At 41.3% G+C, this 57671-nt stretch carries 51 protein-coding genes and 1 tRNA gene (1 of these 52 running past the window's edge); 40 read left to right on the forward strand and 12 right to left on the reverse strand.

Features of this window, described 5'->3' with window-relative positions:
• Positions 1-621: 621 nt before the first annotated feature.
• From NRF22_RS08295 to NRF22_RS08320, 6 genes are all read right to left on the reverse strand, one after another.
• Positions 622-747 carry a hypothetical protein gene (locus NRF22_RS08295; protein WP_263780055.1) on the reverse strand — a complete coding sequence of 42 codons (126 nt, stop codon included), beginning with the start codon at positions 745-747 and terminating at the stop codon, positions 622-624.
• Positions 744-1163 (reverse strand): hypothetical protein, encoded by a 420-nt coding sequence (locus tag NRF22_RS08300; protein ID WP_263780056.1) that lies wholly within the window; start codon positions 1161-1163, stop codon positions 744-746. Before NRF22_RS08300 ends, NRF22_RS08295 begins: the two co-directional genes overlap by 4 nt.
• Before the next feature lie 815 nt (positions 1164-1978).
• Positions 1979-2051: transfer RNA gene (locus NRF22_RS08305), tRNA-Ala, on the reverse strand.
• Positions 2052-2098: 47 nt separating this feature from the next.
• On the reverse strand, positions 2099-3352 hold the full coding sequence (gene tyrS / locus NRF22_RS08310; protein ID WP_263780057.1) for a tyrosine--tRNA ligase: 1254 nt from the start codon (positions 3350-3352) through the stop codon (positions 2099-2101).
• Positions 3353-3581: 229 nt separating this feature from the next.
• On the reverse strand, positions 3582-4226 hold the full coding sequence (locus NRF22_RS08315; RefSeq protein ID WP_263780058.1) for a hypothetical protein: 645 nt from the start codon (positions 4224-4226) through the stop codon (positions 3582-3584).
• 50 nt (positions 4227-4276) lie between these two features.
• On the reverse strand, positions 4277-4786 hold the full coding sequence (locus NRF22_RS08320) for an aminoacyl-tRNA deacylase (protein ID WP_007745108.1): 510 nt from the start codon (positions 4784-4786) through the stop codon (positions 4277-4279).
• Positions 4787-4938: 152 nt separating this feature from the next.
• Between NRF22_RS08320 and NRF22_RS08325 the strand changes: the two genes are divergently transcribed.
• The 9 genes from NRF22_RS08325 (at position 4939) to NRF22_RS08365 (ending at position 18743) form a co-directional block, all read left to right on the forward strand.
• Positions 4939-7392, forward strand: coding sequence for a phosphoketolase (locus NRF22_RS08325; RefSeq protein WP_263780059.1), 2454 nt, complete (start codon positions 4939-4941; stop codon positions 7390-7392).
• A 174-nt stretch (positions 7393-7566) separates the two neighbouring features.
• Positions 7567-9732 carry a glycoside hydrolase family 3 N-terminal domain-containing protein gene (locus NRF22_RS08330; RefSeq protein ID WP_263780060.1) on the forward strand — a complete coding sequence of 722 codons (2166 nt, stop codon included), beginning with the start codon at positions 7567-7569 and terminating at the stop codon, positions 9730-9732.
• A gap of 14 nt (positions 9733-9746) precedes the next feature.
• On the forward strand, positions 9747-12968 hold the full coding sequence (locus NRF22_RS08335) for a GH36-type glycosyl hydrolase domain-containing protein (RefSeq protein ID WP_263780061.1): 3222 nt from the start codon (positions 9747-9749) through the stop codon (positions 12966-12968).
• 117 nt (positions 12969-13085) lie between these two features.
• Positions 13086-14327, forward strand: a complete 1242-nt coding sequence (locus tag NRF22_RS08340; RefSeq protein WP_263780062.1) for an extracellular solute-binding protein — start codon at positions 13086-13088, stop codon at positions 14325-14327.
• Between the two features lie 72 nt (positions 14328-14399).
• Positions 14400-15293 carry a carbohydrate ABC transporter permease gene (locus NRF22_RS08345; RefSeq protein ID WP_263780063.1) on the forward strand — a complete coding sequence of 298 codons (894 nt, stop codon included), beginning with the start codon at positions 14400-14402 and terminating at the stop codon, positions 15291-15293.
• Between the two features lie 2 nt (positions 15294-15295).
• Entirely contained in the window at positions 15296-16129 is an 834-nt protein-coding gene (locus NRF22_RS08350; RefSeq protein ID WP_263780064.1) for a carbohydrate ABC transporter permease, read from the forward strand.
• A gap of 15 nt (positions 16130-16144) precedes the next feature.
• On the forward strand, positions 16145-17116 hold the full coding sequence (locus NRF22_RS08355) for a LacI family DNA-binding transcriptional regulator (protein ID WP_263780065.1): 972 nt from the start codon (positions 16145-16147) through the stop codon (positions 17114-17116).
• A 43-nt stretch (positions 17117-17159) separates the two neighbouring features.
• On the forward strand, positions 17160-17909 hold the full coding sequence (locus NRF22_RS08360; RefSeq protein WP_263780066.1) for an alpha/beta hydrolase: 750 nt from the start codon (positions 17160-17162) through the stop codon (positions 17907-17909).
• 603 nt (positions 17910-18512) lie between these two features.
• Positions 18513-18743: a hypothetical protein gene (locus NRF22_RS08365; protein ID WP_263780067.1), complete on the forward strand. Its 231-nt coding sequence runs from the start codon at positions 18513-18515 to the stop codon at positions 18741-18743.
• A 32-nt stretch (positions 18744-18775) separates the two neighbouring features.
• Here the strand turns inward: NRF22_RS08365 and NRF22_RS08370 are convergent, their stop codons facing one another.
• Together NRF22_RS08370 and NRF22_RS08375 are read right to left on the reverse strand one after the other, a co-directional pair.
• Positions 18776-19759, reverse strand: coding sequence for an asparaginase (locus NRF22_RS08370; protein ID WP_263780068.1), 984 nt, complete (start codon positions 19757-19759; stop codon positions 18776-18778).
• Positions 19760-19764: 5 nt separating this feature from the next.
• Positions 19765-21171, reverse strand: coding sequence for an ABC transporter substrate-binding protein/permease (locus tag NRF22_RS08375; RefSeq protein ID WP_263780069.1), 1407 nt, complete (start codon positions 21169-21171; stop codon positions 19765-19767).
• Positions 21172-21377: 206 nt separating this feature from the next.
• Between NRF22_RS08375 and NRF22_RS08380 the strand changes: the two genes are divergently transcribed.
• The 17 genes from NRF22_RS08380 (at position 21378) to NRF22_RS08460 (ending at position 37188) form a co-directional block, all read left to right on the forward strand.
• Positions 21378-22031: an ATP-binding cassette domain-containing protein gene (locus NRF22_RS08380; protein ID WP_263780070.1), complete on the forward strand. Its 654-nt coding sequence runs from the start codon at positions 21378-21380 to the stop codon at positions 22029-22031.
• Positions 22024-22803: an ABC transporter permease gene (locus NRF22_RS08385; protein ID WP_263780071.1), complete on the forward strand. Its 780-nt coding sequence runs from the start codon at positions 22024-22026 to the stop codon at positions 22801-22803. Before NRF22_RS08380 ends, NRF22_RS08385 begins: the two co-directional genes overlap by 8 nt.
• A gap of 140 nt (positions 22804-22943) precedes the next feature.
• Entirely contained in the window at positions 22944-23870 is a 927-nt protein-coding gene (locus NRF22_RS08390; RefSeq protein WP_263780072.1) for an ABC transporter ATP-binding protein, read from the forward strand.
• 53 nt (positions 23871-23923) lie between these two features.
• Positions 23924-24682 (forward strand): ABC transporter permease subunit, encoded by a 759-nt coding sequence (locus tag NRF22_RS08395; protein WP_241778163.1) that lies wholly within the window; start codon positions 23924-23926, stop codon positions 24680-24682.
• A gap of 17 nt (positions 24683-24699) precedes the next feature.
• On the forward strand, positions 24700-25071 hold the full coding sequence (locus NRF22_RS08400; protein ID WP_263780073.1) for a GntR family transcriptional regulator: 372 nt from the start codon (positions 24700-24702) through the stop codon (positions 25069-25071).
• Complete coding sequence (locus NRF22_RS08405; protein ID WP_263780074.1) at positions 25058-25951, forward strand: ATP-binding cassette domain-containing protein; 894 nt, start codon at positions 25058-25060, stop codon at positions 25949-25951. Before NRF22_RS08400 ends, NRF22_RS08405 begins: the two co-directional genes overlap by 14 nt.
• Positions 25952-25954: 3 nt before the next feature.
• Positions 25955-27397: a hypothetical protein gene (locus NRF22_RS08410; RefSeq protein WP_263780075.1), complete on the forward strand. Its 1443-nt coding sequence runs from the start codon at positions 25955-25957 to the stop codon at positions 27395-27397.
• A 31-nt stretch (positions 27398-27428) separates the two neighbouring features.
• Complete coding sequence (locus NRF22_RS08415) at positions 27429-28049, forward strand: phosphatase PAP2 family protein (RefSeq protein ID WP_162141370.1); 621 nt, start codon at positions 27429-27431, stop codon at positions 28047-28049.
• 19 nt (positions 28050-28068) lie between these two features.
• A complete protein-coding gene (gene trpS, locus NRF22_RS08420; RefSeq protein ID WP_263780076.1) occupies positions 28069-29094 on the forward strand; it encodes a tryptophan--tRNA ligase in 1026 nt (341 codons plus the stop codon).
• Positions 29091-30179: a hydroxymethylglutaryl-CoA reductase, degradative gene (locus tag NRF22_RS08425; protein ID WP_007745143.1), complete on the forward strand. Its 1089-nt coding sequence runs from the start codon at positions 29091-29093 to the stop codon at positions 30177-30179. The genes trpS and NRF22_RS08425 overlap by 4 nt, the downstream gene beginning before the upstream one ends.
• Positions 30176-31693 carry a phosphoenolpyruvate carboxylase gene (ppcA, locus tag NRF22_RS08430; RefSeq protein WP_263780077.1) on the forward strand — a complete coding sequence of 506 codons (1518 nt, stop codon included), beginning with the start codon at positions 30176-30178 and terminating at the stop codon, positions 31691-31693. Before NRF22_RS08425 ends, ppcA begins: the two co-directional genes overlap by 4 nt.
• The gene (locus NRF22_RS08435) at positions 31693-32394 is read left to right on the forward strand and encodes an NAD-dependent protein deacylase (protein ID WP_028291857.1); all 702 of its coding nucleotides are present in this window, start codon (positions 31693-31695) and stop codon (positions 32392-32394) included. The genes ppcA and NRF22_RS08435 overlap by 1 nt, the downstream gene beginning before the upstream one ends.
• A 9-nt stretch (positions 32395-32403) precedes the next feature.
• The gene (locus NRF22_RS08440; protein WP_007745147.1) at positions 32404-33294 is read left to right on the forward strand and encodes a cation diffusion facilitator family transporter; all 891 of its coding nucleotides are present in this window, start codon (positions 32404-32406) and stop codon (positions 33292-33294) included.
• A 289-nt stretch (positions 33295-33583) separates the two neighbouring features.
• The gene (locus tag NRF22_RS08445) at positions 33584-35182 is read left to right on the forward strand and encodes an Nramp family divalent metal transporter (RefSeq protein WP_028291858.1); all 1599 of its coding nucleotides are present in this window, start codon (positions 33584-33586) and stop codon (positions 35180-35182) included.
• A gap of 105 nt (positions 35183-35287) precedes the next feature.
• Positions 35288-35734: a universal stress protein gene (locus NRF22_RS08450; protein ID WP_007745149.1), complete on the forward strand. Its 447-nt coding sequence runs from the start codon at positions 35288-35290 to the stop codon at positions 35732-35734.
• 72 nt (positions 35735-35806) lie between these two features.
• The gene (locus tag NRF22_RS08455) at positions 35807-36487 is read left to right on the forward strand and encodes a VIT family protein (protein ID WP_007745151.1); all 681 of its coding nucleotides are present in this window, start codon (positions 35807-35809) and stop codon (positions 36485-36487) included.
• Entirely contained in the window at positions 36487-37188 is a 702-nt protein-coding gene (locus NRF22_RS08460; RefSeq protein ID WP_412178730.1) for a VIT family protein, read from the forward strand. The genes NRF22_RS08455 and NRF22_RS08460 overlap by 1 nt, the downstream gene beginning before the upstream one ends.
• Before the next feature lie 61 nt (positions 37189-37249).
• Here NRF22_RS08460 and NRF22_RS08465 read toward each other — a convergent pair whose 3' ends face one another.
• From NRF22_RS08465 to NRF22_RS08475, 3 genes are all read right to left on the reverse strand, one after another.
• Positions 37250-38923, reverse strand: a complete 1674-nt coding sequence (locus tag NRF22_RS08465) for an FAD-dependent oxidoreductase (RefSeq protein ID WP_263780078.1) — start codon at positions 38921-38923, stop codon at positions 37250-37252.
• Between the two features lie 15 nt (positions 38924-38938).
• Positions 38939-39502 carry an alkyl hydroperoxide reductase subunit C gene (ahpC, locus tag NRF22_RS08470; RefSeq protein WP_007745157.1) on the reverse strand — a complete coding sequence of 188 codons (564 nt, stop codon included), beginning with the start codon at positions 39500-39502 and terminating at the stop codon, positions 38939-38941.
• 196 nt (positions 39503-39698) lie between these two features.
• The gene (locus NRF22_RS08475) at positions 39699-40991 is read right to left on the reverse strand and encodes an HD domain-containing protein (RefSeq protein WP_007745159.1); all 1293 of its coding nucleotides are present in this window, start codon (positions 40989-40991) and stop codon (positions 39699-39701) included.
• Between the two features lie 47 nt (positions 40992-41038).
• Between NRF22_RS08475 and NRF22_RS08480 the strand changes: the two genes are divergently transcribed.
• From NRF22_RS08480 to gtfA, 12 genes are all read left to right on the forward strand, one after another.
• On the forward strand, positions 41039-41476 hold the full coding sequence (locus NRF22_RS08480; RefSeq protein WP_007745160.1) for a DUF1934 domain-containing protein: 438 nt from the start codon (positions 41039-41041) through the stop codon (positions 41474-41476).
• A gap of 26 nt (positions 41477-41502) precedes the next feature.
• Positions 41503-42081: a DNA-directed RNA polymerase subunit delta gene (gene rpoE, locus NRF22_RS08485; protein WP_007745162.1), complete on the forward strand. Its 579-nt coding sequence runs from the start codon at positions 41503-41505 to the stop codon at positions 42079-42081.
• Positions 42082-42210: 129 nt separating this feature from the next.
• A complete protein-coding gene (locus NRF22_RS08490; RefSeq protein ID WP_263780079.1) occupies positions 42211-43839 on the forward strand; it encodes a CTP synthase in 1629 nt (542 codons plus the stop codon).
• A 39-nt stretch (positions 43840-43878) separates the two neighbouring features.
• Positions 43879-45165, forward strand: coding sequence for a UDP-N-acetylglucosamine 1-carboxyvinyltransferase (locus NRF22_RS08495; protein ID WP_007745166.1), 1287 nt, complete (start codon positions 43879-43881; stop codon positions 45163-45165).
• A gap of 96 nt (positions 45166-45261) precedes the next feature.
• A complete protein-coding gene (locus NRF22_RS08500; protein WP_007745168.1) occupies positions 45262-45504 on the forward strand; it encodes a type B 50S ribosomal protein L31 in 243 nt (80 codons plus the stop codon).
• Positions 45505-45561: 57 nt separating this feature from the next.
• Positions 45562-46992, forward strand: coding sequence for a C69 family dipeptidase (locus tag NRF22_RS08505; RefSeq protein ID WP_263780080.1), 1431 nt, complete (start codon positions 45562-45564; stop codon positions 46990-46992).
• Between the two features lie 86 nt (positions 46993-47078).
• Complete coding sequence (locus tag NRF22_RS08510; protein ID WP_007745171.1) at positions 47079-48041, forward strand: aldo/keto reductase; 963 nt, start codon at positions 47079-47081, stop codon at positions 48039-48041.
• A gap of 177 nt (positions 48042-48218) precedes the next feature.
• On the forward strand, positions 48219-50414 hold the full coding sequence (locus NRF22_RS08515; protein WP_263780081.1) for an alpha-galactosidase: 2196 nt from the start codon (positions 48219-48221) through the stop codon (positions 50412-50414).
• A complete protein-coding gene (locus NRF22_RS08520) occupies positions 50411-51808 on the forward strand; it encodes a glycoside-pentoside-hexuronide (GPH):cation symporter (protein WP_263780082.1) in 1398 nt (465 codons plus the stop codon). The genes NRF22_RS08515 and NRF22_RS08520 overlap by 4 nt, the downstream gene beginning before the upstream one ends.
• Complete coding sequence (locus tag NRF22_RS08525; RefSeq protein ID WP_263780083.1) at positions 51808-52059, forward strand: hypothetical protein; 252 nt, start codon at positions 51808-51810, stop codon at positions 52057-52059. Before NRF22_RS08520 ends, NRF22_RS08525 begins: the two co-directional genes overlap by 1 nt.
• A gap of 54 nt (positions 52060-52113) precedes the next feature.
• Entirely contained in the window at positions 52114-53166 is a 1053-nt protein-coding gene (locus NRF22_RS08530; protein ID WP_263780084.1) for a LacI family DNA-binding transcriptional regulator, read from the forward strand.
• Between the two features lie 75 nt (positions 53167-53241).
• Positions 53242-54711 (forward strand): sucrose phosphorylase, encoded by a 1470-nt coding sequence (gtfA, locus tag NRF22_RS08535; RefSeq protein ID WP_263780085.1) that lies wholly within the window; start codon positions 53242-53244, stop codon positions 54709-54711.
• Between the two features lie 31 nt (positions 54712-54742).
• On the opposite strand, the gene NRF22_RS08540 is transcribed toward gtfA, so the two are convergent.
• Positions 54743-55411 carry an HD domain-containing protein gene (locus tag NRF22_RS08540; RefSeq protein ID WP_263780086.1) on the reverse strand — a complete coding sequence of 223 codons (669 nt, stop codon included), beginning with the start codon at positions 55409-55411 and terminating at the stop codon, positions 54743-54745.
• Positions 55412-55499: 88 nt separating this feature from the next.
• On the opposite strand from NRF22_RS08540, the gene NRF22_RS08545 reads away from it, so the two are divergent.
• Both NRF22_RS08545 and NRF22_RS08550 read left to right on the forward strand, forming a co-directional pair.
• Complete coding sequence (locus NRF22_RS08545) at positions 55500-56093, forward strand: TetR/AcrR family transcriptional regulator (RefSeq protein WP_263780087.1); 594 nt, start codon at positions 55500-55502, stop codon at positions 56091-56093.
• Positions 56094-57671: the 5' portion of an ABC transporter ATP-binding protein/permease gene (locus NRF22_RS08550; RefSeq protein ID WP_263780088.1), read on the forward strand. It continues 420 nt past the right edge of the window; 1578 of the gene's 1998 nt are visible here — the first part of the coding sequence; its start codon is at positions 56094-56096; its stop codon lies off the right edge, out of view. It abuts the gene before it with no gap.

Here is a 57671-nt window from a genome sequence, read left to right on the forward strand (position 1 = left end):
TATTATATCTTGTCTAGTGGCCTTTAAATCACTCATTAATTTTTCGTTAATTAAACGTCAATGTGCGAAACCAAACTCTCAAAATAAATTGAAAGTTCTATAGGTATTTTGAGAAATAAAAGTGTCCATCGCAATTAAGCCACGGACACTAAGAAAGATTTTAGATTTATGGAATGTAAGGGTTTGCACTCCCTTACGTTCTTTATTATAAAACAATTCCCACCAGTTTGATCTAGTGGGAATTGTAAAAATTTTTTGGGGTCTATTCAAGAGACCGGCTCTCGTCAACTATTAATGTATTCAATAGTACTGAACAGTTCCTAACTAAAAAGTACAAGACTTTCAAGAGACAAAAGCAACAATTTACTTTATTTGATGAACATTACGAGCCCTTAACTATTATTTAAATAAAAACGCCCATCGTAATCATAATGAACAAACACAAGCTCCTATTGCGTACCAACTAAAAGAATCCGTTCCAGATTAACAGGAGAATTGAGACTCCTATAAGTATCATAGATGAAAAACAGCTAGGACAAGAAATAGTGAATTGTATCTGTGCCTTGCTTTGAAAACAAGGAGCCAAAAGCTGCTTGATCATTCTAACCGGCATACTTAACTTCAATTATCACCAAATACTTGTTTGGTCATCATGTCAGAAATGGCCTGCTGTTGTTTGTTAGAGGAACTGTGAAGGAAATGAGCCAGCTTTTGGTTAACTTCTTGATCAATAAAATAACGTATCATGCCCAATTGTCGGCTTTAGAGGAAAGCTGAGTAATGGCAAAAAGGTCTGTCAACTGAGCGGCTGAAAAGTAATGTCCGGTTAATTTCTGGTAGCTTATGTTCAACGACTGAGCATCTTGGTATAGCTGCGATTGGTGTTGCCTATTGTGATTGAAATCCAAATTGGTAAAATCAACAGCCAAATTTCGTTCCTGACCAATTGTCTGGTCAACGTGCTGGTTTTCTGATGGCTGAAAAGCGGAATTAGAAAAAAGGACTTGGGAACCAGGCACTCGTCCCGCAGTCAGCATGAGCACCATACCGGCCAAGGCGACCGCTAAGGCAACTACTTGATTAAGCCGTTTTGTTTCCTTCACCATTAGAAAAAGATAGAAACCAATCCCAACTAACGCCAGTAGCAGTCCCATCAATTCCATTAAAAGCATTTTATCTGCTCACCCGTCATTATTATAAAATGCCTGCTTGCCTAAAAACAAGTCTTGTCTGCTTTCGAAGCTGAAAGACACAAAGGAAAGTGCTGACCCCACGGGGAGCTTGGCCTTATCATGAAGCCACAAGGAGAAGTAACAAATGAATTTACTAGCTGCTGGTGATTTAGCCAAGAATTTGAAAACTAATTACGATCTCATTGTTGAACGTGCCATGGTTCTCGTTCAATTCAGGGAAGCCGCCTACGACAAAGAAAGGTAGGATTGCTTTATCCCGAAAGCTTTCTTCAGCAATCTCGGTTTCGATAATAAAATCTTGATGAAAAATATTCATTTTAGTTAATCAAGGAATTTAATAAGTAGAATTGATGCCTAAATAGTTGTACTGTTTTTGTCGTATAATCAAAATTGCAAACAGGGTTCTGGGAGTTATAGTAGGAAATCTACGTTTTTCAGAAAATCAATATACAAAGTATCAAAGGTTCGCTATTACGGGGGCTGATTAGCTCTGCTGGATTGAATTAAAATAACGAGTTAAACAAATAGTTTAGTCCCATCCCTTACACTCCGAGAAATTTAAAGGATTTGTCATCAATTACAAAAAGCAAGAAAATACTTCTTGCTTTTTTACTTGCTCTTAAGAAATGATCATGTCCGTGAAGTCATTTACTGACCTCTCTATTTAATAAATTTGATTACTTTTTTGATTACTTTCTTTCGTAATCAAGGAGCATACTCAGAACAACATTAAGCCTGAAAAATGCCTAGTCATGGGCTTTGTACATCTATAGAGCATATTTGTATGGACATTACGGGATTCGAACCCGTGACCTCTGCCATGCGAAGGCAGCGCTCTCCCAGCTGAGCTAAACGCCCGAAGAAACGAATGCGTATGGAACGCGTTCGTTTATTACATATTCATTCTAATGTACTTTGGCTAGAAAATATTTTTTCTTTCCACGGCGAATAACCACAAAATGGCCTTCGAATTTGTCTGCAGGATTGATAACTGCATCGACATCAGTGATTTTTTGACCATTGATTGAAATAGCACCATTTTTCAAATCCTCACGTGCCTGACGTTTGGACTTTTCAATGAGGTTATCTTGCGTCAGCAGGTCCAAGACAGGAATTTCGCCACTATTGATTGTTATAGAAGGCACACTGGAAAACGCCGCTGCTACCTGCTTACCGGTAAGATTCTGTACCTCACCGGTAAATAAAATCTGTGAAATTTTTTCGGCTTCTTGAACAGCTTCTGGTCCATGGACAAAGGCTGTTACTTCTTGTGCCAAACGTTTTTGTGCAGCGCGTTCTTCTGGTGCTTCAGCAACTTGTTTGGCTAACTGATCAATTTCATCTGGATTTAAGAAAGTGAAAATCTTTAATAGCTTGATAACATCAGTGTCGGATTGATTGTAGAAGAATTGATAAAACTCATAAGGCGACAGCAGATCTGGATCCAACCAAATGGCGCCGCCGGCAGATTTACCAAACTTTGTGCCATCGGATTTCAATAGCAGTGGCACGGTCAAGCCAAAAGCTTTAGCCTCTGGACCAACCATTTTGTGGATTAATTCGACACCACTGGAAATGTTGCCGTACTGGTCGCTGCCGCCTACCTGCAGCTGCACGTCTTTTTCTTTATACAAAGTATAAAAATCAATCGCCTGGAGAATTTGATAAGTGAATTCTGTAAAGCTGATGCCGACTTCCAAGCGGGAAGCGACAACATCTCGTTTCAGCATGACATTGATCGGAAACAATTTTCCGAAATCGCGTAAAAATGAAATCAGGTTGAGTTTGGATAGCCAATCATAATTGTTGACAATCTCAAAACCATCTTTACCGAATAGACGAGTTAACTGTTTTGTAATTCGCTTCACGTTTTCATCAAAAACATCAGGGGGCAACAGTTGCCTTTCGGTGGCTTTTCCTGAAGGGTCGCCGATCATACCTGTGCCGCCGCCAATCACAATCACTGGTCGATGGCCGGCATTTTGGAATCTTTTCAAAATTGTCAGCGGGATTAAATTACCAATATGGATCGATTTTGCGGTTGGGTCAACACCTACATACAAGCTGATTTTTTTTGTTTTCAGCAAGTCAGTCAGGCCGGCTTCGTCAGTGGTTTGATTAATGGAACCACGCCATTTTAGATCTTCGATAATGCCCATAAAAACCTCCGGATAATAAAAAACGCCTCGATATGATCGGGACGAATTTCTCCGCGGTACCACCCGGATTGTGTTTTTGCAAACACCAGCTTAATTATCGAGACGGATCTCAAAAAGATAGTTGCTGTGTAATTCGTGAATTTTCTGGGTCGGTTTTCAACTAGCACCGACTCTCTAAATGACCGCCAATTCACTACTGTCAGCTGAGATTGTCTACATTGTACCAGAATCATGGCAGTAGTGAAATGATCATTTTGACAAGCAGATAGAAAAGAAAAACAAGCACAAAAGCAGTGGCACCGATAATCATTTCTTGTTGGAGTAATTCCACGAGTATACTCATCGATACATTTTTAAATACTTTCATGGCCAGTGCTGCTAGAAAAATCAGCAATAACGCGATCCAAAGCCCTTGACTAGCATTATGGAGATCAGCGCTGGATAAGCCGACACCCAGCAATAGCGAGAATGTGAGCAGCAGCCACAGAAAAAATTGCCAATCCAGATTAAGGGTGAAATTGAATAAATTTGGCTGGAGATAAAGAGTTAAAAAGTAAATAACGATGCCGTTTCCGAAAATTGGTGCTGTACCGATTAACAAATTTCCGAATGTCTGCCAAGGATTTCTAGGGTTAGCGGAATGTTGCACAAAACCTACTTGGTTGTTTTTCGGCAGCTGTAACAAGCGAAAATGCTGGATATGATGACCGAAAAGCAATGCCATGATCAGATGGGATAATTCGTGAACAATGATTCCCAAAGAAGCCAATAATAGATAACAGTTTGTTCCCAAGCGTCCTGTGATCACACTGGCAAGCCGGTTGGATAAACAAGATAGCAACCAAGAAAAAAGGCCGGGCAAAATCAGCAGCATGATCGATAGCATCGCGAAATATTCAAGGATTGTTTCAGCGACTAAAATCACTAGTCAGCTGTCAGATCAGCAAAAGAGGCCGAAATTAAATCAGCTACTTGTTGGGCATCGATTAAGTCACTACGGCCCAATTCACCAGCTGACACATAAATTTTGCCATCGGTTAACGCCTGTTTATCAAAATAAATTGGGAACTTTCCGTGATGATTGTGCCAGATACCGACCGGATTATTTGCGCCATGAACATAGCCGGTTGTCTTTTGCAGTTCTTTTAATGGCAGCATTTCAGTACGCTTGTTTCCCGAAGCGGCCGCCAGTTTTTTCTCGTCTAGATGAGCTGTGATAGGTAAAACAGCAATGATCGGCCCGGTTTTATCGCCGCTAGAAGCCAGTGTTTTGTAAATTAATGATTGCCGGTCAATGCCAGCCCGGACCAGCATCTGTGGTATTTGTTCTTTACTAGTATTTAAAAAATCTATCTGAATAGGTTTATAAACAATTTTATTTTTATCCAGTAATTGCTCAACTTGTGTTTTTTTAATCTTTGGATGTTTACTCATAATTAAATTTTAATTCTTTCTTAATTGTAAGCGTTAACAGCAGAGACAAGGCGTTTCCACGCCTTAACCAGCGCTGAGTTTGCTGTATAATGGATCATGTTAAGGTGCGCCCAGAGCGTGCTTTAGAAAAAAAGATTAGGAGATATTAATACATGGCAGCTAATGCACCTGCAGTTGATTATGATTCAACTGAATATCTAGAACTCGTCGATAAGTGGTGGCGTGCAACCAACTACTTGTCTGGCGGAATGATTTTCCTAAAGAGCAACCCACTCTTTAGTGTTACGCATACTCCTTTAAAAGAAGAAGATGTTAAATTTAAGCCAATTGGTCACTGGGGAACTATCTCAGGACAGACTTTCTTGTATGCTCATGAGAACCGTTTGATCAACAAGTATGGATTGAATTCCTTCTATGTTGAAGGACCTGGTCATGGTGGCCAAGTTATGGTTACGAATTCATATCTTGATGGTTCATACACGGAAGACTATCCAGAGATTACTCAGGATCTTAAAGGTATGGCTAAGTTATTCAAGCGCTTCTCATTCCCTGGTGGAATTGGATCACATGCGACAGCTCAGACACCTGGTTCTTTCCATGAAGGTGGTGAGTTAGGTTATTCACTTTCTCACGGTATTGGCGCTATTCTTGATAACCCTGATCAGATTGGTTTCGTTACAGTCGGCGATGGCGAGACTGAGACTGGTCCAGCTATGACTGCTTGGCACGGTTTGAAGTTCGTTAACCCGAAGACTGACGGTGCCGTACTGCCAGTTCTTGATTTAAACGGTTGGAAGATTTCTAACCCGACTATCTTTAGCCGCATGTCTGATGAACAGATTACCAAGTTCTTCGAAGGACTTGGCTGGTCACCACGTTTCCTTGAAAACGATGATATTCATGATTACATGGCTTATCACGAAAAAGCTGCCAAAATTTTTGATAAAGCAATCGAAGATATTAAGCAGATTCAAAAAGATGCTCGTGAAAATGATAAATATCAAGATGGTACTGTCCCTGCATGGCCAGTGATCATTGCTCGTTTGCCAAAGGGCTGGGGCGGTCCGAAATTTGATGAAGACGGCAACCCAATTGAAAATAGTTTCCGTGCTCACCAAGTTCCATTGAACTTCTCAGCTGAGCATATGGAAGAATTACCACAGTTTGAAGAGTGGATGAATTCTTACAAGCCTGAAGAATTATTTAATGAGGACGGTTCTTTGAAGGCTGAAATTGCTGCGATTGCACCTAAAGGCAAGAGTCGTATGGCCGCTAACCCGCTTGCAAACGCCGGTGTTGATAATTCCGACTTGAAACTCCCTGATTGGAAAGAGTACACGACTGGTGTTACTCCTGAAAACCGTGGGCATGAAATGAAAGATGGCAACATGAACATGGACATGGTTACTCTGTCTGGATTCTTGGCCGGCGTAGCTAAGTTGAACCCGACACGTTTCCGCTTCTTTGGACCAGATGAGACGATGTCTAACCGCTTGTGGAAGTTGTTCGATAAGACACCTCGTCAGTGGATGAGCAAGATTAAGTTCCCTAATGACGCTTTGCTTGCCCCAGAAGGCCGTATCATTGATTCTCAGTTGTCTGAGCACCAAGCTGAAGGCTGGTTGGAAGGTTATACTTTGACCGGACGTGTCGGCATGTTTGCTTCTTATGAGTCCTTCTTGCGTGTTGTTGATTCTATGATCAACGAATACTTCAAGTGGATCCGTCAAGCTGATGCTGAGCCATGGCGCAACAAGTATCAATCATTGAATTTGATTTCTACCTCTACGGTCTTCCAGCAAGACCATAACGGTTATACTCACCAAGATCCTGGTATGTTGACGAACTTGGCCGAGAAGAAACAAAACTACATCCGCCAGTATCTACCGGCTGATGGTAACGAATTGTTGGCCGTTGCTGCACGTGCCTTAGTTGACCGTCAGAAGATCAACCATATCGTTGCTTCTAAGCAGCCTCGTCAACAGTGGTTCACTACTGAAGAAGCTGAAAAATTGGTTAACGATGGTCTTGGCATTGTTGATTGGGCATCCACGGCTCCTAAGGGTGATGTTGATATTACCTTTGCTTCAGCTGGTACTGAACCAACGATCGAGACACTTGCTGCTTTGTGGCTTGTCAACCAGGCATTCCCTGATGTTAAGTTCCATTATGTGAACGTTGTTGAATTGGGACGTTTGCAAAAGAAAGTTGGACCTTTGAACGATGACCGTTCATTGTCTGATGAAGAATTCGATAAGTTCTTCCCAGCTGGCAAGCCTGTTGTCTTTGGCTTCCATGGCTTTGAAGATTTGATCGAATCAATCTTCTATGAGCGTAATCACCACAATCTTCATGCACATGGTTATCGTGAAGATGGTGATATCACGACAACTTATGACATGCGTGTTTATTCTGAATTGGATCGTTTCCACCAAGCAATCGATGCTGTTTCAGCATTGAAAGATGAAGGCGTTGTTGATGGCGAAAAGGCTGATAACTTTATCGCTGATATGAACAAAATTCTCGACAAACATTTCGAAGTTACTCGTAATGAAGGTCGCGATATCGAAGAATTTACTGATTGGAACTGGAGTCCTTTGAAGTAAATCTGTTCATTTAATAAATGATTGAAAACCACGGATTAATTGTCCGTGGTTTTTGTTTGTTTAAAATTTTACGGAATATCTTTAATTTTATGTAAGCGCTTTAAAATATGTGCTATTATTTATTAGTAAAATTAGTGAAACGTTTCTACAGAAAAAAGAAAAGGAGATATTTCAATGCAGAGTAATTATGTCAAACAATTATTATCAAAAATGACCTTACAAGAAAAAATTGGGCAGTTGCAGCAAATCGCGGGTGATTTTTTTGGTGATGACGGTTCTCCCATTACGGGACCGCTTTCGACCTATAAGGTTTCTAAAACACAGCTTTATAACATCGGTTCCGTATTGGGTGTTTCCGGTGCAAAAAATGTTTTGAAAATTCAAAGAGAATACCTTAAAAATAATCGCCTACATATACCCTTGATCTTCATGGCCGATATCATTCATGGCTATAAGACTATTTTTCCAATCCCACTAGCACTTGGTTCAACTTGGGATCCTGAGCTAGTAAAAAGAGTCGCTCAAGCCTCCGCAGCAGAAGCTTCTGCGAGTGGAATTGATGTGACGTTTTCACCAATGGTGGATTTAGTACACGATCCTCGTTGGGGAAGGGTTATGGAGTCAACTGGCGAAGATCCTTATTTGAATAGTTTGTTTGCCGAATCTTTTGTGGACGGCTATCAAGGAAACTTACCGGTCGATGAGAAACATGTTGCTGCTACTGTGAAACATTTTGCTGCCTATGGTGCGCCTGAAGCTGGTAGAGAATATAACACGGTAGACATGTCTGAATGGCGTTTCCGAGAACAGTATCTGCCTGCTTATCAAAAAGCAATTGAATCCAAGGCTTTGCTCGTGATGACTTCTTTCAATATTTTATTTGGTATTCCCGCCACAGGAAATAAGTATTTAATGAGGCACATTCTCAGAAGAGAACTGGGTTTTAACGGTGTTCTTATTTCTGATTGGAATGCGATTAACGAAATGATTAGTCATGGTGTGGCTAGCGATTCAGAAGAGGCCGCTGAAAAAGCGATTCAGGCTGGAACTGACATTGATATGATGTCGTTTGCGTTTCTAGGATCTCTTGAAAAATTAGCAATCAAAAATGAAGAAGTAAAAAAGTTGATTGATGAAGCAGCAACACGTGTATTGAATCTTAAAGATGCACTTGGTTTGTTTGACAATCCTTACCGGGGTGTCGATGCAGAAAAAGAACGACAGATTGTGTTGTCACAGGAAAATTTGGGACTGGCCAAAAAAGCTGCCGAAGAGGCAACGGTTCTTTTAAAAAATCAGCATCAATCGTTGCCTTTAGACTCAAATAAGGCGATTGCTTTGATTGGATCTAAAGCAAATACTGGAGATCTGCTAGGCAATTGGTCTTGGAAAGGTGATCCCGCTTCGACACAAACAATCAAATCGGCCCTTGAAGATCATTTTGATAATATTTTATTTGAAACTGGATATGATATGGTATCAGCAGAAAATAATTTGTCTCTCAATAAACAGGCTATCTCTTCAGCGAAAAAACAAGATGTGATTTTATATGTTGCTGGTCTATCAGCAGCACAAAGTGGCGAAGCCAGTAGCATGACCGATATTTCTTTGCCTAAAGAACAATTGGATTTATTAAGAAAATTATCAAAGCTACACAAGCCAATTATTACGATTGTCATTACGGGCCGTCCTTTGGATTTAACTGAAGTTGACCGTTTGTCCGACGCAATTCTTTTGCCCTGGTTTCCTGGAACTGCTGGTGCGTTGGCAATTGCTGATATCGTTTCTGGAAAAACTAATCCCGCCGGTAGACTTTCTATGACTTTTCCGAAATCAGTTGGTCAAATACCAATTTACTATAATCACTATAATACCGGTCGACCCTTAACCGGAACATTGGAAGATCGGAATAATATATATTTATCTAAATATATTGATTCCAGTAATGATCCTTTGTACCCTTTTGGCTTCGGGTTAAGTTATTCCAATTATACTTTAAAAGATTTGCGGCTTTCAAAAAAAGAATTTACCGCTGATGAATCAATTACGGCATCGGTCACAGTGAAAAATAATAGTAAGATTTCCGGAACCGCCACAGTGCAGTGGTATATCCACGATTTAGTCGGTGAGGTTGTTAGGCCGGTTAAAGAGTTAAAGCATTTTCAAAGAGTTCAACTGGGTGCTGGTGCCGAAGAGACTGTTACCTTTACAGTTTCCAAACAAGATTTATCTTATGTGCATGCGGATTTTACGCGGGTGTCGGATGCAGGAAGCTTTAAACTTTTGGTCGGATTTTCTAGCCAAACAGAGCTTGAAACATCATTTTTACTTAAAAACTAGGAGCTGATAGATATATGTATTCACTAAAAAATGACCATTTACAAATAGATTTGCTACAAAACGGAGCAATCGAAAAAGTGATTGCCAATGGTATAATGATCAATCAAGTCAACGGAAATTTGATAGATGGCAGCCTTTCTAATCTATATTTGAGAAGTAGAGAAGCCGACACGTATAATTACACCAAATTAATTGGGCCTGATGCTCCAAGCCGGTTTTCCTTAACCAAAAATGCTGCTAAATGGATAGGCAACTTTCATGGCATTTCGTATACCGTGACGTTGTATTTAGGTACAGAAAAATGGTTTTGGAATATTGATTTGAGTTCGAATTCGGATAAAGCAAAGCAGGCTGAAATTTTTTATACGCAAGATTTAGGTCTTGGTTTGCCATCTTTTGTTAGCTCCAATGAGGCTTATGCATCTCAATATATTGATCACCATATTGAAGAAAAGGCCGGTAAAATTACCATATCTTCTCGCCAGAATCAAAGCCAAAATGGCAAACTTCCTTATCTTCAGCAAGGATCGTTTAACCAACTCAGTGCATATGCTACGGATGGCTTTCAATTTTTTGGCAAATCCTATAAGACAACCGGAATCCCGGAATCCCTAACTAGGACGCAATTACCAAATTACAATTATCAATATGAATTTGCGCTTATCAGTCTTCAAAGTATGCCGCTGAATTTGACAAAAAAGCCAACACAACTTGTCTTTTATGCGGCTTTCAAAGAAAATGATATTTCGGAAAATGATAGAACTGTCTTTTCGGAAAATGAGTTATACAATGAATTTGATTCTCTAAAAAGAGTTGCTAATGCTGAAAATTTCGAAGTACAGCCCTTAGTTTCAAAAAAGAAATCTATCAGTGACTTACCATTAAATAGCTCGGACTTCTCGCAGCAGGATATTGAAAATTTATTTCCAAATCGTATTCAGGAAGAGTATAAAGACGATAAACTTTTATCGTTCTTCCTTAAAGATGGTGCTCACGTTGTTTTGAAGGCCAAAGAAAGAATACAAGAAAGAGCTAGTGGCAATATCATTATGGCTAGTTCAAGTTCGAAACCGGCTACACGAGTATTAGCAACGACACAATTTATGATGGGGGTTTTCGCTTCACAAACCGTTTTTGGCAATACTAACATGAATACGTTTTCAGCTAATTTAAGAAATCCGCTGAATGTTTTGAAAATGCAGGGTATGCATGTCTATCTTCGCCAAAACGATCGTTATTACTTGTTAGGAATACCTTCAGCTTTTGCGATGACCTATAACGCTGCTGATTGGTACTATAAGTTGACTGATGACTTAATAAAAATTAGTGTTGATGCTTTTGCTGAACAACCTTATATTACTTTTAAACTTTCTTCGACCGAAAATAAAAAATATGACTTGATTATTACTGACCAGATAATCATGGGTTCAGAAAAGAACGATGGTCTCCCGGATATGAAACAGGACCAAGGCTCAATTATTTTCTACCCAAACCATGCTTCGCTCATGTTTAAGAGAAATGAAAAACTCCGTTTTTTGATGGACTATCATGATAACGATGCTGAATATTTTTCAACTGGTAACGAAAGCGCCTTATTGGCTACGACTCCAGAAAATTTTCTACCGAAACTGTTAGCGATAAGCTATAAGGATGTCAGTCAGCTGACGATTAATTTAACCGTTTCGGAACAAGCCGATTTTCCACAATTGCAATATACGTCTAGTGAGTCTAGAATTCGACACCAACAAGTGATTGAAAAGTTGATTCGTGGTTTTAACCTATCGGGTGGTGATAGTCGTTATCGTGATCAGCTTGAAAGAACTAATCTAATTGTTCGATGGTTTGCCCATGATGCCTTGGTTCATCTATTGTCTCCACACGGGCTGGAACAGTATGGTGGTGCGGCTTGGGGTACTCGCGATGTTTCACAAGGACCGACTGAATTCTTCCTAGCCACCCAAAATTATGATCAAGTTAAACAGATAATTGAAATATTATACAGCCATCAATTCATTGAAAATGGTAATTGGCCGCAATGGTTTATGTTTGATGAGTATGCTGATCAATTTGCTGATGAAAGCCACGGAGATGTCATTGTTTGGCCCTTAAAAGTTGTGGCCGATTACATTCGCCTTTCCGGCGACAAAGAAGTTCTTAATAAAATCTTGCCATATATGAGTTTGCATGATAAGGCCCAAAGCCCACAAAAAGAGACACTTTTGGATCATATAAAAAAACAAATCTCGTATATCAAAAATAACTTTTTATATGACACAAACGTTTCTGCCTATGGGGATGGCGATTGGGATGACACCTTGCAACCAGCTGATGCCAAACAAAAAAAGATCATGGCCAGTACGTGGACCGAGGAGTTAACGATACAGGTTTTAAATACAGCTGCTAGGGCTTTTCAGGGAATTGACCTGGCCGCCGACTTATCAGAACTTAGTTCACGTATGTTAACTGATTTCAAAAAATACTTCATGCAGGATGGCGACTTACCCGGCTTTATTAGGCTTTATCCCGATCATCATACTGAATATATTATTCATCCGAATGACAACATTACAGGAATCGAATATCGATTGATTCCGTTAACGCGCGGTCTTATTAGTGGCGTATTCAACGAAAAACAATCTCAGAAGGCACTCCAAACTATCAAAGGTAATTTGCTATTCCCGGATGGTGTCCGTCTAATGAACAGACCAGCATATTATCATGGCGGTATTAGTCGTGTTTTTAAGCGTGCTGAACAATCTGCAAATTTTGGTCGCGAAATCGGCCTAATGTACACGCATGCTCATATCAGATATGCAGAAGCGCTTGCTACGATTGGTGACCCGGAGGCTTGGCATGCTCTGCAAATAATTAATCCAATCAATTTGAATAAATTAGTTGCTAATTCAAATATTCGACAAGCAAACGTTTATTTCAGTAGTTCAGATGCTAATTTTAATAACAGATACGAGGCTGAGAAACGATTCGCAGAGGTTCACAAGGGCAGCATCGACGTCAAAGGTGGTTGGCGTCTGTATAGTAGCGGTCCTGGTATCTATATTAATCAGCTTCTATCCAAAGTTATTGGTATCAATGCAAATATGGATAGTATATCCGTTAAAGCGGTCTTACCTTTGGGAATATTTCAGAAAGAGCCATTGGTTCTGCGATATGAATTTAAAGGTAACTATTTGAAATTTGTTTTCAACAGCGATGGATCAATTGCTAGTCAAACTTAGTCGTTAGGAAAAATTAAAAATTGTATTTTTAGTATTGAAAGCGTTTACAATTGGTGTAATATATTCATTTAGAAACGTTTCGAAAAAAATTCTTACGATTTACTTGGGAGGTTAGAAATGATTTTTAAAAAAACAATAGTAATGTTGGGGGCATCGGTTATTGCTGGATCTAGTTTATTTGTCTTGCCAGTTGCCAATCACACCGCTTCTGCCAAATCGGAAACGATCAATTTTTGGTACGGAGGTGATGGCGATAAGGACATAAAACCAATTATCGAGGCTTTTACGAAAAAAACCGGTATCAAGGTCACGATTCAAAGTATTCCATGGAGCCAATATAATGACAAGCTGTTAACGGCAGCGGCATCGAAATCCGGTCCTGATGTTTTGGTTGTTGGGACGACTGAAATGCCGAATATGGTTAGCTCAAAAACAGTTATGAATATTTCCAAATATGTGAAGAAAGATAACAAAATTAGTCCTAGCAACTTTTTTGAAGGATCTGATAATACGACTAAATATAGCGGCAAATATTATGCCCTGCCTTGGTATGTTGAAACCAGGGTTCTCTATTATCGAAAAGATTTATTAAAAGAAGTTGGCTATGATCAGGCACCGAAAACATGGTCGCAACTGTATAAGGCCGCACTAAAATTGTCAAAACGTGGTTCTGGTATGTACGGGTTCAACGTTGACGCTTCCGAACCTACTTTTGGATTTATGTTTGCCCGCCAAAATGGTGCTGCCTTGATTAAAAATGGAAAAGCTCAATTTGATAAAAAGCCGATGGTTAATGCAATCAGTTATTTGCACAAGTTTATTAGGAATGGTGCCGCTCCAAAACAGGATCTTAAGTTAACAATTGGTCAATCATTCGGTGGAAATGGTAAGGTACCGATGTTTATCTCCGGCCCTTGGATGATGAATTCGATTAAAACTGATAGTGGCCTAAAAAACAATCAGTGGGGAGTTGCTCAGTTGCCTGCAGGGAAAGATGGTAATACATCCAATACTGGTGGCGGAGACATCGCAGTGTTCAACTATACAAAGAAAAAGGCTGCTTCGATTAAGTTGATGAAGTTCTTGTCCACTAAAAGTAGTCAACTTGCTTATTACAAGAATAGCGATTCAATGCCTACTTTGAAGTCTGCTTGGACTGATAAATCTCTCAGTGACTCAAAAATTCAAGTATTTCGTAATCAACTAAACAATTCTGAACCAATGCCTTTGATTAAGCAATGGGATGAAATCGGCACGAACTATTTGCAGGCTTGGCAAGAAATCGCTCTAAAGAATTCGAGTGTTCAAAAAACCATGACCAGCTTCACGGAACAAACGAATAAATTAATTAACAAATAATTATGTTCTTTATAGGAATATTAAATAATTACTTTTTAATTAATATTCCTATAATTAAAGGAGATATCTTAAATGCGTAAATCGCTAAAGTCAAAGCTTACCCCATATACATTTGTTGGCCCGGCTATTGTTTTACTTTTGTTTTTCTCATTAATTCCTATTTTGATAGCTCTTTTTATCAGCTTCACAAATCTAAATATTACAGGTTTAGGGGATTGGTCTTCAATTAAATTTATTGGATTATCCAATTTTATCAACCTATTCAGTGATATGACCTTTCTTCAATCTGTTTCCAACACAATTTATTATGTTGTGATTGGTGTGCCATTGGTGGTGGTTTTATCTCTTGGCGCAGCGTTGATGATTAATTATGGCCAAAATAAATTTTTCAAATTAATGAGATTAATTTTTTATACGCCATCCATAACCAACACGGTTGCAGTGGCAGTTGTTTGGACCTATATGTATAATCCAAACAACGGGCTAATCAACGAACTGCTCAGTAAGATTGGTATCCCTGGTCTACAGTGGTTAAATGATCCGGTGACAGCTAAAATTTCTTTGGTCATTTTGGCTCTTTGGAAAGGAATTGGTTTAAATATGCTGATCTTTTTGGCCGCTCTGCAGGGAATTCCGAAGTCCCTGTATGAGGCAGCCGAGTTAGATGGAGCGAACAGATGGGAACAAACAAAACACATTACTTTGCCCTCACTCAGTTTTTCAATTTTCTTTGTTCTTGTCACGACGTTGATTGGTTGGTTCCAGTTCTTTGACGAACCATTTGTTATGACACAAGGTGGCCCTTTGAATAGCACGAACTCCGTTGCTCTATTCGTTTATCAAAATGGTTTCCAGAATTCTAATTTTGGTTACGCCGCAGCGGCTTCATTCGTCATGTTTGTTGCGATTATTGCTGCAACTTCGATTCAATTTAGGATTCAAAAGAAACAACAAGGAGTGTCTTAACCATGAGCAATAGCCGTAATTTTATTGATAAAAGGAATAAAACAATTATTAGCGCTATCTTGCTTGTTTGGGGTTTGGTCACGGTACTGCCCTTTCTGTGGATGTTTCTGTCGTCCTTTAAAACGAATGCTGAAATATCACAGATGACCCAAAGCTTTTTGCCGAAAAGATGGACTTTTCAGAACTATGAAAACCTATTTATTAGTGGCAATTTTGGTGTTTATCTCAAAAATACCTTAATTATCACGGCCTCATCTTTTTTTGGATTAATGTTGAATGCCATTGCAGGATATGGTTTTGCTAAGTTTAATTTTTTTGGAAAACGAATCTTGTTTTTGGCTGTTATGGCTACGATGATGATTCCGGGACAGGTCACAATGATTCCGGTTTACTTGATTCTCAACCAAGTCAAACTAACAAATACACTTCTTGGCATTTTGTTACCGGGATTGGTGGGTGCTTTTTCGATCTTCCTATTTCGCCAATTTATGTTCAATATCCCAAATTCAGTGATCGAGTCTGCGCGAATTGAAGGTGCTGGCGAATGGTATATCTTTTGGCATTTGGTTGTGCCAATGTCACGACCGGTAATTGCGGTTCAAGGCATCTTAACTTTTATTGGTGGATGGAATTCCTTTCTCTGGCCATTGATCATTGCCAATAATCAAAAATACTATACCTTATCAGTTGGCTTACAATTGTTGCAGGGACAGCATACATCTGACTATGGCATTCAAATGGCCGGGTCTTCGTTTATGGTGATACCGATAATTATCATATTTCTTATTTTTCAGAAGTACATTCTTCAAGGTTTCAGTGTTCAGTCTGAAAAATAAAGTTAAGAGGGTTGAATGTCTGGTATTAAAGATATTGCAAAAAGAGCAAACGTTTCTATCTCGACGGTTTCCTATGCACTTAACGGCAGCGATAAAGTTTCAAAAAAAACAAGAGATCGAATTATAGAAATCGCTAACGAATTAAATTACACGCCAAACCTGGCTGGAAAGACTTTAAAGAGGCAAAAAACCGATATCATTGGTGTTTATGTTCATGATTTTAGTGGTTATTTTTATAGTCACGTTATTGATGGTATTTCTAGTACGTTAAAAAAATTTGGTTTTGAAACGATTGTCTGCCCGGGCGGTAGTCAGGCACGCTTGTTCATTCCTCAGCGGCTTGTTGACGGCGCCATTATAATTGATCCTAATTTTCCAGATGCAGATATCGTTAAATATGCCGAACAAGGCTATAAAATTGTATTGATGTGGGGAGGCCTCTCAGTTCCTTCGATTAGTCATGTAGTGGTGGACAACGCACAGGGGGCTGGACAAGCTATTGATGCTTTACACAATTCAGGCGTTGAAAACTATTTGATTGTTACCGGACCTAGCAATTCGTATGATTCTCAGCAACGTCTGCAGGCTTCTTTAGCTGAAATTCAAAAATTTTCGAATAATCCAGTAACGGTTTTAAGCAGTAATTTTACGATTGATGGCGGGATTGAAACGGCAAAATATATTGCTAAGCAGGATTTAAAAAAACTTGGTGTTTTTTGTTTAAATGATGAAATGGCTATCGGACTGTATGAAGGACTTGCTAAATTCGGGATTCGACCGGGTCGTGATTTACGAATTATCGGTTTTGATAACGATCAGATTGGTCAATTTTTAAATCCTCAACTTTCAACAGTTGATTATTCAAAGAGGCAGTGGGGTGAAAGCGCTGCTGAGACAATCGTGTCGATGATACAAGATGGAAAGGTTGAAAATAAAATCATTAAAACAAGATTAGTTAAAAAAGCTTCAATTATTAGTCAAAATTAAGTTGGATTGGTTCTATCTGATATGTGAAAGGGAAGGATTACTTTTGGCAATTTTTAAGATATCTTTTTTTAGCGATTCACTCGGTATGAAAAGCACTGTTAATATTATTTTGCCTGACCACATCCAATCAACTTTATCAACATTGCTTTTGCTGCATGGTATGGGTGATGATGAGAATTCTTGGATGGACAACACGTCTTTATCGCGTTATTTATTAAACAGACAGTTAGCCGTAATTATGCCGCGAGTTGATTTGAGTTATTATGCCAACCTACGATCTGGTGAGAAATATTTTGATTATGTTTCTGATGAATTATTGCAAAAAGCCTCGGAATGGTTTCCTTTAAAAAAAGATGTTGAGCACCGTTTCGTTGCCGGACTCTCAATGGGCGGATATGGTGCTTTAAAGTTAGTGCTAAACGAACCGAAGAAATTCAGTCGTGGATATGCATTGTCAGCAGTCACTGATTTGCTTGATCGATGGAATCAAGAGCCCAAACGTGATGATTGGTACGCAAATTTATTTGGCAGCAAAACAGATTTAAAAGGATCTACGAGTGACTTGATTTCAATTGTCAAACAATGGCCCGTTGATAAAAAAAAGCCCCATATTTGGCAATCCTGCGGAACGGCTGACGCTTTCTTTCAGCAAAATGCAACTTTCCATCAGCTGCTAACCGAAAAGAAATTTCAAAGTGATTTTATTCCTGTTGACCAGGAAACACACCGATGGGAATTTTGGGACAAGCAAATTGTGCGGGTTATTGGCGACCTGGACCAATTTTTATCATAATCGATTTAATATTTGTTAGATCACGATTTAAATTTCCAGAATCAAGAAAGTATTTTCTTAGCTGAAAAGATTTCTTGATTTTTTTGTATTCGAGAAGTTATCTGCGCTTCTTTGACCGTAACACTGCCAATATAAATTGTGCATATTTTGCGTATCTAAGTTTTAACACTAAGAGACGCCAACCAAAAATGTTGACATAATATTTGTTTTACTAGAAGGAGAGTATAAATGCTGATCCCAATTGTAATCATTCAATTGGAAAATCAATCAAGGATCTTCGAAAAAAGCGTCTGTCTGTTGAGAGCGCCCCTCTAAACAGTTTATAGCGAAAATGGATAAAATATTACTTTTATTATAAACCTGATTGTTGACATTTTTTTGTATTTCGATGTAAACAGGAGTAAAAGGAAAATACTTTTTTGGGTGATCTCTATTCAACGATAAAATCTAAGAAATAATTTCAGAAACAGATGCAACAAATTCCTCGTGTAAGACTTATGCAATAGCTATTGGCACTTCCTTAACAGGGTTTGGTCTCTGTTTTGGATTAGATCATTTCTAATTAGATGAGTCCTATTTGAAGTGTAAGGTTTTTACACCATCGTGCGGCAAAGTGCCACAGCTTACGTTCGCAAATCTTCATTTAAAAAATCAACAATTGTTTTAGCTAGTGAACCAACTAGCGCACTTGATTTTTCAAACACACAGATTGTTATGCGTAGTCTTTGCTGTTTAACAGATATGGATAAAATTGTGATTGTGGCCACGCATGATAGCTTTGTGGCTGGACAAGCTGATCAGGTAATTGATGTTAGTCAATATAGCCCTCGTTAACTATAAATGAGCACGAAAAGTGCTCATTTTTTCTATAGCTGATCTAAATCGTGGGCAATGGGCGTTTGCATGATCTTTTTGATCTGAGATAAGTCTTGAGTTCGTGCCATGACCCACATGAGTTTGGCGACGATGGCTTCTGTATTCATGTCACCAGCCGTGATGCCACCAGCTTGTTCAACTCTTTGACCAACCTCATAAAGGTCGATATCTTGCCCTTCATTCATAATTTGAGTGGTAATAATTACCGGTAAGCCGGCTTGAGAAAGTTTTTCAACGCCTGCGACTAAATTCCGCCCCACGCTGGGTAAGCCGCCGTTTCCTAAGCTTTCAATAACAAGACCGGCTTTTTCTTGCTCGATAAAATCGAAAAATTTAACCGATAAGCCTGGAAATGCTCTGATGACATAGATGTTCGTATTGAGACCGGTCCTACTTGTGATAGGACCAGGATTAAAACTAGGCCGATAAAGAATTTTGAATTGCTGATTTTCGATCTGGGCAATCAAAGGGAAGTTAATTGAATCGAAAGCGTCAAAAGACTTTGATTTTACTTTAACCGCACGGGTGCCAGCAATGACACGGCCATCGAAGACAGCATAAACGCCTGGGAAGTCAATCGTGCGTGCTGCGAGTAAGGCATCATTGATGTTTTTCTTGGCATCCGTGTGTTCAAAGGTTAGAGGAATTTGCGATCCGGTGATAATAACGGGCTTTTCAAAATCACTGAGTAAATATGATAAGCCGGCAGCTGTGTAAGCCATTGTATCAGTGCCGTGGGTGATTAAATATGCATCAAAGTCAGGATGTGACCTAATCGTCTGGGACATTTTAATCCAATCTTCGGGCTGCATATTGGTCGAGTCTTTATCCATAAGCGGTATGAAGTCAATTGGCCCTTCGGCTGAATCAAAAAAAGCTGACAACTGGTTGATTGTCATACCAGGAGCCAAGCCATTTTTATGTGCAGTAGAAACAATAGTCCCACCTGTAGCTAATACAAGAATTTTTTTCATAGGAATTATGCTTTAACTTTAGATTGTACCCAGTTAGATAGCCAAGTAAGCAGCGTAATCATAACTAGGTACATTAAGGCAACAATCGCCCAAATTTGAAAGCCTTGCTGCGTTCTGGCAACGATCAAGTTACCGGTCTGAGTCAGTTCGACAATGCCGATTGCCTGCAGAATTGAGGTATCCTTCAAAGTAATAATAAATTGGTTAACAAAACTCGGCACCATAATTCGAATACCTTGCGGCATTACAATATGATACATCGACTGCCAGTATGTTAAACCGTTAGAACGCGCGGCTTCCATTTGCCCCTTGTCGACTGCCTCAAAACCGCCTCGGACAAAAGCCCCGGTATAGGCGCCCTCATTTAATGTCAGTGTGATAATACCTGCAATAAATGCTGGGATCTTAATATCCAGCACATGCGGAAGACCGATGTAGATAAAGAAAGCCAGTACGAGTAACGGCAACCCGCGGAAAATATAAATCACAGTTTTTGAAAACGCACGTAAAATTTTTAGTTCTGCGACACCACAGACGCCGAGCAGGACTCCCCAAATTGAAGCCAGAATAATACCGACAACTGTTAACTGAATCGTTTTAATAATGCCACTGAGAAAACCGGGCCAATTAGATACTAGTAAGGACCAAATACCGGAAGACTTGGCATCACTAGCCGAGTTGCCGGAATAATGCTTTTGACTTTGGCCAAGATATTTCTTCACGATACGGTCATAGGTACCATCTTTTTGGATCGCGACTAGGCCCTTATTGAAAGCACGCAATAAAGCACGATTTTTACCTTTTTTAACAGCAAATCCATACCAGCCGGCATTGGCTACTTTGCTGCTGGGAATTCTTAATTCAAGCCCATTTTTGATCGCATACTGCATAACCGGCAAGTCTTCAAAAGTAGCTGCCGAATTACCGACAACCACATCGTTATACATCGTGTTGGAATCATTAAAATAACTAACTTTAAAACCGTATTTCTTTTGAATACTTTTGGCGTAATCAGCTGAAGCGGTACCTGTTTTCAATGCAACTGTTTGACCGCGTAGCTGAGACAAATTTTTAATTTTCGATTTGCTAGAAACAGCCCACACAACACCTGTCCGATAATAAGGGCGGCTGAAATCGTAGACTTTCTGTCTTTCTGGCGTGATGCTCATGCCGGCGATAATAGCGTCCATCTGTCCGGAAAGTACCATTTGTGCGCCGGAGTTAAAGGAAATGGGCTTCAAATTCATGGCAAATCCCTCGCGTTTTGCGATAGTACGGATGATTTCGACATCAATCCCGGTATACTGCCCGTTTTCTTTTTGAAATTCAAAAGGTGGGTAGGTGACATCCGTCGTAATATTATATGTCGTTTTCTTGGCGTCCGCAGCAGAGAATACAGAGGGAACGAACATCGTAAAAATAAGTAAAAAGCTGAATGATCTAGTCAAAAATTTAAACATCTTACACGTTACGGTAACATGAAAAAATGCTGAAATGATTGAAATGTCAGCTTTCTTAACAAAATATGAAAAAATGCGAATGATGCTCGCGAAATCGTGAAAAAAATACTTTTTAAGGGTACTTTTTGTCTGACTCGACGACTGGTAGAATGTTCCGGATGACAGAAATTAACTTAAAACAGGTATCACTTTCATTGGCCGGAAAACCAGTTTTAAATGCGATTGATTTATCGGTGGAAAAAGGGCAGTGGATCACACTTACCGGTCCGTCCGGGTCTGGAAAATCGACGATTTTAAAGCTGATTGCCAATCTGATTAATCCAGACTCTGGAATCATTTTTTTTCAAGAAAAAAATATTCAAGAACTCGATCCGATTAATTATCGTCGGCAAGTGAGCTATGCGGTTCAGTCGGCGCAGTTATTCGGCAAAACTGTCAAGGATAATCTAGACTTTCCTTACTTGATTAGAAAAAAGGCGATTGATGAAAAACATGAGAAATCTTTATTGACAGCTTTTGATTTACCCGAAGATTTTTTGTACAAATCTGTTTTAGATATCTCGGGCGGCCAGCGGCAGCGCGTCGCCTTGGCCAGAAATTTTGTTTTTCCACCACAGGTATTATTGCTGGATGAAGTGACAACCGGCTTGGACGAATTAACCAAAAAAATTGTCCGCCAAGTAATCGAAGATAACAATCACAGAGGACTGACCCTGATCGAAGTGACGCACGAAGCTGAAGATCTCAGCGAAGCAAAGAAAATTTATATCGTTGATAAAGGCAGGATTCAGCAGGAGACCGCTCATGAATAATTTGAATATTTCTAATACGACACTGGCTTTGGTGGCCAGTTTGGTGGTGGTTTCATTACTGATTTCCTATAAACAGAAATTAGGGATTGTCAAAGAAACAGCAATTGCGGTCTTGCGTGCCGTAGTTCAGTTGGTGGTCGTCGGCTTTGTTTTACAGTATATTTTCGATGCTAAAGAGTGGTTTTTAACTTTAGCTATGTATCTGGTTATTATTTTTAATGCCGCTTATAATGCTGGTAAAAGAGCTAGCGACCTGTCCCGATGGTCGGCTTTTTCGATTAGTTTTGTTTCCTTGATTGTGTCGGTTTCAATTACGATGACAATTTTGGTAACCAGCGGTGCTATTGAATTTAAGGCAATGCAGGTGGTACCGATTTCCGGCATGCTGGCTAATAATACGCTGGCTGCCTTGGGGCTGGTCTATCGCAATATGCACCAGCAATATAATGACCTGCACGAACAAGTGGTGGAACGTCTGGCATTAGGCGCATCGATTAGAGATGCAAGCTATGAAATTTATAGAAACGCATTACGGCTTGGCATGCAGCCGCAAATTGATACAGCTAAAACATTAGGTATCGTTAGTTTGCCTGGCATGATGTCCGGTTTGATCTTTGCTGGTGTTTCGCCAGTATCGGCAATTAAATATCAGATCATGGTGACATTCATGCTGCTTGGGTCCACAGGTATTAGTTGTTTGATGGCTACTTTCATGACTTATCGCAAATACTTTAATAACCGCGCCCAACTTGTGGGAGCACGTCATAATTAGTGACTAACTGATTAGCACTTAAAAACTACGTTTGATTGCGCAGTTTTTTATTGGCCTTGATGAGGGGATGTTTAAATTTATGACTTGATTTTGGCAACTGTACTATGTAACATAGTACATATCACATTTTGGGAGGCAAAATGCTCGAAAACACGGCAAAATTGTTAACGGTTAAGGATATAAACAAGTCGTTTGGTCAACGCCAGGTTCTTTTTCAGGTCTCTTTTGATATCAAGCCAGGCCGCATTGTTGGTTTAATCGGCCCTAATGGTGCTGGGAAAACAACGATCATGAAATCGATCGCCGGACTTACTTCCTATCAAGGAGAAATTGAGATAGACGGTCAAAAGGTTTCAAAGACACACACGACACCATTGAAAAAAGTGGGCTCTTTGATTGAAACGCCAGGAATTTATCCATATATGTCCGGTTATAATAATTTGAAATTATATGCAGGACACACTTCGGCTGAAGATTTGGGGAAGATCATGGAACAGACTATGATTACTGATTTTGCCAATCGTAAAGCAAAAAAATATTCATTGGGCATGAAACAGCGTTTGGGTGTTGCAATTGCGATGCTTGATCATCCCGAACTGGTTATTTTAGATGAGCCTATGAATGGGTTGGATCCTGAATCGGTTCATTCGATGAGGCAATTGCTGCGCGGTTTAGCAGATAATGGTGTGTCGGTGCTCATCAGTTCGCATATTTTAAGCGAATTGGAGCTTGTAGCTGACGATTTGGTCGTCGTTAATCATGGCCATATTCTTTTTAATGGCACAAAAGACGAATTTTTTGCTAGCCAGGCTGCTAAAAGCGGCCATGGTACTCGTATTTTAATCAAGACAGGTGATGACCAAAAAGCCGCGGGTATTTTAGAATCCTTAGGTTTTCAAACCGATCACGAAGGTAAACAGATGGGTGTTTATACGGATGACCAGCACGATTTGAATAAAATGCTTCAGCAATTAGTCATGAACAAAATTGAAATTAAGAGTGTCAGTGAAGAAAAACAGCATTTGGAAGATTCCTTTATTGACTTGATCAAAGGGGGAGACAAATAATGCAAGCAATTCGACAGGAGTTTTTTAAATCATTTCATAGACTTAATTATTTAGTGTTCAGCCTCATAACTTTGGTAATTCCTTTTGTGGGCGGTATTGCATATCTGATCAGAGATCACGCGCATGCAGAAGCAGATTTCGTCATGCATCATGGATACTATGACTCGTTTATTTTCATTTTTATGCTGGTCTCTTTCGGATCAATTTTGGCTGAAGAATTTCAGTTCGACACAATCAAAGTGATCGCATCACGTGGCAATTCCCGGCGTTTGATCTTTTCTGCAAAAGTAATAAAACTAATTTTTGATTATTGTTTCTGGTTTTTTATTGCAACTGCATCTTACTTATTGAGCTGGCTGGTTGAATTTGGCGGCACGCATTTTGGCCAAGCAATTAGTTTAGGAAACAAAGGTTATTATTTTGCAGCTAACGGCAAACCAAGTGAATTTACCTTTCTCTGGCAAAATTTTGTTACGAATCTGCTTTATATCTTTTTGATTGGTTCGATTACTTTGATGATTTCTAGTTTCTTAAAATCGAATGCGATCGCAATTGCTTCAGCTTTTATTATCTGGTTGGCAGGACAAATTATCAGTGCTCTATTAATGAATTTGTTTTATAAGCAGCTGCCTTTGATCAAATGGAACCCATTTAATGTCAATACCTATATTGCTGGTCAAGCCTTCAGCGACTCAAAAGCACTAACGCTGCTATCACACTTAAGCCAACCAGAAATTATTATTGCATCACTTGTTTGGACCGGTATTTTTCTTGCTATTGCTGGTATTGTTTTCAATAGACGTAATCTGTGATTTTTTGAGGTGGCTATATGGCAATAAGCGGTAAAAAGCCAATATACCTGCAGTTAGTCGATCGAATTAAAAATGAGGTTGCGACAGATATTTTATCAGCCAATGATCAGCTTCCTTCAGTTCGTGAAATGGCCTTGCAGGAGAGAATCAATCCAAATACGGTCGCAAAGGCGTATAAGGAATTAGAGCGGCAGGAAGTGATTAAGACACTAACTGGCAAAGGCACTTTTGTTACGGGCAACACGCAAAATGTCAAGAATCTGAATCAGAACCAACTATTTTCAGAATTGTCTTCTTCTGTTGACCAATTATTAAAAAATGGCGTAACGCGTAAGCAGATAGAACAATTTGTTGATGATTTGTTTGGAGGAAAAAATGCTAAAAATTGAAAATTTGACAAAAAAGCTGGAAAACAAGTTGGTCATTGACCATGTCACTTTCTCAATGCAGACCGGTCAGATTGTCGGATTGGTTGGCCGAAATGGAGTTGGTAAAACAACTCTTTTTCGCTTATTATCAGGAGAATATCTGTCAGATTCAGGCGGAGTTTCTAGCGATGATGCAGAAAATGCACGAACACAAATCTTCTATCTTGATGCCCCTGATAATTTCACCAACGCTTATTCTGCTGCGCAACTGGCCAGAATCTTTAAAGTAAGTTATCCCAAATTAGATGTTGAATGGTTTGAAAGCCTGGTTAGGACGAATAACCTGCCTTTGCATAAAAAGATGTCGAGTTTATCAAAGGGACAGCGTGGCCTTATTTTGGTGATTGCTGCCATCACAAGCAAAGCAAGGTATATTTTTTTAGATGAACCCCTGGACGGGCTGGATTTAATTGTACGTGATCAAGTCACGCAAATGCTGATTTCGGCCGTTTCAGATAATCAGACAGGCATTATGCTGGCTTCGCATAATTTAAGAGAACTTGATACGATTGCTGATCGGATTATCTTGATTAAAGAGGGTCGAATCGAAAAGGATTATTTGCCCGGTGAAGAATTAGAGACGGCAAATGTTGCCAAAATGCAGATGGTCATTGAAGGCGCTCTGCCTAAAGTTGTCATTGAATGCGGTCATATTCTGGAAAAACGCGGCCACTTATATGTTGTGCTGTTTAAAGATTACGACAGTAAAATGGCAGCGCGCATCAAGCGAAGCAAAGCCAAATATATTGAAGAGTTACCAGTTAACTCAGATGATATTTTCCGAGCGACCTTTGATGAGGATTATCGCCTGCGTCAGGCAATGCCTAAAGGGAGGCAGTGATTTATGAGAGAAACAGTCAAACTTTACTATGAATTGCGCAAAATTTGGATTTGGACACTTTTAGCAATTATCACCATCATTGCGATTAGCAGCATGGTGTTTAATATTGGCAGTTGGTATCAAGCTAAACACACTTTTGATAGTCATTTTGATGCGCATCACTATTATGAAATCAGGGATTATGCGCAGACGCTGCTGAGCAAAAATAAGAGAAAACAAGCCGCTAAGGTGACTAATATTCTCTCAGATACTCAAGGCTTTCATTTTGTCACTAATTCCAAAGTTAGATATGTATCGAAAAACGCGGAACTAGCATTTTATATTTTGACAATCTCACCTGATAGTGCGTATAGAAATGTTAGTTATAAAGAAGTGGTCAGATCGCTGCCTGAGACATTTTCAGAATATAGGCATCGGGTTCTTCGTTACTATGTGTCAGCAAATGGTTCAAATGGCAAAGATGTTGTGCAGTATTCTGATGATAGCCCAGATTTTGTTGTTTCTGGTCTGCCTACTAGTAAACAAATTTATTTGCCGGATACCCCTAGGTTTTCTAAAGATTCCGGGCCTTTCAATAAAGAAGGTTTTTATACACATACTTTCATATTCAAACAGCCTATGGGAGCGGGGCCGGTTGTATTGTCAATTTTGATCGGTGCCATCTTCTTTTTGCTGGATCAGATTCACTGGATTAATCCCTATATGCTTCAGCGAAGCAAAGACGGCCGGTACCTGGCCTTGGCTAAATCACTTTGCTGGTTTGTTATTCCGGGCCTGCTATCCTGTTTCTATGCCTTGGTTGAGTTTGTGTTAAAAGGCTTTTTGGTCCCTTCAGCGTTCGCTAATAGCGATTACGGAGCGATGTTCAGCGGGCTATTGGTTGTGTTGACCCTAGGGCTTTCTCTGGCAGGTTTTGGCCTGCTGATTGATTCTTTTATTGGCACAATTTTCGGAAAAATTTATACAGCGATTGTCAGCATGTTTGCCCTTGCACTATTCATTTCCACGGCCCATATGCTGGGTTCAGGATTAAGCCGCCAGTGGCATTTAAATATGAAACCATTTCTTAATTTTGTGGACGATGCATTCAGTGCCAATGGCAACGGATTTTCCTGGGTAGAATTATTAATTGCGCTCTTAATGTTGGCTTTGGCCTTTTTCTGGTATAAAAAATATTCATATGATACAGACAGCAGTTATGTGCGTATGCCGAAATTAAAGAAGCCCTTCTTCTGTTTTGTTGTGCTGCTGGCTGTGTGGGACTTTATTTTGCCCTTACCGCTTGCTGCCTGGACACCTAGCAACGCTTATTTCCAGAGCGGCCAGATATCTTCTATTGTTTGGTGGCTTGCCTGGGGTATTGGCATCACACTTTTCACTGCTTGGCTGATTTTTAAAAAACCATTCAAATTTCGTTTTTTAAGCAAAAAAAATGGCAAACAATAATTTAAAGTTTAAAAATAATAGATGGCTTAATTTGTTCGGAACAGTTTCTTTGGCTGTTTTTTTCTTACTAGCCATTGCGGTTAAATTGCATAGTTCTGAATTGTCGCGTCTGGATCGTGCTATTTCTCTTTTTTTCTATGAGAGGCGTTCTCGGAACCTTATATTTGCATTCCAATTCATTTCCGATATCGGCCGTCCAACAATCACAGCCGCAATTATTATTCTGCTGGCCTTGGTTTTTTATGGAAACCACCGGCGTATTTTGGCTTTTTGGTTAGTACTTTCGACCGTCTTAGGAAACTTATTTTGGCAGCTTTTGAAAATATATTTCATGCGGCCTAGGCCGTTAATGACAACCATGCATCATAGCTTTGCATTTCCTTCTGGACATGCTGCCAGCGTTGTTATCTTTGCATTCTTGATTATTAGTTTGCTGCCATTGTTGAATGTATCTAAAAAAATAAAAAAGGTTATGACAGTCATATTATTGTTATTCGTCTTGACTGTCTGTTTCTCACGTATCTATCTGGAAGCCCATTATTTATCAGACGTGGTATCAGGGGCGGCTTTGGCCTTTAGCTGGATTATTTTTATGCGGCATATTTACAATAAGTTTGCAGAAAAACTGTTATTGGCTAAAATGTTTCGATAAAAATTCTATAATTGAAAACATGACAAAAGAAATCTATCTAACCGGTGACCGTCCAACCGGTAAGCTTCACATCGGACACTATGTCGGTTCTTTAAAAAACCGTGTTGCCATGCAGAATTCTGGTGAATATGAGCCCTTCGTCATGATTGCCGATACACAAGCATTCACGGATAACGCACGTGATCCTGAAAAAATTCATCGCAGTTTGACAGAAGTGGCTTTGGACTATTTAGCTGTTGGTTTGGATCCAAAAAAAACAACAATGTTTGTACAGTCTCAAATTAAAGGCTTGTTTGAACTGACTGAGTATTATATGAATCTTGTTACAGTTGCGCGTTTGCAGCGCAATCCGACTGTGAAGGCTGAAATTGAACAAAAAGGTTTTGGCGAATCAATTCCGGCTGGCTTTTTTACGTATCCAGTCAGCCAAGCAGCTGATATTACGATTTTTAAGGCCAAAAAAGTGCCCGTTGGGGATGATCAGGAACCAATGCTGGAACAAACACGAGAACTTGTTCGAGCTTTTAACAGTGCCTATAACACTGATATTTTGGTAGAGCCTCAAGGTGTTTTCCCAGCAAAAGGATTGGGTCGGATTCCCGGTATTGACGGTAACGCTAAAATGTCAAAATCTCTTGGTAACGCCATCTATCTTTCCGATGATGCCGATACAGTAGCGGCTAAAGTTAAACAAATGTACACAGATCCACAGCATATCCAAGTAAGCGATCCTGGGCATATCGAAGGCAATGTGGTTTTTAATTATTTGGATATTTTTGACCCGGATAAAGCACAAGTAGCCAGCTTAAAAGAGCAGTATCAACAAGGCGGACTCGGAGATATGAAGTTAAAGCGCTATTTAACGGAAGTATTGGAATCGGAATTAAAACCGATCCGTGAACGCCGTGCCAGCTTTGAAGAGGATATTCCTGCTGTTTTACAGATGCTAAAAGATGGATCTGATCACGCAAACCAGATCGCCGAAAAGACAATGACTGAAGTCCGGGCAGCGATGGGTGTTAACTATTTTGATGGTTTAAAATGACTAAATTCTACGAAAAAAATTTTTCCCAGAGATTGAAGGAAGCTGTTCCAGATCCTAAATTGCAGGAATTATTTTTGCAGCATGCTGATTTAGCTCACGATAAAGTAATTGAGAATTATTTAACCGACTTACCAGTGCCAGTCGGTCTTTTGCGTCAGTTGGTTGTTGACGGACATACTTATCTTGTTCCAATGGCCACTGAAGAACCAAGCGTTGTTGCCGCTGCCAATAATGGCGCAAGATTTCTGACAAATATTGAAACAGTTTATCAAACACACCTGCGTTTTGGTCAAATATTGGTGATGGGTGATTTTGATACACTGGACGCAGTCTATCTAAAACATAAAGATGATTTGAAAAAGACAGCACAATTGGTATATCCGTCCATTGTGGCACGGGGTGGCGGGCTGAAGGAATTGCATTTTCGTCAAATGGATGCTAATTCGTTTTCTTTTGATGCACTGATTGATACGCAAGATGCTATGGGCGCAAATATCGTCAATACGATTGTGGAGGCCATAGCAGAACAATTGCGATCTTGGCAGGTGGATGTTTTGGCGGCGATTGTTTCCAATCTTCCCACTACCAGCATGACTGAAATGAAAGCAGTTGCCTCTGGGCTGGATCTGCCTAGTATGAAAAAAATCGCTGCACTGTCTCATTTTGCGACGATTGATTTTCATCGCGCAGCCACAGACAACAAGGGATTTCTTAACGGCGCCTCGGCAATAGTACTGGCTAGCGGTAATGACTGGCGTGCTTTTGAAGCTGGTGCGCACGCCTATGCGGCCATAGATGGTAACTATAAGTCTTTAGCTTCTTGGACCATTAATTCGCAAAATCAATTAATTGGCCGTGTCAAAATGCCGGTTCAATTAGGTATAGTAGGTGGAACAATCTCACAAAATAAAGTAGCCGTTGGGTTGCTGAAACTAACTCAGGTACATTCTGCAGATGAGCTGGCTAGAATCGTTTTGGCCGCCGGGCTTGCCCAAAGTCTTGCTGCTTTGAGGGCATTAGTCGGTGAAGGTATTCAAAAGGGACATATGAAAATGCAGCGACGCGCAAAAGGAGAAGATAAATGACAACAATTGGACGCAGAATTCCTAACATAATGGGTACGCAGCACCCGGATAACGCCGCAGTGCCATTTTTTAAACACAGCCAGAGCCCTTTCATTTCGGCTTACAACGAGGTTAAAGAGGCCTTTAATAATTTTTCTGTGCTGGATACAGATGAATATATGTGGGACTGGGAAGGCAAACACGCCGATGCTGCTGTAATTGATCGCCTTTACTCAGAAAACTATAGCTATTTTAAGAAAAATCAATTAGGGCGCGACAAATTTTTGACCTTCCGTCTGCCCAACATATGGGAAGAAAAAGGTTACAGCCTCATGCAGGCCATGGCCACGATACTGTCAGCCGAAGATTTCGCTAAAGATCTATCTTTTGATCAAAGACCCTTGTTTGAAGCTATTTTACCCATGGCGCAGTCGGCAGATCAGTTAATTGAAATCGAAGATAAATTTGCCAGTTTGGCGCATTTTAAATCCAAAGAATTTACAAGTGGATCTAATAATAATGATCTGCTCTACATGATTCCCTTATTTGAAGGCTTTGAAACACAATTAAATGCACCGAAAATATTAAAGACCTATTTGAGCATGTACGAAAAACATTTCGGGCAGTCTTTGCAGTATCTGCGCGTTTTCTTAGCTGGTTCTGACTCAGCCTTGAGTAACGGTTTTATGAATTCTATTATCGGCAACAAGCTGGCGTTAACGCGTTTGGCTGATTTTTCTGACGAAATTAATCTGCCTGTCTTTCCAATTGCAGGAACCGGGTCAACTATTTTCCGTGGCGGCCTGTCGCCACTTTGGATTAAAAGGTATTTGCAGGAATTTCCAGGCTTGAAAACGGCTACTGTCCAGTCGGCTTTTCGTTATGACTATCCGACTAACCAGGTTCAAGCGGCAATCAAAGAGCTGCGCGTTGGTCTGCAGGAAAGCAAGCCTTTGTCCATGAGCGGAGAAGAACAGCAGATTTTGATTGACGTGGCTAAAAAATCGGCCGTTTATTATCACGAAACGCTAGATCAGCTGATTGTTGATCTGCAACCTGTGTTTGATGCATTTCCTAAAAGACGCGATCGTCGTCAGCATGTCGGTATTCTGGGTTATTCCCGCCAGGTTGACGGCTACAAAATGCCGCGTGCGATTACTTTTACAGGCAGTCTTTATTCGGTTGGTGTGCCACCGGAATTCATTGGTTTTGGCCGGGCATTAATGAATTTGGATGCCAAAGAATTAGCGATTTTTGTGCGTCATTATCCTAATCTAAAGCATGATTTCGTCCATTTGGCTAAATATATCAGTCAAGATGCTTTGAACACTTTGATTCAAGGCAATCCTGCCTGGGCTGAAGTACGTCAGGATATTCAGGACATGCAGAAGATTTTGCAGTTTGAAATTGGGCCAAGTAATGAGAATGAAGAGGAGCATGCAAGGCTCGCTTCTGATTTGGTTAAAATATCAGATGCGACGACACGAACCCTGTTGATTGAAAAACAAGCTCTTCTCAGGAGATTCTTAGGTTGATCGTTACCAAAGAAATTCAAGAGTTGTTTGATCAAGCTCAGCATATTGTTTTTATGACCGGCGCAGGTGTCTCGACTGCTTCAGGTATTCCTGACTACCGTAGTAAAGGCGGCCTTTATACGACGAGTGAATTGGATCGGCCGGAGTATTTGCTAAGTCATACTTGTTTTGAGACCGAACCGGAGCGTCAATATCGTTTTATGAAGGAAAACATGTACTTTCCGCAAGCTAAGCCGAATATTATTCATGAAAAAATGGCTGCTTTTGCAAAATCGGGCAGGGCGCGCACTATCACGCAAAACGTTGATGGCCTGCATACGCGTTTGGATCCCACTGTGATTGAATTTCATGGCTCATTGTATCGCGTGTACGCCCCGATTGACCATAAAACTGTACCGGTAACCGACTATCTGACATCGATGTATCGTAAATCTGATCATGCCTTGCTGCGCCCTGATATTACTTTTTATGAAGAAATGCCGCAGCATGTCGAACAAGCAGTTGCCACGGTGGCGGCTGCCGATTTGCTTGTGGTTGTAGGGACGAGTTTTCAAGTCTATCCTTTTGCCGGCCTGATCAATTATGCCCAAAATTCTGCAGTTAAAATTTCTGTTAATATGGAGCATATCAACACGACTGCGCCCATTAAACAGATCATCGGCGATGCAACCGAATTCTTTTCAGAAATTCACTTGCGTTAAGATGAATTTATGAATAATCATCAAACTTTTAACTATTCGTCTTCCGATCACAAATACTGGTTAGGTATTTCGATCAATTTAATTTTTATTATTTTTGAAATCCTGTGCGGTGCTTTCGCTAATTCTCTGGCACTGGTTACTGATGCCATTCATAATTTAGGTGATGTTCTCGGACTGGTAATTGCCTTAGTAGCAGTCGTTTTATTAAAACGCAAGCCGACCAAACGGCACACATATGGTTTTTACAACACGACTATCCTAGCAGCCTTCATCAATTCATTAATTTTGGTGGCAAGCCTCTCGATTGTTATTTGGGAGGCCCTTCTGCGTTTTATTCATCCAGAAAATCATATTGACGGTATGCTGGTTGCTATTGTTGCTTTAATTGGTGTGTTCGTAAATGGCTTTACAGCTTATATTTTTGAAGCTGGTGCGTCTAAAGACCTCAATGAAAAAGCTAATTACTGGCATTTTTTGGCTGACGCTCTGATTAGTTTGTGTGTTGTTGTTTCTGGCCTGCTAATTGTGTGGACCGGCTGGCGTGTAATTGATCCAATTGTGTCAATTGTGGCTGCTATTTTTGTGCTGCGTGAATCCTGGAGAATTTTCCACGATTCTTTTGATTTGATTACTAATGGCGTGCCCGAAGGAATTGAAGAGGAGGAAGTCGAAAAATATTTGCTGAGTTTTCCAAATATTGAAAAAATAAATGATATGCATATTTGGGCGCTATCGACAACCGAAATCGCTTTATCAGCACATTTGCAATGTGAGGATCCGCAGCAGTATGTCGAGATTTTAGATGCAGCCACAGATGGCCTACGAAAAAAATTTGCCATTGATCACGTTACGCTGCAATTAGAGACTAAGCAGAAAACACATATAGAATCGGATATTTAGTTTTGGAATTTGCGCAAATTGATGGGAAAGCCTGGTTTAATTGCCTTTTTCACTCGATTTTTCTTTGATAACGTCATGAGAAGCGAATTTTAGTGTATAGTGTTAGTCGAGTTAGTTCTTATTTATCAGCTATCCACATACCAGTGGATTGACAGATATGATAAACAAGTAATAACTCACAGTAAGCTGAAAATCAGGCATTTCGACTAAAAGTATATTTTTATAGCTCTTTTTGTTTTCGCCTTTTTTAAGTGTCTCTTTTTCAGAAAATAGAGAGGTGGTATTGATTGTGAGTGATAATGCTAAAAGCAGGACTCATAGGGATCATGGGTTGATTCACTATGCCAACGGGCCTTCGTTGGAAGAAATTAATGGAACTGTTACAGTCCCAAAAGGAAAGGGTTTTTGGCGGACGCTATTTGCTTATTCAGGACCAGGCGCATTAGTTGCGGTTGGCTATATGGATCCCGGTAACTGGTCGACTTCGATTACTGGCGGACAAAATTTTCAGTATTTACTGATGTCAACGATTCTATTATCCAGCTTGATTGCGATGCTGCTGCAGTATATGGCTGCTAAGCTAGGTATTGTCTCTCAGATGGATTTGGCCCAAGCTATCCGTGCTCGGACCAGTAAATCCCTCGGAGTTGTTTTATGGATTATGACTGAACTTGCGATTATGGCGACCGATATCGCGGAGGTTATCGGCGCTGCGATCGCGTTGTATCTCCTGTTTCATATTCCGTTAGTCATTGCCGTCTTTATAACGGTTTTCGATGTGCTGCTGCTATTGCTGCTAACGAAAATCGGATTTAGAAAAATTGAAGCAATTGTGGTGGCTTTGATTTTAGTTATCCTATTTGTATTTGTTTATCAAGTTGCTTTGTCAGATCCTAATTGGGCAAACGTTATTGGCGGACTAGTACCTAGCGCGAAAGCGTTTGCCAGCACACCACATATTGGTGGCCAAACACCATTAACTGGTTCTTTGGGAATTATCGGTGCGACAGTTATGCCGCATAATCTGTATCTGCATTCAGCTATTTCGCAGACCAGAAAGATTGATCATAATGATGAAGAAGATGTTGCAAGAACGGTTCGTTTTTCCAGTTGGGATTCTAATATTCAATTAACAGCTGCTTTCTTTGTTAATGCACTGTTGCTAATCATGGGTGTCGCAGTCTTTAAGTCTGGTGCTGTTAAGGATCCTTCTTTCTTTGGTTTATTCCAGGCTTTATCTGATACTTCGACTCTGAGTAACGGTATTTTAATTAGTGTTGCAAAGACTGGTATTTTATCAACTTTGTTCGCTGTGGCTTTGCTTGCTTCTGGTCAAAATTCTACTATTACCGGTACGTTGACCGGTCAGGTTATCATGGAAGGCTTCGTCCATATGAAGATGCCTCTATGGCTGCGTCGTTTGGTAACACGTTTAATTTCTGTTATTCCTGTTCTAATCTGTGTATCAATGACCAGTGGTGAAAGTGCCATTGCCGAACATGAGGCTTTGAACACGTTAATGAATAACTCACAAGTTTTCTTGGCCTTTGCGTTGCCATTCTCAATGCTGCCTTTGTTAATGTTTACGGATAGCAATATTGAAATGGGTACGCGTTTTAGGAACGCAGCGTGGGTCAAAGTTCTTGGTTGGATTTCTGTTGTAAGTTTGACTTTCTTGAACCTGCTGAATTTGCCTGGCAATGATGGCCAGATTGCTGCTTTCTTTGGTGATAATGCCTCTAAAAGTGAATTAACATTAGCAAATATCATCGCTTGGGTGCTGATTGTTGCTATCTTAGCTTTGCTGGCATGGACTATTTATGAAATCATGAAGGGCAACAGGCGCTATCGTCTTGAACATCCTGCAGCAGAAGTTAGCGCTGAATAATAAATTAATCTCTTCAAGCGAAAATTAGATTATTATTTCCGTGATGATACACGGATATAATATGACCTAGGAGTAGGAAATTGTCTCAGAAAGGATGATGTAAAAATGTCTGAAAAACCAGTGGACAAGGTTTTTAACCGGATTCTGGTTGGTGTTGATGACTCAGCGGACGCTCAATTAGCTTTCCAGTATGCTGTACGAAGAGCTGCTAAGGACGGCGCTGTCTTGATCATTACATCGATTTTGGAAAACGATGAAATGAATGTGTACCAAGCTTTAACAAAGGATTATGTGCATGGCGAGCGTGATGAATTGGAAGAGCATCTTAAACAATATCGCGATATTGCTGTGGCAGGCGGCGTTAAAAAAGTGGAAATGATCGTTGATGAAGGCGATGCAGGTGAAACTATTGTCAAGAACGTGATTCCAGCTGCCAATGCTGATCTGCTTGTTATCGGCTCTTTGTCAAAGAGGGGAATCAGCAAGTATTTTGGTTCTCAAGCTGCCTATATGGCTAAGTACTCACCGATTTCTGTGCTCATTATTCGATAAAAAACAAAAAATTTGAAAGCGCGAAAATGGATCTTTGAATCCGTTTTTTTATAAACTAGATGGGACTTTAACATGAACTTAGCTGAAAAAATTAATGTTATTCGTGCGAGTGTCATGGGTGCTAATGATGGCATTATCTCAGTAGCAGGTATTGTGCTCGGTGTTTTCGCTGCGACCAGCGAACGTACCAACAGCAATTGGGCAATTTTAATCGCCGGTTTTGCCGGTACACTTGCCGGTATGATTTCAATGGCTGCCGGGGAATATGTATCTGTGCATGGACAGCGTGATGCTGAAAATGCGGCTATTCAATTTGAGAGCGTTTTAAATAAAGAAAATATGGGTCAGCAGATCATGGCTGTCGAACAAGATTTAGAGACTCAGCAAATTTCCCACGGTTTGGCTCACCAAGCTGCCTTGGAGATGATGCAAAATAAACCAATCGAAACGGCGGTTCGCGTTAAACACGGTTTTAGCATGGACAATCAGATTAGCCCTTATTATGCCGCTGCTGCCTCTTTTATTAGTTTTCCCTTGGGTGCTTGTTTGCCCATGGCGGCGATTCTGCTGGTTCCTAAAGTCATGAAGATTGCATCCACGTATACGGGTGTTTTAATTGCCCTTGTTTTGACCGGTTTTTTTGCAGCTAAAATCGGTAATGCCAACGTCAAAAATGGTATTACTCGCAATGTTGTGGCTGGCCTCTTCACGATGACGGCAACGTATTTGATTGGAGGGCTATTCGGTAGATAATGTTCAACCTTGCAATTAAAAATAAAAACAAAAATCAACAAAGTCTCGAACAGAAAATGAATTCTGTCCGTGCTGGCGTTCTAGGATCCAACGATGGTATTTTGACGGTTGTTGGCGTCTTGTTTTCGACGGCTGCAGCTACAACTGATAATTTTATTATCTTGATAGCGGGATTTGCCGATCTGCTTGCCTGTGCGTTTTCAATGGCTGCCGGCGAATATGCCTCTGTGTCTGCACAAAGAGAAACAGAAAGGGCTGTTGTTGGCAGCGAGCAGAAGCGGATCAATACAGATAAGAATTATTCGCGCCGTATTATCATAGCTGGCTATGTTAAAAGAGGTGTTAGCCAAATAACGGCCGAAAAGATCGCCAATGAGCTGATTGCCAAACACGAAATTGTCTCGGTTGTCTATGAGAAATATACGCTTAAAATTGGTGAGTATGTTAATCCATGGGATGCAGCCATTAGTTCTTTGTTCAGTGCAGGCTTAGGCGGTATCTTTCCACTAGCGGCGATGTTCTTTTTGCCAGCCGGCGCGAAATTTGTTGGTACAATTTTGGCAACTACTTTAGCTGTCGCCATCACGGGTAGTTTGTCAGCTATTCTAGGAAAATCGGATTTGAGAGCAGCTGTGGTCCGAAACGTGGTTATCGGATTAATTACAGTTGCCATCCATTATTACGTTGGTAAATTGTTTTGATGATAGTATTAAAAAAACAGTTCTCTATTGGGAACTGTTTTTTATTCATTCAATATATGCTCTATGCTTGTTGTTGACATAAATCAATAATTTGATTCAAGGTCTGGCTGCCAAAAGTAACATCGCCTTCATTAATCATAAAAGCGGGCACACTCATGATTTTTTTGGATTTTCTAAAATCAGGAAAGAGCTGCAAATCAATCATTTCAGCCGTTATTTTGGGATTAAGAGCAGCGATTCTTTGACTGGCCGCCACGACATCGGGACAAAAATGACAAGTCAGAGACACACCTATTTGCAGATGCATAGCCGGTAACGCTTTAATTTGGTCAACTAGTTTTGTGTCAATACTTTGACCTGGTCCTGCCAAATTATAGATCGCTAGGACAATTGAATTCAATTCATGTCCAGTTGGAATCCCGCTAAAACGAATGCCACTGTCCTGTTTTTTGTTGTCCAATAAAATTAAAGCCGGTAAACGTTTATCAGCAGTAGCAGTGCTTGTCTCCTGTTGGACTGACAGGTGTGCTGGATCTAATGCACTTAATTCTTTTGTGAAACTCAGTAATTGCCTGCTCTTAGCTGAATCGTCTGTCAGTACCAACAGAGTTACTTCTTGATTTAGGCGCGCAAACAGCGCTTTCAATTGTGCTTTGATTTCATCAGGGAACCAAGTCCCTGCATGAGCCGGTGCAAGCGGTGCTTTTTCTTCTTCAGAATCTAGGGTAGCTTGTTGTGTGATCGAACTGACGGGCCTCTGCTTTTTAGCCGCTTTGATTGGAATCCCCAGCTGTCTTTTTTGTTCAATGACATAATTTTCAGCCGATGTGGCAGCTAAAGCACCATCGGCAGCCGCGGTAACAATCTGGCGAAGCGGCTTTGCCAAGAGGTCGCCAGCTGCAAAAACGCCTGGTAAATTAGTCTGCAGGCGCGCATTTGTCAATACATAACCGTCGGCATCGGTTTCTAAAACATCTTTGATCTGCTCGCTATTGGCTTTTGTACCGACAAAAACGAACACACCAAAAGTCTCATCACCATCAGTCAAGTGATAAGTGGTGCTTTGACCAGTTTTTCGATTGAACAATTCCGCTTCTTTTAAGAAGGTATCCCCGGATACTTTCCTTAAGACTGTATTGTATTGAATGTCAATTTTTGGATTGCCAATGGCACGCTGGGCCGTCAGGCTAGCACAGGTAAACTGCGACCCACGCACTAATATTGTGACATGGCGGCCGAAACGACTGAGATAGTCAGCTTCTTCGGCCGCTGAATAGCCGCCGCCGACAACAAAGATTTGCAAACCGCTGAATAATTCACCATCACAAGTTGAACAGTAAGCAACACCGTGGCCTCGGTACTTATCTTCGCCCTCAAAACCGGCTTTTTTGGGATTGGCACCAGTTGCAAAAATAACGCTGCGGGCAAAATAATCTTGTTGACCGTGCAAAACCTTGATCTCTTGATTCAAGTCCATGCTTTGGATATCATCTTTGACGATTGGAACGCGAAATTCATCGATCTGTTTTTGCATTAAACTGATTAATTTACTACCGTCAATGTCGGCCACAGCTGGATAATTCCAAACAGTTGAGGTAGTGGTGACTTGTCCGCCAACCTGGTCCTTTTCGATGACCATCGTATCCAGGGCGGCTCTGCCGGCATAAATGCCAGCCGTTAAACCCGCTGGGCCGGCACCAATAATGATCGTATCGTAAATATGCTTTGGATTCATTACTGTTTGTCCTGTTTAAATCTTGCCAACCAAATCAAGGCTTGGTGTGATTGAATCTTCGCCAGGATGCCAGTTTGCCGGGCAGACTTTATCACCGTGTTCAGCAACGAACTGCGCAGCTTCTAGTGTCCTGAGAATTTCCGCTGCATTGCGGCCGATGCCCATGTCGTTGATTGTGTAAGACCTGATCTTGCCTGCAGGGTCAATAATGAAAACGCCGCGAAAAGCTTGGCCAGCATCTTCATCTAAGACTTCAAAGAAACGCGCTAATTTGCCAGCGGGATCAGCCAGCATCGGATACTGGACTTTTCCGATCGTATCGGTTGCCTCTGCCCAGGCTTTGTGGACAAATTCACTGTCTTCAGATACGGAATAGATTTCTGCGTTGGCTTTTTTAAAGGCTTCATAATGATCTTGCAGATCTCCTAATTCTGTCGGGCAGACGAAAGAAAAATCAGCTGGGTAAAAGAAGAAGATGGACCATTTGCCAAGAATGTTTTTCTTCGTTACCTCTTTAACCTTGCCTTGCTGATAGGCGTTGACCTTAAAATCGGCTATTTCATTATTAATAAAATTCATGTTCGGATCTCCTCTTAATGAAGTCCACAAAAACCGGCAGAAAAAATCGGTCGGGTTTTAAACAGACATCATAACTCAAATTAACTATTCCTTATTTATCAAAATCTGTCACTCCACTTGTGTGAATAGCTGATAAACAAGATCTAGCTAAATCGACTATACACTAAAAAACATCACTCGGAGATGCTTTTGTCATTTAATAAGTTTTCTTGTATTTAAGATATAAATCATTCACTTCTTTGTCGGCCAGCAGTTCTCTAGGGAAGAAGAAACGACGGTCAATCGATTCTTTGCCATTGATTGCTGCAACGAGCGGGCTTAGCTGAGACAGCTCGGCTTGTTCGCCATTAGGGTATACGAATTTAATACCTTCTTCACCTGTCTTTGGCGAGTAGCTTTCATAAGGAAGGTCAGTTGCATCGTTTTCGCCGGTATAATATTTTGGATCAAAACCTAGGGCCACAATTTTCTGTTTGATGTCGGCCAGCAGCGGTTTGGTTTGGGCGTTTAATACCATTGATTTAAGCGGCTTGCGGTCCAAGAATCTTTTAGCTAAGTCGGCCAGCACAGGATCGTCTGCATTCTGCCAAATATTGAAGGCTGTATTGAAAACAGAGTCATCCAACGCAATATAATCCTGGACATCGATCTTGTTTTTTAAGGAAAATATCGGCTTTAATAATTGGAAGAAAATCGGATTATCGGGATTCTGGTCAAATAGTTCCTGTGCCCGCATCAGCAGATTTTCCAAAACGACTTCCATGCCGCGGGACACCGGATGGAAATAAACCTGCAGATACATTTGATAACGTGAAATGACATAGTCCTCAATTGAGTGAACGCCGGCAATGTCAAAGGCAAAGCCATCTTTGACAGGTCGGATCAAGCGCAGGATTCGTTCGATATCATAACGGCCATATTCAGCACCTGTGTAGTAAGCATCTCTCAGCAGGTAGTCCATCCGGTCAGCATCTAATTGCGAACTGATTAGCTGGACGACGCGTTTATCAGGATAGGTTTTACCAATTACTGCAGCAACTTTTGCCGGAAAATCCTTGGACACACGCCGCAAAATGGCGTTCACTTCAGTAGAGGGATCAGTAATAATTTTTTGAGTAAATTGCTCGTGTACCGTATTAAATAGGTGCTCAAATGTATGCGAGTATGCACCGTGGCCGACATCGTGCAGTAAGGCGGCTGCCTGTACTAGCAAATCATTTTGATGTTCCCACTTTTTTTCATTAAATAATTGTTTATTGTGATCCAGCGCGTCAATCATTCTGCGAGATATTTCATAAACACCCAAAGAATGCTGGAAACGGGATTGTTCACCGCCATGAAAAACCAAATTGGCGACACCTAGGTGTTTGATGCGGCGAAGACGCTGCATTTCGTGTGAATTAATTAAATCGAGGATCACGGAATTATCAACGTGAATGAAACCAAGAATTGGGTCACGAAAGACTTTTTCAGATTTTAAACTAGTCATTAATTAAATTTTAGACTAATTGGTCAATAACTGTATAATTTTTAGTAATGACAAAAGAATTTAAAACTCCGATTAATATAGAAATAACCTCAGATGTTGACCGGGCTGGTGATAAAGAAAACGTTCATCAGCAAGCCCAGGGTTCATTATTATTTAATGAAGACCATTCCTATACGATCCTTTATGATATGGCAGGAGACCTAGTTAGATTGGAGATCGCTCCGGAAAAAACACGTACGGTCTATTTTGGCCATAATGGTAAAACGGTGATGGTTTACGACGAAATGATGGATCAGGCCAAATCTACCTATATGAGTGATTATGGCGCGATGGATATGCTGGTCAAAACAGCAAGTGTGGATTTCGATCAGGTCGATGGGCAAGGTATGCTTCATATTAAGTATGAACTGTTCCAAAATGAGGCTTCTTTAGGAAAATTTGATTTAACCTTGCAATTTGTACCAACGGTTAGTACGATAGATTAGCAGAATAGACAGGAAAAGGAATCTAAATGGCAGTAAAAGACTATACAAATACACAAATCGCTGAGTTAAGCAACATTGAATTGGTTCGTGAACTGTTAAATGAAACACGCAAGCAGACCAAGTTTGTTGATATCCTAGCCGAATTGGAAAAGGTCCGCGGCAGCAAGTTAGATGATGAGACGATTGTTCAAATTTATACAGACTTGAACGCCGATGGCTCCTTTATCAGCATGGGTGACAATGAGTGGGCTTTGCGTTCTTGGTTTGCTATTGACTCAATCAATGAATCGATCCATGAAGATTTGGATGAAGAAGACGAAAAGCCAAAGAAGAAGCGTGGCAAGAAGGCTGTTAGCGAAGACGATGTCGTTGATATTGACGATGATGAAGACGATGATGTTATCGATACCGAAGATGAAGACGATAGTACTGACGATACCGAAGATGATAGCAGCGATGACAGCAAGGACGCTGATGATGACGATTCAGATAGTTCTGACAGTGATGATGGCGAATTACCGTTAAATACAGATGATAAGCCCTTAGACGTGATTAAAGATAATAATGATCTTGATGATTTAAGCGATGGTGATCAGGAAGTTTAATCATTTTTGAAAGCTTTTAAGATTGAGCAAAGTGCTTGACGATTTGCCCGCATATCTGTAATGTAAATAAGGGCGCTCTAATAAATGAGCCAAGCTCCTAACCTAATAAGCTAGGAGCTTTTTTATTTTATGGCAGAAGCAAAGCAAACAAAATATATTTTCGTAACCGGCGGTGTTGTATCGTCACTGGGGAAGGGGATTGTTGCAGCGAGCCTCGGCCGTTTGTTAAAATCTCGCGGGTTGACTGTAACTGTACAAAAGTTCGATCCATATTTGAATCCGGATCCTGGAACGATGTCTCCATACCAGCACGGTGAGACTTTTGTGACTCAGGATGGTGTTGAGACCGATCTGGATTTAGGCCACTATGAGCGATTCATGGATATTAATACGAATAAATATTCGAATGTGACTTCCGGAAAAATTTATCAAGAAGTGATTGAGCGCGAGCGGACTGGTGATTATATGGGTCGGACTGTACAGGTCATCCCCCATGTCACAGATGCAATTAAAGACAAGATTTTTCGCGGTGCCAAAGAATCCAACGCTGATGTTATTATTACGGAAATCGGCGGCACAATCGGTGACATCGAATCAATGGCTTTTATTGAAGCCATTCGTCAGATGAAAAAGGAAGTGGGTTCCGTTAACACCTTTTATATCCATGTTTCTCTGGTGCCTTTTTTGCGTGCTGCTGGTGAATTGAAAACTAAGCCGACGCAACATTCGGTTCATGAATTGCGTGGTATGGGTATTCAGCCGGATATGATCGTTGTCAGATCGGAAATGGCCATTACGGATGCGATGAAGGAGAAATTATCCGAATTCACGGATGTGCCGACAGAGGCCATTATTCAGTCGATTGATTCAGATGTTTTATATTCCGTGCCTTTAAATTTGGCAGCTCAGCATATGGATCAGGTCGTGCTGAATAAACTGCAGCTTGGTCATCAGCCGCAAGCCGATTTGACTCAATGGTCGGCGTTGGTGGACCGCATTCGTCATCTATCTAAAGAAATTAAGATTGCCTTAGTCGGTAAATATACGGATTTGCCGGATGCCTATATTTCTGTGCATGAAGCGTTGAAACACGCGGGTTATGCTGTTGATGCCAAAATAAAATTGATCAGTATTAATTCAGAAACTGTCAATGATAGTAATGCCGCTGAACAGTTGAAAGAAATTGATGGCTTGATTGTGCCTGGTGGTTTTGGCCATCGCGGCACCGAGGGCATGATTTCGGCAATCAAATATGTCCGGGAACACAACATCCCTTTCCTCGGCGTTTGTCTTGGCATGCAGATGGCATCAGTGGAATTTGCGCGTGATGCAGTCGGTCTAAAGGGCGCTAATTCAACTGAGATGGATCCAGAGACAGCTTACCCGGTTGTCGGTTTGATGGATTCCCAGAAAAAAATTACAAAAATTGGCGGTACGATGCGCCTTGGATCGTATACTGCTGTCTTGAAATCAGGAAGCAGAACAGCTGCCGCCTACGGCAATGTATTTGAAATTTCCGAACGTCATCGTCATCGTTACGAATTCAACAATCATTACCGTCAACAATTCGAAGCGGCCGGCATGGTCTTTTCCGGAACCTCGCCTGATAATTCACTCGTGGAAATCATTGAGTATCCTAAAAACGATTTCTTTATAGCAGCGCAGTATCATCCGGAATTTCTCAGCCGTCCAGAACGGCCTGAGGGTCTATATGCTGCCTTTATTCGTGCGGCCTTATCTTATGAGCATTGTCAGTGAGCCTGAAATCTATTAAAAATTAAGCTAAAATTAAAGTTAATGACCAAAATCTTAATTAATGGCGGAAAGCGCCTACATGGGGAAGTCACAATCGGAGGCGCAAAAAACTCGACTGTGGCGCTGATTCCGGCTTCGATTCTTGCTGAGACACCAGTTCGTTTTGATACTGTCCCGGCTATTTTGGATGTCAAAAATCTTCAATTAATTTTGAAATCCATGAATGTTTCGTCGACTTTTCATGACGGCTTTTTAGAAGTTGATCCGACGCATATTGTCGAAGGGCCGCTTCCTAAAAATGCGATCAAATCTTTGAGAGCCTCCTATTATTTTATGGGTGCGCTGCTGGGCCGTTTTGGCAAAGCTACAGTGACTTTTCCAGGTGGGGATAATATCGGCCCGCGGCCGATTGATCAGCACATTAAGGGTTTTAAAGCTTTGGGTGCGCTCGTTCGTGAAGATAATGACACGATTTATATTACGACCGGCCCGCAGGGCCTTCATGGTGCAGAGATATTTTTTGATAAAGTCTCAGTCGGTGCAACGATGAATTTAATTATGGCATCGGTTCGCGCTAAGGGCCTTACAATTTTGGAGAACGTGGCTCGCGAACCCGAAATTACGGATTTGGCTACTTTTTTGAACAATATGGGTGCTAATATTCGTGGTGCTGGTACTGATACCATTCGTATTTCGGGCGTTCCTGTTCTACGTTCTTCGGCTGTACATACAATTATTCCCGATCGTATTGAAGCCGGGACCTATATTACGGCCGCAGCTGCTATGGGTGATGGCGTTACCGTGAAAAATGTGATCCCAGAGCATTTAGAGTCTTTTACCTCTAAGCTAATTGAAATGGGGGTGCGTTTGAGAATTTCGGAAGATGAGATTTACGTACCGGCAACCGGCCATTTAAAACCGGTAATCATCACGACGGCGCCCTTTCCTGGTTTTGCGACTGACCTTCAGCAGCCAATCAGTCCGTTATTGATGAAGGCTGATGGCCGCTCGACAATTATTGATACGATTTATCCGCAGCGAATCCGTCATGTAGTTGAATTACGACGCATGGGCGGGGATATTTCCTCTCTGGAAGGCGGTGTGATTCAGATCAATGAATCGCCTCGCCTAATTGGGACAGATGTGCAAGCCGCTGAGATCAGAGCTGGTGCAGCTTTAGTGATTGCTGGGCTGATGGCTGATGGCCAGACAGTCATTGACCATGCTGACCATATCCTACGCGGTTACGAACAGATCCAGCAGAAGTTGACCAATTTAGGTGCATCTGTTGAAGTTTTGGATGTGGATTTGCCTAGTTTGATGCCCTAAGGGTCTTCTGGCTTGAAATACGTGAGTTGAGCTGTTATTATATTAGGGTTATGACTGACTCTTTAGCTTGAGCTAAAGGGCACTAAGGAGAAAAATATGAAAGCAGATATTCATCCAGATTACCGTCCAGTCGTTTTTGTCGATTCGACGACTGGTGCTAAGTTCTTGGCAGGTTCGACCGCTAAAGCTCAGGGCGAAGTTGATTACGAAGGCCAGACCTATCCAATGGTTCGTGTTGAAGTATCATCTGATTCGCATCCTTTCTATACTGGGAAGCAAAAAGTTAACCAAGCTGATGGCGCGGTTGACAAGTTCAATAAAAAATACGGACTCAAGTAAAAAGTCTCAGCCGCTTGGCGGCTTTTTTTGTATGCTAAATAATAAGGAGAATTTAACATGAAAGATCAATTTTTAGGAACTTCCTGTACGACGATTTTGGTCGGCAAAAAGGCCAGTTATGATGGGTCAACAATCGTTGCGAGAACAGAAGATTCTGGTAATGGCAGCTTTGAGGCTAAAAAATTTATTGTCGTTAAGCCTGAAGACCAAGTTAAACATTATGTTTCCAAGATCTCTAAAGTGGCGATTGATTTGCCTGACAAAGCATTGCGCTATACAGCAACTCCCAATGCTGTCCAAGATGAAGGCATTTGGGGCGAGGCCGGCATTAATTCTGAAAATGTTGCGATGAGTGCAACAGAGACGATTACAACTAACGAACGTGTACTGGGTGCTGATCCAATGGTGGCCGGCGGTATTGGCGAAGAAGACCTGTTGACAATTGTGCTGCCTTATATTCATTCTGCTAAAGAAGGCGTTCAGCGTTTAGGTGCGCTCTTAGAGAAATATGGTACTTATGAACGCAACGGCATCGCTTTTTCTGATGTTAATGATATTTGGTTTTTGGAGACGATTGGCGGCCATCACTGGCTGGCACAGCGTGTTCCCGACGATCATTATGTGACGGTTCCTAACCAGTTAGGTATTCAGGACGTGGATTTTGATGATCCTGATAATTTTATGTATTCAGATGATCTGCCAAAATTTATTGAAGACAACCATTTGAATTTGTCTTTGGATGGTAAAGTTAACAGCCGTCTGACTTTTGGTTCGCATGCTGATATTGATCACCATTACAACACGCCGCGTGCCTGGTTTATCCAGAAGTTTTTGACACCAAATATTGATCAGGAGCCCATGAGCGACAATATTCCCTTTGCTCAAAAGCCTTTTCGCAAGATTACGATTGAAGATGTGAAATACGTGTTGTCAAGTCATTATCAAGACACACCTTATGATCCTTATGGTACAACGGGAACTGAAGCCCAAAAGCATCTTTTCCGTCCAATCGGGATTAACCGCACCAGCGAATTGTCCGTTTTGCAGATCCGTCCGGATCAGCCTGAAGGCAATCGGGCTGTTCAGTGGCTGGCTTATGGATCAATGGCTTTTAACACTTTAATTCCTTTCTATACGAACGTCGAAGATACGCCGGATTATGTAAAAAATACGACTGCACGTGTGAGTTCTGAGAATTTTTACTGGGCCAACCGGATTATCGCAGCTTTGGCTGATCCGCATTACCATGATGTCGTTGCTGATTTGGAGCGTTACCAGGAACTGACATTAAGTTTGGGGCACGAGAATCTTCTGGATGCCGACAAAGCAGCTGTTAATAAGACTGGCCAGGCCTTGACTGATGCTCTAGCGGCAGCAAACAACGAGACCAGCGATGCGGTGAAAAAAGAGACTGAAGATCTCTTGGATAAAGTGTTGTTCACTGTTTCGAATCTGATGACAAATAAATTTGCCCGCAGTGACAATTAAACTGCCGCATTTTATAGAATTCTTATTTCAGAGTAAAATTAAGTCGGAGCAATTTGCTTCGATTTTTTTGCCTAGGAGGTATTTTAATGAAACAAATAGAACTAGGACAATCCGCTTTAAAGGCCAGCCAGATCGCTTTAGGTGTAATGCGCATCAATGAGCGTGATGCCAAACAAGCCGTGGAAACAGTTTCGGCTGCGCTTGATGCAGGCATCAACTATTTTGACACAGCCGATATTTACGGTAATGGCCGATCCTCAACAATTTTTGGTCAGGCACTCAAAGACGCTGGTGTTGACCGTGATAAGATCTTTATTCAGACCAAAGCCGGCATTATCTTAAAAGATGGTCAGATTAATGGTGATGGTTTTAAAGGCCTGCGTTATGACTTTTCTCGTGATCATTTGATCTCTGCTGTCGATATCGAATTGCAGCGCCTTCAGACGGATCATGTCGATTTTCTGCTGCTGCACCGTCCAGATACATTAATGGAACCTAGTGAAATTGCTGAAGCCTTCAGTCAATTGGAAGCTTCTGGCAAAGTGCTGCATTTTGGTGTTTCCAACTTCACGCCTTACGATGTTGATCTGCTCCAGCAGGCATTGAGTCAACGCTTGGAGGTTAATCAATTGCAATTCGGCCTTGGCCATGCTGATATGATTGCTGAAAACATCCAGATGAATATCAATGGCAAAGCAGAATTTGATACGCACGTGCGCACTTTTGATGTGCTGACTTATTCTCGACTGCACAAGATGACAATTCAGGCATGGTCGCCATTCCAGTATGGGATGTTTGCCGGTGTCTTTATTGATAATCCAAAATTCCAGCCCTTAAACGATGAACTTCAGACTTTGGCCGATAAATACGGTGTGACAAAAAATGGTATCGCAACTGCTTGGATTTTGAAGCACCCAGCCAGGATTCAAGCAATCCTCGGCAGTATGTCGCCTAATCACATTAAAGAGATGGCTGATGTTGACAAAGTGCATCTCACAAATCAGGAATGGTACGACTTGTATCAAACTGCTGGTTATCCGCTTCCATAATTTAAAAAAATATTTGAAAACTTCCTAGTTTCTGATTGGGAAGTTTTTTTATTAGTCTATTTTAGTTGGTATTATTACATAAAGATTACAAATGTCATACAAATGTAAATCTAAGCGCTTTACTAAACATTTAGTAAACAAATATTATGTAATTGCAGTTTTTAAAGGAGACACAGCATGATCACATTTGATGAGAGTACACAAGTTTTTCATTTACATAACCAGCAGATTTCCTATTTAATGTCGGTGGAAGAGGGCAATCTGTTAGCTCACCTTTACTTTGGGAAAGCCGTCAGCCATTACGCTGGCGAGCGTGCTTATCCTCGCCGCGACCGAGGTTTTTCGGGCAACCTGCCCGATTCTTCAGAGCGGGATTATTCTAAAGATACACTATTACAGGAATGGTCCGGCAACAATACGGGCGATTATCGCGTGCCGGCCGTGATTATCCGTGATGAAAACGGGGCACGCCAGACAGATTTCCGTTACCAATCCTATCGAATCGTCGCTGGAAAACCCGACCTGGAAAATTTGCCGCACAGTTATGTGGTTGACGATTCTGAGGCGCAGACCCTCATTATCACTTTGACTGATACAGCTTTGAATTGTGATCTGGCCTTAAGCTATACAATTTTTGATAATCGGGCCGTGATTGCGCGGAATGCCAAATTAATTAATCACGGCAGCCATATTCTACATATCGAAAAAATTGCCAGCATGCAGATTGATTTTCCCAAACAAGATTTTCAAGTGATTTCTCTGCCGGGTGCTCATGCGCGCGAACGACAAGTTGAGCGACAAGAAGTGGCCCATGGCGTCACGCAGTTTGAAAGCCGCCGCGGTACTTCCAGCCATCATATGAATCCTTTTATTGCTTTGGTTCATCCGGACACGACTGAATTTGCCGGAGAAGCATTTGGCGTACAGCTTGTCTACTCCGGCAATCACCAAGAGACGCTGGAGCGCGATTACATCGATCAGACGCGTGTGCTGGCTGGCATTAACGAGTACGATTTTGATTGGAAATTGTCGCCAAAAGATGTTTTTCAGACACCCGAGGCTTTACTGGTCTATTCTGACCAAGGGCTTAATGGTATGTCAAACACCTATCATCATCTTTTGCGCGAACGGGTAGCTCGTGGCAAATATCAATATGCTAAACGCCCGATTGTGATTAACAACTGGGAAGCAACTTTCTTTGACTTTGATAGCAGCAAGATCCAGGAAATTTTGAATAACGCGGCTCCGTTGGGCATCGAAATGTTTGTCTTGGACGATGGCTGGTTTGGCCACCGTGATGATGATAATTCCAGTCTCGGTGATTGGTTTGAACATGCTCATAAATTGCAGGGCGGCTTAAAGGAAGTCAGCCGCCAGGTTCATGACAAGAACATGCGCTTTGGTTTATGGTTCGAGCCAGAAATGATCTCGACTGATTCGGATTTGTATCGTGCTCATCCAGACTACGCCTTGCAAGTGCTTGGACGCGGCAAGACTTTGTCGCGAAATCAGTTAGTTTTGGATTTTTCAAGAAAAGAAGTTGTTGACAACATTTTTCATCAAATGGTCAAAATTCTCGATAATGTCAAAGTTGACTACATCAAGTGGGATATGAACCGTCATCTGACCGAAGTGTATTCGGCGGCTTTGCCAGCTGATCAGCAAGGTGAAGTCAGTCACCGTTATACGCTGGGTGTTTATGATTTAGCTGAAAGATTAATTGAGAGATATCCAGATATTCTTTTTGAAGGCTGTTCTGGCGGTGGCGGCCGTTTTGATGCCGGGATGCTGTACTATTTCCCTCAATCTTGGGCCTCTGATAATACTGATGCTGTCGCAAGATTAAAAACACAGACCGGTACTTCTCTGGCTTATCCGATGTCGAGTATGACCGCACATGTGTCCGTGTCGCCTAATCAGCAGACTGGACGTGCCACGAGTTTTGAGATGCGCGGGGATGTTGCTATGTCAGGCGTCTTTGGTTATGAATTGGATTTAGCCAAACTCACTGATGCTGAAAAAGAGATCGTTAAAAAACAGGTTGCTTTTTATAAAGAGCACCGTCAATTAATTCAATATGGCGACTTTATCCGGATTAAGTCGGCTTTTAAAGGCAATGATTTTGCCTGGGAATTTGTTTCCAAAGATAAATCCGAAGCACTCCTATTCAGATTCAAACTGATGTCTCTGGCTCAACCGGAATTTACAGTCACGAAAATGGCTGGATTGGATCCGAAAATTGTCTACGAGGATGAAAAAGGCCATTCCTATGGCGGCGATGAGCTGATGTCGATTGGTTTTTACGATGTGCCGCTAGAAGCAGCTGATTGGACGAGCAAAGTGGATTACTTTGCAGCAAAGGAGCGAGCATGAAAAATTTTAAATCTTCTTTCGCATATGGATTAGGTGCTTTTGGCCATGACGCTTTTTACGGCATGCTAAACGGCTACCTGATCATGTTTGTCACCAGTGTCTTATTTGCCGGCGGGTCAAAAACCTATATGGCACAAATGATTGCGGCTGTGACGCTGATTATTACCGTGGTGCGTATTGTGGAACTGTTCATGGATCCTCTGCTCGGCGGTATGATCGATTCCATCCACACCAAACACAGTAAATATGCGCCCTGGATCGCTGGTATGGCGACAATTTCGGCTGTCCTGTCCTTATTGGTTTTTTCAAACTTGTTTGGTCTGTCAACATCGAACGGACCGTTTTATCTGACAATTTTTGCGGTTATCTTCACGGTATTTTACATTTCGTATTCGATCAAAGACATTGCCTTTTGGGGGATGCTGCCAGCATTAAGTACCAGTTCCGACGGTCGCGGCGTGATTGCGACTTTCGCTAGAATTGGCTCAACTGTTGGCGGCAACGCTGTTGCTTTAATTTATGTTTACGTGCTCACGCTATTCTCAGGGTCATCGACATTTAATCAGCGAGGCTGGACTGGCTTTATCCTCTTAATTGCCGCAGTGCAATTAATTGGCGCATATGCAGCGGCCCTAATGACAAAAGAAGATAAAAGTGTTGTGAACCATCCTGCTGAACATATGAAAATCTCTGCGGTGTTCAAAACTTTGGCAAAAAATGACCAGCTTTTGTGGATGGCACTTTCGTATTTGATCTTTGCCTTTGGCAACAATATTTTCAATAATTTAATGATTTACTTCTTCAGATACATCCTTAATGCACAGGACATGTGGAAATATGTTGGCCTGATTGGTATGGCCACAGGGTTTGTATCGATTGTGTCTTTCCCGTTAATTTCCAAGTTTTTAAAACGGCGTCAGATCATGATTACCGGTATTTTGGCGATTGCCTTATCTTTTATTGTCTTTCTCTTTGCAAGAAATTCACTTCTGGCGCTTGGCGCTTATGTGATTTTTGATTTAGCCAACCCTCTGGTCTTCATGACTGTCGTTCTGGTGATTTCCGATTCTGTTGAATATGGTCAGTTAAAGACTGGCAGCCGTTCAGAAGCAGCCACTTCCTCAATTCGTCCGATGGTTGATAAATTCGGCGGCGCTATTGGCGGTGTGGTAACTGGATTTGTTGCAACATCGTTAGGCATGACTGGTAATACAACAGCCAAAGACATCCCGGCTTCGGCTGATCTGACTTTTAGAGTGATTACCTTTGTTATTCCGGCTATCCTGGCAATTATTTTCTTGATTATTTACATGAGCAAGGTTAAATTAACCGAAGCCAAACACGATGAAATCGTCAAAGAATTGGCTGTCCAAGCTCAGCAAAGAGGCAAATAATGGATCGCGCGTTAGATAAAGATAATTTACAAATTAAGCCTGACTCTTTTGCTCAAGCAGCAGTGTCAGCTAATAAGCGTTTGAAAAAAGAAAACGATCTGCATTATTTAAAACGTCAATTAAAATTGTATGCTGCCGCTGTTTATATGGCAGAGGACTTTAATCGGGCTGAAAGTGCCAGCAATAAAAAATTAAAACATGATCAAGTTAACCGCTTGCAGGAAAAACTGATTGAACGACGACTGGATTGAAAATTCGGATTAGCAATACTTCTTTGATCGAGTAAAATTGGTGCAAGGAGATATATGGCCAGTATTCGTGATGTCGCTAAATTGGCCGGTTTTAGTCCGGCAACCGTTTCAAGAATTTTAAATCAAGATACAACATTATCTGTTAAACAATCGACCAAAGACAAAGTGCGTCTGTCGGCTAACCAACTGGGGTATATCGCTAAAGAAGCCGGCCGTTCTCAGACCTACGAACGTTCTAAGCTGACAATCGCTGTTTTGGATACTGTCTCAGAGGCACAAGAGCTGGATGACCCTTATTTTGCCGATATTCGCCGTGGCATTGAGGAGCAGGCACAGCATGATTTATTTAAACTATCCCGCGTGATTTATAGTGGCGAAATCACACAAGATCTGCCTTCTTTTAAAAGCTTTGGCGGAGTTCTTGTCATCGGTACCTTTTCTGCAGACCTGCTAAAAAGAATTCAAACAGAAAATATCAGCATGGTTGTTATTTCTGATGTTCCAACGGATCGCCAAATTGATACTATTCGACCGGATTTCGATATACAGACTGATGAGGTATTGGACCATCTGCATAAATTAGGGCATTCTAAAATTGCTTTCATTGGCGGCAGTGTCGATGCCGTGAATGCTGATGGCCAGGTACTGTACAAAAATGATGATCTGCGCCTGCTGGCGTATAAAAATTGGATGCAGCGTCATCATTTAGAGGATGATATGCAAATTTTGCTAACGGGCTGGAATACGATGAAAGCATATTTGGCAGTTAGTCAATTATTAAAAACATTCCCTTTGCCTGACCTGCCTACTGCTTTTGTAGCAGCTTCTGATCCAATTGCAGTCGGTACCTATCGGGCGATTTTAAATGCTGGCTATAAAATTCCGAAGGATTTTTCCGTGACTTCTTTTGATGATATTGAAGCCGCTCAATACCTAGTGCCTGCTTTATCAAGCGTGCATCCGGCGAGCAAAGAGATTGGGCGCGAGGCCGTGCGGCTGATTCGTCAGCGCATTTTTGAACAACGGACAGCCGCTTTGCAGGTGATTGTGCCATCGGAATTTATTGAACGCGAGTCGATTGACGGTGCGCGTCTGACAAATGTTTAATCGTTTAACAATTTTTCCTTTATAATAGTATGAGGGCCTGATTGCGGGTACTATATCTAAAGTGGAGGGCTGATAATGCCTGTGCAAAACAAAGCAATGCTGATAACTTATGCCGATTCGATGGGTCGGAATATTAAAGAACTGCAAGAGGTGCTGACAACTTATATCGGGGATGCCATCGGTGGTATCCATCTGCTGCCTTTCTGCCCTTCAACGGGTGACCGCGGCTTTGCGCCATCCGACTATACACGCGTTGATTCAGCCTTTGGCGACTGGCGAGATGTTCAGGCTTTGGGCAAAAAATACTATTTGATGTTTGATTTTATGATTAATCATATTTCGCGCGAATCGGTGATGTATCAGGATTTTAAAGCCAAAAAAGATGCTTCAGTGTATCGGGATTTCTTTATTCGCTGGGAAAAATTCTGGCCACAAGGACGCCCCACTCAAGCTGATATTGATTTAATTTATAAGCGTAAAGATCGGGCGCCGATTCAGGAAATCACTTTTGCAGACGGCAGCCAGGAACATCTTTGGAACACTTTTGGCGATGAGCAGATTGATATTAATGTTAATGCCGACAGCGCGAAAAAATTTATCAAAGAGACGTTGCTAGAGATGGTTCACCATGGCGCTGACTTGATTCGTTTGGATGCGTTTGCCTATGCAATCAAAAAAATCGATACGAATGATTTCTTTGTCGAACCGGAAATCTGGCAGCTGCTGGATTCAGTTCGCGACATTCTGACACCGTTGCAAGCTGAAATTCTGCCGGAAATTCATGAGCATTACACAATTCCGGCTAAGATTAACGCACACGGCTACTTTACGTATGACTTTGTTCTGCCTTTAGTCACACTTTATACGCTTTATTCCGGCAAGACAGCGCAATTGGCTAAATGGCTGAAGATGTCGCCCAAACGGCAATTTACGACTTTAGATACGCATGATGGTATCGGTGTCGTCGATGCTCGAGATATTTTGACTGATGACGAGATTACATATACTTCTAGCGAACTTTACAAAGTCGGAGCCAACGTGAAAAAGACATATTCATCCGCGGCTTACAATAATTTGGATATTTACCAGATTAATTCCACCTATTATTCATCCTTGGGCAATGATGACAAAGCTTATCTGTTGGCGAGGATTTTCCAGATTTTTGCCCCTGGTATCCCGCAGATTTATTATGTCGGCTTGCTGGCTGGTGCCAATGATTTGGATTTGTTAGAGAGGACTAAGGAAGGCCGCAACATTAACCGCCATTATTACAGTCAAGATGAAGTTGCCAAAGAGGTTCAGCGGCCGGTTGTTAAAAAACTGCTTGAGCTGCTCAGCTGGCGCAATCAATTCGCTGCTTTCGATTTAGACGGTGAGATCACAGTCCAGACCGAGGGCGAGCAGACAATTCGGGTCAAACGCACTTCTACTGACGGCCGAGATACGGCTATCTTGCAAGCTAATGCGGCTGACAAGACTTTCACGATTAAGGCTAATGACCAAATTATTTTTTCTGATGACGAAGCAGACAAAGTCCGATTGTAAAATAAAAAAACAACCATTACAGGTTGTTTTTTTATGCTTTCGATTCATATTCAGCGATATATTCATCGACAAATTCATGCATGAAATGGTCGCGCTTTTGGCCAATTTGTTTGGCAGCAGGGGTATTTAGCGAAGCCTGCAGCTTAAAAAGTTTTTCGTAGAAATGGTTAAGGGTTGTCTGCTTATCATTACGATATTCAGCTTTATTTTGTAAATCGCGCGGCAGAATGTTGGGGTCATAGTCGATCCGATTGTGTTTAAAACCGTATTTAAAAGCTCGAATCACTGCAACCGCGCCAATGGCATCCAAGCGATCGGCATCCTGAACAATCTGACCATTTAAATCAAGCGGTTTTGCTTGACCAAAAGTATTTGCCGACCAGGACATATTATCGATGATATAAAGAATCGGTTTCGGGTCAACTTGAATGCTGAGGAGAAAATCAGCTGTTCTTTGTTTGGCACTGGCTGGATCGGCAAACAATTTCTCATCGTAGGTATCGTGTAAAGTCGCGGCTGCCAAGACAACGAACTCATCAGCGCCTTTTTCTTGTTTCAAAATTTTGCGGGCCATTGCGACAACGCGATCAATATGGCTGCTGTCATGACCTGATTGATCATGATCTAGCAGTGTTTTCATGAAGTTATGAATTTTGTCTAGTTGATTTAGCTGCAGTGGATTCAGTACCATATTTTCCATTCTACACCGAAGCCTTGGGAGCCTGACTTGAAGAAAGTGCTGGACTAAGATAACATAAAATACATACCGACCGTTCGGTATGTACCTCATGACGACAAAGGATAAAATTTTACAATCTGCGCTTAGGCTATTTTTGCTTCATGGTTATGAAGCGGTCTCAATTGCTGATATTGTCAAACAGGCAGCTGTGTCAAAGGGTGCTTTGTATAATTATTTTCCCAGCAAGGAAAACCTATTCTTGCAAACGATGCAGCAGCTGTTTTCTGAGTTCGGGAAATCTATGCAAGCCGATTTTGGTCAGCAGGCTTTTGACAGTTTTCATGCTTTTTATCTGGCCTTTGCGGACCACTATGATCAAGTACTCAATGATCGCCAACCTAATCTGAGCGATCAATTGATCCTAATGACCAATGCTGCTAGGGCTTTCCCACAGTTAAAGCAGGTTTTGTCAGAGCAGGAAGCGGTTTTTGTCACATTTTGGCGAAATAATATCCAGCGTGCAATGACCAGCGGTGAATTGCGAACAGGCCTGCCCGCAACGGAATTGAGTCATGTCTATCTTAATTTGGTACGCGGTGTTGTGATTGATCTCGTGATACGAGAACATAACAGTCGAATAACAAAGGGTCTTTTGAAAGAGAGATTTGATACCATATACATGCTGCTGAAAAAGGAGAACTAGATGGCATATCTGCAACTAAAAGACATTCATAAGTCTTATATATTGAATAAAAATGAAGAATTTCCCGTTTTGAAGGGCATCAGCCTAGATTTTGATAAGGGCGAATTTGTCAGTATTTTAGGTGAATCAGGCGGTGGTAAGTCGACTTTGATGAACATCATCGGCGGTCTTGATCACGATTATGAAGGGGATGTCATCTTGGATGGCCACTCTACTCGAGATTTTACGGAAAAACAAATGGATGCCTACCGTCGTCAGACAATCGGCTTTATTTTCCAAAGTTTTAACCTGATTTCGCATTTAACCGTTTTGGACAATGTTTTGGTCAGCTTGGACATGACAACTCTGAGTCATGCTGAAAAGGAACAGCGTGCCAAAGAATTGTTGGAGCAGGTTGGCCTGAGCCAGCATATTAAAAAGCATCCTAATCAGCTTTCCGGTGGACAAAAACAGCGTGTCGCGATTGCGAGAGCTTTGGCCTCTGATCCGGATATCATTATTGCCGATGAGCCTACCGGCGCACTAGATTCCAAAAATACGGATGAAATTCTGGAAATCATGGAAGGCATCGCTAAATCTGGCAAGTTGGTCATTGCGGTCACGCATTCAGAAGAAGTCGCGCGTTTTGGCACGCGGATTGTTCACATGTCTGATGGCGTCATCGATAAAAATCAGCGCAACCGTGACAAATACGCGCTGCCTGAGCCTGAATCAGATCAACGGCTCGTCTCAAAAAAACTGGGTGCTTTGGCTGCCTATAAGAATGCTTACAAACATACCATGTATTATTTCTGGCGTAATTTTTTGATCATGCTGGGAACCGGTATCGGTATCTTTGCCGTCCTACTCTTTTCTGGTTTAGGAAACGGTATTTCAGCTTTCATCAGTGACCAGATTTCTTCGATGATTAATCCAACTTCGGTCTCTGTGATGAGAAATCCATCCGGTAAAAAAATGTCTCAAGCTGAATTCACGAGTTCATTACGACAATTTGCTTCTAACCCATCTGCGCTGTTGATCAGTAAAGGTGATTTGAACAAGCTGCGATCTTTGAAAAATGTTAATGCCGTACAACCGGGTTATCAATTTGGTCAGTATACCTTGACCTTGCCTGGCCAAAAAACGCCGGTTTCAGCTAATGGTTTACAAACTTGGACGCGCGCTTTTGCAAGCAGTACGGTTAAAAACGGCCGCAAACCTGGACAAAATGAGATTGTCATTGACCGAGCTCAGGCTCAGACTTTTCTTGGTACTAAAAAATATCAGCAGATGATCGGTAAGACAGTGACCTTAAGCTTTACTTGGATTAACCAAGCACAGCAGCCAGTCGTGGTTAGCAGGAATTTGAAGGTTTCCGGATTGGCCAACGGCGGCCAAGCAGGTGCTGTTACGGCAACGAATTACGGTACGATGCGTACAATGCTGGAGTCTGCCGGTGCCATAACAGATCCTAATTTTGTTTCAGTGAATGCCGACTCCATCGATGTGACGCGCTCTGTTGCCAAACAAGTTAATAATATTCGCAGCAAAGGTAAATACGCTTTTGGTGCAATCACGGTTGGCGATATTCTAAGTACA

The sequence above is a fragment of the Oenococcus kitaharae genome (genome assembly GCF_025758695.1).
GTDB lineage: Bacteria > Bacillota > Bacilli > Lactobacillales > Lactobacillaceae > Oenococcus > Oenococcus kitaharae_A.

Coding starts and splice junctions, on each gene's coding strand:
- NRF22_RS08350 (WP_263780064.1), top strand. CDS start 15,296: ATGAGCAATAGCCGTAATTTTATTGATAAAAGGAATAAAACAATTATT.
- NRF22_RS08490 (WP_263780079.1), top strand. CDS start 42,211: ATGGCAGAAGCAAAGCAAACAAAATATATTTTCGTAACCGGCGGTGTT.
- NRF22_RS08345 (WP_263780063.1), top strand. CDS start 14,400: ATGCGTAAATCGCTAAAGTCAAAGCTTACCCCATATACATTTGTTGGC.
- tyrS (WP_263780057.1), bottom strand. CDS start 3,352: ATGGGCATTATCGAAGATCTAAAATGGCGTGGTTCCATTAATCAAACC.
- NRF22_RS08530 (WP_263780084.1), top strand. CDS start 52,114: ATGGCCAGTATTCGTGATGTCGCTAAATTGGCCGGTTTTAGTCCGGCA.
- NRF22_RS08370 (WP_263780068.1), bottom strand. CDS start 19,759: ATGAAAAAAATTCTTGTATTAGCTACAGGTGGGACTATTGTTTCTACT.
- NRF22_RS08295 (WP_263780055.1), bottom strand. CDS start 747: ATGATACGTTATTTTATTGATCAAGAAGTTAACCAAAAGCTGGCTCAT.
- NRF22_RS08510 (WP_007745171.1), top strand. CDS start 47,079: ATGAAACAAATAGAACTAGGACAATCCGCTTTAAAGGCCAGCCAGATC.
- NRF22_RS08525 (WP_263780083.1), top strand. CDS start 51,808: ATGGATCGCGCGTTAGATAAAGATAATTTACAAATTAAGCCTGACTCT.
- NRF22_RS08330 (WP_263780060.1), top strand. CDS start 7,567: ATGCAGAGTAATTATGTCAAACAATTATTATCAAAAATGACCTTACAA.
- NRF22_RS08380 (WP_263780070.1), top strand. CDS start 21,378: ATGACAGAAATTAACTTAAAACAGGTATCACTTTCATTGGCCGGAAAA.
- NRF22_RS08400 (WP_263780073.1), top strand. CDS start 24,700: ATGGCAATAAGCGGTAAAAAGCCAATATACCTGCAGTTAGTCGATCGA.
- NRF22_RS08505 (WP_263780080.1), top strand. CDS start 45,562: ATGAAAGATCAATTTTTAGGAACTTCCTGTACGACGATTTTGGTCGGC.
- NRF22_RS08340 (WP_263780062.1), top strand. CDS start 13,086: ATGATTTTTAAAAAAACAATAGTAATGTTGGGGGCATCGGTTATTGCT.
- trpS (WP_263780076.1), top strand. CDS start 28,069: ATGACAAAAGAAATCTATCTAACCGGTGACCGTCCAACCGGTAAGCTT.
- NRF22_RS08300 (WP_263780056.1), bottom strand. CDS start 1,163: ATGGAATTGATGGGACTGCTACTGGCGTTAGTTGGGATTGGTTTCTAT.
- NRF22_RS08515 (WP_263780081.1), top strand. CDS start 48,219: ATGATCACATTTGATGAGAGTACACAAGTTTTTCATTTACATAACCAG.
- NRF22_RS08500 (WP_007745168.1), top strand. CDS start 45,262: ATGAAAGCAGATATTCATCCAGATTACCGTCCAGTCGTTTTTGTCGAT.
- NRF22_RS08390 (WP_263780072.1), top strand. CDS start 22,944: ATGCTCGAAAACACGGCAAAATTGTTAACGGTTAAGGATATAAACAAG.
- NRF22_RS08440 (WP_007745147.1), top strand. CDS start 32,404: ATGAATAATCATCAAACTTTTAACTATTCGTCTTCCGATCACAAATAC.
- NRF22_RS08450 (WP_007745149.1), top strand. CDS start 35,288: ATGTCTGAAAAACCAGTGGACAAGGTTTTTAACCGGATTCTGGTTGGT.
- NRF22_RS08520 (WP_263780082.1), top strand. CDS start 50,411: ATGAAAAATTTTAAATCTTCTTTCGCATATGGATTAGGTGCTTTTGGC.
- NRF22_RS08425 (WP_007745143.1), top strand. CDS start 29,091: ATGACTAAATTCTACGAAAAAAATTTTTCCCAGAGATTGAAGGAAGCT.
- NRF22_RS08480 (WP_007745160.1), top strand. CDS start 41,039: ATGACAAAAGAATTTAAAACTCCGATTAATATAGAAATAACCTCAGAT.
- NRF22_RS08335 (WP_263780061.1), top strand. CDS start 9,747: ATGTATTCACTAAAAAATGACCATTTACAAATAGATTTGCTACAAAAC.
- rpoE (WP_007745162.1), top strand. CDS start 41,503: ATGGCAGTAAAAGACTATACAAATACACAAATCGCTGAGTTAAGCAAC.
- NRF22_RS08405 (WP_263780074.1), top strand. CDS start 25,058: ATGCTAAAAATTGAAAATTTGACAAAAAAGCTGGAAAACAAGTTGGTC.
- NRF22_RS08410 (WP_263780075.1), top strand. CDS start 25,955: ATGAGAGAAACAGTCAAACTTTACTATGAATTGCGCAAAATTTGGATT.
- NRF22_RS08540 (WP_263780086.1), bottom strand. CDS start 55,411: ATGGAAAATATGGTACTGAATCCACTGCAGCTAAATCAACTAGACAAA.
- NRF22_RS08460 (WP_412178730.1), top strand. CDS start 36,487: ATGTTCAACCTTGCAATTAAAAATAAAAACAAAAATCAACAAAGTCTC.
- NRF22_RS08320 (WP_007745108.1), bottom strand. CDS start 4,786: ATGAGTAAACATCCAAAGATTAAAAAAACACAAGTTGAGCAATTACTG.
- ppcA (WP_263780077.1), top strand. CDS start 30,176: ATGACAACAATTGGACGCAGAATTCCTAACATAATGGGTACGCAGCAC.
- NRF22_RS08385 (WP_263780071.1), top strand. CDS start 22,024: ATGAATAATTTGAATATTTCTAATACGACACTGGCTTTGGTGGCCAGT.
- NRF22_RS08315 (WP_263780058.1), bottom strand. CDS start 4,226: ATGCTGCTGATTTTGCCCGGCCTTTTTTCTTGGTTGCTATCTTGTTTA.
- NRF22_RS08465 (WP_263780078.1), bottom strand. CDS start 38,923: ATGAATCCAAAGCATATTTACGATACGATCATTATTGGTGCCGGCCCA.
- NRF22_RS08355 (WP_263780065.1), top strand. CDS start 16,145: ATGTCTGGTATTAAAGATATTGCAAAAAGAGCAAACGTTTCTATCTCG.
- NRF22_RS08545 (WP_263780087.1), top strand. CDS start 55,500: ATGACGACAAAGGATAAAATTTTACAATCTGCGCTTAGGCTATTTTTG.
- NRF22_RS08455 (WP_007745151.1), top strand. CDS start 35,807: ATGAACTTAGCTGAAAAAATTAATGTTATTCGTGCGAGTGTCATGGGT.
- NRF22_RS08475 (WP_007745159.1), bottom strand. CDS start 40,991: ATGACTAGTTTAAAATCTGAAAAAGTCTTTCGTGACCCAATTCTTGGT.
- NRF22_RS08495 (WP_007745166.1), top strand. CDS start 43,879: ATGACCAAAATCTTAATTAATGGCGGAAAGCGCCTACATGGGGAAGTC.
- NRF22_RS08325 (WP_263780059.1), top strand. CDS start 4,939: ATGGCAGCTAATGCACCTGCAGTTGATTATGATTCAACTGAATATCTA.
- ahpC (WP_007745157.1), bottom strand. CDS start 39,502: ATGAATTTTATTAATAATGAAATAGCCGATTTTAAGGTCAACGCCTAT.
- NRF22_RS08375 (WP_263780069.1), bottom strand. CDS start 21,171: ATGTTCGTTCCCTCTGTATTCTCTGCTGCGGACGCCAAGAAAACGACA.
- gtfA (WP_263780085.1), top strand. CDS start 53,242: ATGCCTGTGCAAAACAAAGCAATGCTGATAACTTATGCCGATTCGATG.